The sequence below is a fragment of the Bradyrhizobium sp. DOA9 genome (assembly GCF_000617845.2).
Classification (GTDB): Bacteria; Pseudomonadota; Alphaproteobacteria; order Rhizobiales; family Xanthobacteraceae; genus Bradyrhizobium.
In genome coordinates, this window is record NZ_DF820426.1 from 346030 (window position 1) to 403700 (window position 57671).

The window sequence follows — 57671 nt, forward strand, 5'->3', positions numbered from 1 at the left end:
GCGACAGAACACCAAAACTCTCGAAGCATTTTGCGGGGCCGCATTCACCCGAGATCGAGCACGTCTAAGGATGGCATACGATCGATATGAGCTCATCCCTCGCTTCATCCGAGCTGGGGCCTTCATCTACCACCTTTTCACGAATGCTGACAATCCTCGAGGCCTTCTGCGACGGACCACGTTGGCAGAGTTCAAGAGTGCTCAGCCATCTTGGGACTCTCTCATTGACATCGATCAGCTGGCCGCCTCGGAGGGTCAGGATTGGCTATTGAGCTGGATCGCCGTGCTGCCGGCGGGCGCCCGCATGATCCTAGCTCTATCTGCTGCAGGCAGGGAGGCTGTCACTCTGCGAGAATTTGACTTGACCAACAGAAACATTGATCCCAGAGGCTTCTATTTGCCAAAAGCAATAAGTGACATTGCCTGGCTCGGCCCTGACGAAGTTCTGTTGTCCAGTACCTTCGGCACCAACATGACAAGCACGGCCGGCCACGCCTGAGCGGTGCGTTTGCGGCAGCGTGGCCAGGCAATAGAACGAGCACCGGTCGTGTTTGAGACAAGTGCTGATCATTTAGGAGTTAGCTGTCATGTTGAACGGAGGGCGCCGACCGCAACCGTCTGGTTTATCGACCGGCCCGATTTGCTCAACTTGCACATCTATCTCGGGAGCGAGAGGGGAGCAATCGTCAAGCTCGCGCTTCCAAGCGACATTCAGCCGGCCATGCATCGGGACTTTTTCGCTTTTAGACTCCGTTCAGCCTGGACGGTCGCTGGGGTGAACTACGAGCGAGATAGCCTGCTGGGCATTTCGGTAAGCGCCTTTCTTGTGGGCGATCGCAAGTTTGCCGTACTATTTCAGCCAAGTCCATGCAGAGCGTTGCAGGACTTCTTCTGGGCTGGGAACAAGCTCGTTCTCTCCATCCTCGAGGAATTGCGCCCCGTCATCGAGATTTGCGATGCGGACTATAGGTGGGCCCGCGAGACACTCCCCGGACTTCCACAGGTCGGGGTTGTCGATGTTCGACCGTTTGATCAAGAGCAGCTTGAGGGAAACGGCGACCTGCTTGTCGAGACCGAGAACCCAATCACTCCTGGGTCTCTTTCGCTAATTGAGGGTGGCGTTGGCAGTCCGATAGTACTCAGACCCGCGCCGAGGTTATTCATCGCGCAGGGTCTTGTAGTCTCGCAACACGAGGCCGTTTCGACCGACGGCGAGCGCATCCCATACATTCAGACCGGTCCGGTAATCGAGACTGGGAACGCGCCGGTGCATATGACCGGTGATGGCGGCTTCGGACTCTCGGTAAGACCGCACTACGATGTGACACTCGGGAAGCTTTGGCTCGAACGCGGCGGGACCGCCGTGCAGGCTGCTCTACGGCGTGGCGGAGAGTTCGGAGCGAGCTGGCATGATGCAGGAAGGGGGGCGGGCAAGACGTTGTCCCATGATGATTTCGCCGCCGTTGCAGCCGATCTCGTGCGGCGCGGCGTTACACAATATAAGCGAATCGCCGCTGCCGGCTGCTCGAACGGCGGGCTCCTCATCGCCAATATGCTCACGCGCTATCCTGACCGGTTCGGTGCATTGTTATGCACGCTACCGCTCGTGGATATGCGCCGATACACGACATTTTCGGGTGGAGCGAGCTGGATTGCAGAATACGGCGACCCCAGCAAGCCTGACGATTGGGAATGGCTGAAGAGTTATTCCGCCTATCACGCCGCTGAACCAGATCGACCCTATCCACCAATTCTCATCACGGCCACTCGCCACGATGATCGCGTCCATCCCGGGCACACCCGCAAAATGCTCGCGAAACTGCAATCGATGAAGTATGAAGCCTACTTATATGAGGTGCCAGGCGGAGAACGTGGTCTCGGCTGGAAGAGCGAGTCTGCCACATTACAGGCGCTAGGACTTCAGTTCCTCAAGCGCAAGATCGGATGGCGCGACTACGAATAGCGATTGCGCCATTTGTTGGCGCGTATGTCCCAAACGGCTACTGTTCGCGGAGTGCCATCATGCATGCAATGCGAGAGGCGAGCTGCAGAGCATCCTAGCGCTTACTCGGCGCCTCTTTATCAAGGGCGGACGGCAAACGGTATGCCGCGGCTGCTCATTGCGACAGCGCGACAACTCTCGAACTAGCTCAATCACAGCGAGCTATGGATTGCCTTTTCCTTCCAACTAGTCGGCTGCCTGTAGCGCGACGCGCCTGCTTTATCCGCTCAAATTGCACAACAACATTACGAGTACGCCCACAGGACCACCAAGCTGAACCGGCTCGTCTTCCGGCGACGCGTCGCTGGCATGCCCAATATGTCTTTGCAGGTGGATGCCTTACTGATAAGCCTTGTCTCTGAGAAGCATTGGAGCGGGTATGCCTAAAAAAGGAAACAAGAGGGTCATTCGCCGTGAGTACACTCGCGCTGACGTGAAGGAACTCCGAGATCATTCAAGAGCCAAGACACCAGTCATTCAAATTGCAAAGCTTACAAAGCGAACTGTTGGGTCGCTACGTCAGAAGGCGCGTAAACTCGGAATACCTCTCGGTCACCGGCGATAAAGCGCGTACAAGCGACGACGTACCAGCGATCTGTTCCGCGGCCGCGCTGCAGCGAATTAGACTAGAGCAACCGCCCTGAAGACGTTGCTGCTGTTCGATGGACGCGGAGCCTTAACTCAAGATGCGAGGGACCAGTCGAGGCTCTAGGCCGGGCTGGAGCTGGTGTGCGTCGAGTTCTGGCTGGATCGAGCCGCGTCCGCAAGCGACTCATATCCAACACTTCAAAGCTATAAATAGATTCACGGAGAGTATGACTTGGCGTTGCCGTTACCGAGTGATGATCCCTTTTTCAACCAAATAACCGAGCACGATCTCGGCCAGTCGATGCGGCCCGTGGCCTGCAGCTTCTAGATGACGGAGCGGCGGTTCGGATGATGCATCGGCCACCTTTAACAGCTCGGGGAGCCCCGCCTTGGCGTGCATTTCGCAGTTATCGTGCTGCACGCATCCGCCGTTTTGGTCATCCACAAACACCTCGATGAACTCAGCGGCGCTCACAAGAGCACGCACGTGGTCCCGACTTGTGCTTGTAGGGCAGGGGAGCGCACAAATCACGATCAGGCCCGCGTCGACCATTAGTTTAGCAATTTGGCCAATGCGCCAAACGTCTTCCTTACGATTGGTTTCGCCAACCGCAATCCCGACATTGCCTGCCTCCAACAACATCGTGTGATGCGCAAGCTCAAACAACTTCTGCTCGACCAGGTTGCCAATAGCTGCCTTGCCGTGCTCCCCTGTCAACCAGATGATGCAGGCCCGTTGTTGCTTGAGTGCGGAGCGCTCGCTCTTGCCAAGTGGCAACGGTGGCCTTCCAATCCCGCCAATGCGCCGCAGCTCCAAGGCGATCATCCCGGCACCGACCGTCCGATTGGTGTAGCGATCGATTATAATGAAAGATCCAGTGTGCCTATTCTTCTTATAGGAATCGACGCATGCCGGTGTTGCAAGCGCAATATCGCACAGCCCGATTTCATTAAAGCTCAACGCGTGGGCTTCGATCTGAGCGCCCGTATTGATGTCAATTTTGTGTCGTGTCGCGCGAATATGACCCGATGCAATCGATTGCGCGCCGATGCGGAAGGCATACGGCCGGCCCACCGCCATAGCCTGTTGGTCCATCCAGATCACGTAAGCAGCAAATTGATCCGAGACTTCAGGCTGATTTAAAGGATCAGCCAAAACATCTCCCCGCCCAACGTCAATGTCATCAGCAAGCGTAATGGTCACGGCGCTGCCGGGTTCCGCGCGCGCAAGTTCTCCATCATACGTCACGATCTTTTCGACACGCGAGCTTCGACCCGACCTCGCGACAACGATTTCACCTCCGACTTCGATGCTACCGGAGACGACGGCGCCGGCATAGCCGCGAAACGCGCGGCTGGGACGATTTACCCATTGCACCGCAAAACGAAACGGCTGGTCGGCCGTATTGGGCTGCGCGTTGATACTTTCGAGGTGATGCAGTAAACACGGTCCCTTATACCAGCCAGTGGCCTCGGACCGCCCCGTGACGTTATCGCCGTATCGCGCAGAGATCGGAATGGCGGCTATCGAAAGGAACCCGAGCGCCGACGCAAAGGCGCGATAGTCCGCAACGGCGCGGTCGAAACTTTCCTTGCCGTACCCGACCAAGTCCATCTTGTTGACTGCCAGTACGACGTGCCGAACGCCCAACAGGGAGCAGATAAGCGAGTGGCGCTTCGTCTGTACGAGAACTCCTTTAGACGCATCGATCAGAATGACCGCCAACTGGGCATTTGAGGCAGCAGTTGCCATGTTTCGTGTATATTGTTCGTGCCCCGGAGTATCGGCAACCATGAATGACCGGCGGCCAGTTGAAAAGTACCGATACGCGACGTCAATGGTGATAGCCTGCTGACGCTCAGCCTCGAGTCCGTCGACCACCAGGGCAAAGTCGATTTCTTCCCCCGTCGTGCCATACTTCAGGCTATCCCGAGCAAGTGCCTTTAGCTCATCGTCCCGGATCGAGCTGCTGTCGTGCAGCAGCCTTCCGATCAGCGTCGACTTCCCATCGTCAACCGAGCCGCACGTGATAAAGCGCAACTGATCTTTGCCATCCAGCCGCATAGGCGCTTCCATTCAGAAGTAACCGTCTCTCTTTTTTCTCTCCATTGATGCGGCCTCGTCGTTGTCAATCAGCCGGCCCTGGCGCTCGGAAGTCTTGGTTACCTGCATTTCCGCAATGATATCATCGATTGTAGCGGCGGCGGATTCGATTGCCCCGCTCAACGGATAGCACCCGAGGGTACGGAAGCGTATCGACTTGAGCTCGGGCGTTTCATTTGGAGCTAAGGGAAGCCGATGGTCATCGACCATGATAAGCGCGCCGTTTCGACGGACGACAGGTCGGGGTTTTGCAAAATAGAGGGGGACGACTGATATCTTTTCATGTCTGATGTATTCCCAAACATCCAGTTCGGTCCAATTGGACAAGGGAAACACGCGCATGCTCTCTCCCGTCCGGATACGAGTGTTAAAGAGGTTCCATAGCTCCGGCCGCTGGTTCCGGGGGTCCCAAACATGCCCGGGCGACCGCACGGAGAAAATGCGCTCCTTGGCACGGGCTCTTTCCTCGTCACGCCTGGCTCCTCCAAATATGGCATCAAACCCATGACAATCGAGCGCCTGCTTGAGCGACTCTGTTTTCATCACCTGAGTATGCAGCGCCGACCCAGAAGAGATCGGATTAATGCCATCGTCGATACCGCATTGGTTGACATGCACCAATAAGTTAAGCCCCAGGCGCTTAACTGTCTCATCTCGAAACTCTATCATCTGCCGGAACTTCCAGGTCGTATCGACATGCAATAGGGGAAAGGGAAGTCTCGCCGGGTAGAATGCCTTCAACGCCAGATGAAGCATTACGCTTGAATCTTTGCCGATCGAATAGAGCAATACGGGATTTCGGAACTCGGCTGCGACCTCGCGCATGACACCGATGGACTCTGCTTCAAGCTGGCGCAAATGCCGAGGCAACCTTCCATCCCTCTCGTCCGCCTTGCCCACTGAAATTATATCCCTTTGCAACTCAATCCTATTTCTGATCAGCCTCAACCCCGCATATCTCCATCACCGTGCAGCTTGCCTCCGGTTCGGTGATGCGGGAAGGCAGCAACCCTCGTGCAAGTGAAGCAAATAGCGCGGCTATTGACATGAGCCGCCTAACTTAGCCGCGCTCTGCTAACACGAGAGCGTCTCATGCAGCCGCGCAGCTATAAGACTAACTAGTTGCGCGCGCTGCTCTCGCTTCGACTCGACGAGACGCTTGGCTTCGTTGGCTATTGAGACGTCTGCACCCGGCAACACGTTATCGCTCCATCGCTGGATAGCATCGCCTTGCTCACCGCTTTCAGCGGACAAGCCCTCCGGTGCCGTGCTTCCGTTTAGAAAGTCCAAGCAGCCGCGGAATATCGCTCGGTACTCGGCCGTTACTTGGGGTCCTTTATCCACCACGCCGACCCGCTGCGCGTACCAGAGGTCCTCCCCATAACCTAGGTGGGTCAGGAGCTCAGTCCCCACGAGATCAGTTACTGCTTGCATCTCTTCAACACTCAATTCATCTCGCCAAGCTTGGACCGAACGGCCGTCGGTCGTCCTTCTTTCGAGGATCTTTCTATCTCCGAAGAGACTAAAGGGCAGCTCATCCACCTTCGCAGTCACAGATGGTTCCCCGACGGGCTCGCAGCCCAACCAGGACGTCAAATGGGATATCTCCGCTTCGGTACGTGTGACCAAGCCCTCGTAATGCACCACAAGTGTCTGAGAGCGCCCACGATGCGCTGCAAGTACGGGAAGGCCCAATACGAGATCTGCCAGGGACGATGCCACGGCGCCGGCCGGCTGTCCCAGGGCCAGGTCTGCCAGACAAGAAGCGATGGCTGGCGGGCAGGTCGCCGACTCGAGCGGAATACCCCACGTGGTCTTCAGTGAAGCGGCAATAGCATACGGATTGCGCATTAGGAGAATTTGTGGCGAACGCGGGTAGACGGATTCCAAGAAGTCCAGGACCAGCCAATTGCGCGGTGTTTTGTCCAGAAGGAGACGCTTGCCCGCGAGGGCCAGGTACTGGCCATATGCAGCATCGGCCAAGGCCCGACAAACGAGAGTGCGATCTATTCGACCCAAAAACTCGGAGGTTGCGGCCCTGATGAGCCGACCTCCCGCTGGATGGCGGTGATCGACCGTCCCAAACGCCTGGAGTGCGAGCATAAGCCAGGGTTCGGGCGGAGCGGCAATCTCTGGATGCTGCTGCAGCAGATTCGCCAGCAATGTAGTGCCCGATCGCGGAAGGCCTAGAAGAAAGCACACCCTGTGTATTTCGCGATTCATCATTCGCCCTTCTGCCCCAAATCAACGGCTCCTCAACGGGCCTGTGTGCCCGGCAGGTTCGGCACTGCCGCGGCAGTCCGAACGGAGCAATTCAGTGCCAGCTCTCGCTCTGCTTAGCGCTCACAACAGTCGCAACTTGTCGCATCAGCTACGGTCATCGGTTCTCCTGTATAGAGAGACAGCCTTCCTCAGCGCGATACAGGACTCACTTTACTCGCCGCGCCTGATCATAACGATACAGTCGGACATGTCCGTCATCCTCATCCGTCTTCTATCATCTTCCCGCGCTCGTAAAATCGATTGTATTGATGCGACACATCCAGATGCTGAATTGGTTGCGACAGGTTTCGCCGCCTTCGTCATCTCATCGTACCGCTTCACGCCGCCGAAACCCGCACTCCCGAGCACGTAACATCTCACAGCACTCGATTTGACAGCATCTTCCTTCCTGAACGCGGCGCTCTATTGAGCAGACTTCGAGGCTCCTCGCCCAAATGTGAACTGCCTTGTCCGGTCTCACCCACGCTGTCGTAAAGAAGGCGACATTGAGCAGCTAGCGGCTTCGCACATAACGGCAATTCCGTCCTGACGACTCGCCCCCCATGGCACGCGATTTGCTCCGTGTCCGCTAGCACTAGAAAAACGTCGGGGAGAACCGTGAATGGGCAACATCGCCTGTCTAACACAAGCGCCAGCGTCAAGCGCCACCGCGATCCTGATGAGCGCGGCTCAATTCAGCTCTTATGGTAGGAGCACTGCGCGGACGTGCAATCTCGTGATCAGTTATTCTTACAACGCCCCACTCTCCAGCCACCTCGATTCGTCGATGAGGTGTTGAAGCAGGCGGTTAAGACGCCCCTGCCAGCATGCGCTGCATGGGAGCGGCTGCGCCCGATCCCCAACACCACACGCTTGTTCTGGCGCCGGCTCTGAGACACGCCGGCGGCTATCATGGAGACGTCAAGCCATGGGCAACACAATTAATACTGACCCACGCGTCAAACAGCGGCATACCGGAACGACCAATAGAGCTCTCTATATCCAGGTCTTGGCCGCAATTGCGCTTGGCGGAATCGTCGGCTCACTCTGGCCGCAGTTTGCCACCGACGACTGGATCAAGGCGCTCGGCGACGCCTTCACCAAGTTGATCAAGATGCTGATCGCGCCAATCATCTTCTGCACTGTGGTCTCGGGCATTGCCCACATTCAGGACGCCAAAAAGGTCGGGCGCATCGGCGTCAAGGCGCTCGTCTATTTCGAGGTCGTCTCGACTTTCGCGCTGGTGATTGGCCTCATCATCGGCAATGTGGTAAAACCCGGCGCAGGGTTCGGCAATGCGGCAGCGAGCGAGGCGGCCGTTGCGAACTTCGCCAAGCAGGCCGCCGAACAGAAGCCCGTCGACTTCGTGCTTCACATTATTCCCGACACCGTGGTGGGTGCGTTCGCGCAAGGAGAGATCCTACAGGTGCTGGTGTTCTCGGTGCTGTTCGGCTTTGCTCTCATGAGGCTAGGAGAGCGCGGTCATAGCCTCCGTCGCTTCATCGACGACACCTCGCATGCGGTGTTCGGCGTCATCTCGATCGTGATGCGCGCAGCGCCGGTCGGCGCGTTTGGCGCGATGGCCTATACGATCGGCAAGTTCGGCACTGGCGCGATCCTCAACCTGCTCGGGCTGATCGCGACGTTCTACGTCACGGCTGCGCTGTTCGTGCTCGTCGTGCTCGGCCTCATCGCACGGATGGCAAGGTTCTCGATCTTCAAGTTCCTCGCCTACATCAAGGACGAGCTCTTGATCGTGCTCGGCACCTCGTCCTCGGAAAGCGCGCTGCCATCCCTGATGGAGAAGCTGGAACGACTCGGCTGCTCCAAGTCCGTGGTCGGCCTCGTGGTGCCCACCGGTTACTCGTTCAACCTTGACGGCACCAACATCTACATGACGCTGGCGACGTTGTTCATCGCGCAGGCGCTCGGCGTCGATCTCACCTTCGGCCAGCAGCTGACCATCCTGGTGGTGGCGATGCTGACCTCGAAGGGTGCCTCCGGCATCACCGGCGCGGGCTTCATCACGCTGGCGGCGACGCTCGCGGTGGTCGACCCGCGCTTGGTGCCGGGCATGGCGATCGTGCTCGGCATCGACAAGTTCATGAGCGAGTGCCGCGCGCTGACCAATCTGTGCGGCAACGGCGTCGCCTGCGTGATCGTCGCCTCGTCCGAGGGCGAGCTCGATCGAGAGACCTTCAAAGCAACTCTGGCGAATTAGTTGCGCGATGAGCCCCGCCGCACTGCGCATCCGGACGGTCAACTGAGCCGTTGAGCGTCAATTCGTCGCCTGAGGCGGACTAGAGGACCAGCCTCATGTGAGCGCCGCTGCCCCACGGTCCCGGGATCGTAAGCAGCCAGGCCTCAGCCACCCCGTCCCGACGTTGCCGAGCGGGCTGTTTCCCGTGAACTTTCGTCGGCAATTGCCCATCCATCCATTGGCCAGATATCGCCCATCATTAGAATGGATTTTACAAGGCTGGGTGCCCGCGCAATACACGCGGCAGCTCGAGAGCGCAAATCAAGTCGCCTCGCTTTCGCTGAACTATTGGGCGTACATGGCTGTCGGCAGCACGATTACCCTGATGCACCTTGCATGGTCGGATCTCAGCGATTTGAGTCTTTGTCGCTCCATAGGGCTGCCCGTCTCGCCTTCGATCGTACGGTGCGCCGGGACCGGGGCAGCACCGCTACAGGGAATGCGCAATGCGTAACCACAGCTCCCGGAGGCCCACCACGTGCGGTCCCCAGGGTACTCGGACCGTGCCCCAAAGACGGACTCGCTGGGCAGATGTATTTCGAGCCGCCAGATCGCTGGAAGTCATTTCGATTGTTTCTCAGGACCGCGCGGTTTATGAGCCATTGATCGGAATGCTCATCACTGCCGGATACGTCGCAGATCTATATAAGACTTTGGACGCTCTTCTGCACTCCCGGTTCTTAGCTTACACATCGTGTCTAATTGCGGACCTCCCGCTGCAACGCTATGCGCGCTGGGTACGCAAGCATCCCTCGCTGTCGTCATCGACACTCCCGGCGGTTCTGCTTTCGGCGCACCCGCACAGCGATATCAGCCTTCAGCAACTTGACGTGGAGGCTCTCATATGTCCGTTCAGCCGAACCGATCTTCTTGAGTGCATCGCCTTGGCAAGGCACCGATGCGGCTCTAGACGTTCCAGTTCACACGTCGCATCTGCCATCTCCCGGCGGGGTGGAGTGCCACAAGCGCATCAGTCGCGTGCCACGCAAGCGCTCCTTGAGTCGCAACGGCCCTTGCACGAGGCGACTAGCGCAAACAAATGACCGGCCAGATCCTCGCAGGGTGATCGGCCTATTTTCTCTTCCTGGTGTCTCACAATGTTATTTCTCCCAACTTTGGCGGGTGCTCTCGTGGGCAAACCGTCGGCGCTATGCTCCAGCTCTGACCTCGCCATTAACTCACATCTCAACGAAAGGCTAAGAAGCGATGGTAGATCCGACATCAAGCTTAGAGATACACCAAGAAATCGCTTCTCTTCTTCAGGTGCCCTGTCCGGTCATCTTGGACATTGGATGCAATGATGGGAGAGACACGCAGCGGTTTCTTGAGCTGTGTCCCGACGCTCGCGTTTACTGCTTTGAGCCTGATCCTCGCGCAGTAGCTCGTTTCAGGCAGAACAAGCATCTGGCGCGGCCCAACGTGTCGCTCACGCAGATCGCCATCAGTGATCGAAATGGTATCATCGACTTTTATCCGAGCAATGGAGACGGGGATGCGAAGGAATGGGACCTATCTGGCTCCATACGTAAACCCAAACACCACCTTTCGGAGTATGAGTGGGTTCGCTTTGATGCCTCGGTTCCGGTCGAAAGCCGACGGCTAGATGACTGGAGCGACGATGCTGGCCTCAGCGCCGCTGTTGATCTGATCTGGATGGATGTTCAAGGCGCTGAATCGGACGTAATCGCCGGCGGTCAGAACACCCTGAGCAGAACGCGGTTCATCTACACGGAGTACAGTGATCGCGAACTATATGAGGGGCAGCTGTCACTACGCTCGATCCTTGACCGCTTGCCGTCGTTCGAAGTTGTTACTCTATATCCGCGAGCAGTCGAGGGCGATGTGTTGCTTAGAAACAAGGTGGCCCACACAATTTAGGGCAGGGCTATCGCACATGGCCGAACAGGGCGAGGAGGAAGCTGTCGTCCCATCCTGCGCGCTTGATTTTTCGACGTATGGAGGTGGGGCCGGGACAAGATCGAAGGATGTTGAGCGCAAGCCTGCGCAGGCGAACGAGATTCCCTGGAGCATTGCCCAATCTCGCCCGGTTGCCATCTTCGTGGAAGTGAACGTCGAGCACCCAATGCAATTGGTTCTCGATGGTCCAATGACTGCGCGTGACTTGCAGCAGCCGTTTGGCGGACATCGACTTGGAGAGCAGGTAATAGCGCACGGCCGCTCGGCGCGACTGCCATGCAATTGCCGGCGCGAGGTGACGCGGCCGATCGCGACCACGCCCGGGAAGCCATGGACAGCAGCCAGGCTGGTATTGCGCATGATGGTTGCCCGGCGCGCTTCGCGGCGGTCGTGGGTGGACGGTTCGACCTTCTTGGCGGTACGGCGCTCGCCGGACCGCGCAAATTGCGCGACCACGAACTTGAACAGAGGTCGACGGTTGGCCCTGATCGCCAGCACCTAGTCGCCGCCGCGATCGAGCACCGTCTTGGCCATTGCACGATGGCAATGCAGCGCGTCGGCCGTGACGAGGCAACCTTCGAGGGACAGCAGCGCCAATACCTCCAACGCGCCCTTCGTCTCGTTGCGGCCGGGAGCCTTCTGCTGGGCCAGCGACATGCGCGCTTCCACCGCAAAGACGTTGACCAGGTGCAGAGGCTCGTGGCGCGAACCGCGCGCGAAGGCGCCTCGCAGCGCTTTCCCGTCGACCGCGACCACCCCGCTGAGATTGAGCCTGTTGGCCTTGGCAAACGCCGCCATAAAGAACGCCGGAATGCTGCCTCGAAGGCTTCCGGCTCGAGCAAACGGAACACGCGACCGAAAGTCTCGTGGCTGGGAATCCCATGTTCTAGGCGCAGAAACAGCCGAAGCAGGTCTTCCTTGGCCTATCCGAACTCCGCCAAGTCGGAGCAAGTCTCTGCTCCGCAAAGAACCGCCGCCAAAGGCGATAACCAGCACCTCCAGCAGATCGTGTCGTGCGTCCGCCGCAGCGGGTCCGACAATCGCCGAAACGCCTTCTTGAGCCTGCCCATACGACTCCCTCCGTCTTGTGGGAGTCGTTCTCAGAATTCGTCTTGCAAAACAACGCAATACGCGCCGCAAATCCATATGCGATTCCCCTGCAATTTGGGGGGAGCAGGCCTGGGCGGAGAAGACACCCCGGCGCGCTTGCGCGCCTCAATCAACGCAGAAACTCCATATCGATGGACCGTGACAATGGTAGCACGCTCAACTACGTGTCGAGTAAGACGGCTTCGCAGCCTTGCTTGCCAGCAGAGCTATCTTGCGTGCTTGCACGTGAAGGCTGTAGCCGAGTGGCTCGTTTCTTTTGATCCTCCGACCAGCGCGGCGCGCATGACAGGCTAAAGAGCGCGTCGGGCGGAAAACGTCTGTTTCATGGAGGCTCCCTATCTCCCTACTCATCGCGCAGTCGCACTGCTTTTGGACCTAAACACTGATATTGAAGGACCGGGGTAGACCGCCGCCGCGTCAATGCTCAGTGGAAGGTCACCGCGTCTCCCGGCGATCATTGCACATGCACGCATGACCCTTTTTGCCACATCTCTACAGAGTCGTAATCACCTAAGCGCAAGGGCTGCAATCTACATTACACCTCTATAGCTCTAGGGCTGGCATCATCCTAGCCGCACCCCGCCATGAGCTCGACAGTACGTAAGGTACTGATCTTCAAGGCGGCGCTTAGCGCCCGCGGCGCCGCGAAGTCCATGGCCCTAGAGCGTAGGTTCTCTGGAAAGGCCCTATCAGAGCCGCGGGGTTTTATCCGGAAGTGTCGCCGCACAACCCAAGAGGCTCAGGCACCGACTTTAGCCATGAGTTCAGATCGGAGAATAGCCGCTGTGTTTAACGACACAGCGAGCGGGAGATCGCCAAAGGCAACTTGGCAAAGAAGATAATTGGCTCCCGCTTCCTCCAGATGATCAAAGAGAATTCTTTGCACCGAAGAGGGGGTCCCGACAACGCACAATTCGCTATCGATTGCCGCTTCGAAGGTTGGCGGAAGGCTCGCGGGCAAGGGTAGCGCATTAAGCTCATATAAGAACCTGAAGCTCTTGAGCCATCTGCCGTACGCCGCTGCAGCAACCGAATACGCATCAGCTTCTGAAGCGTCCGCTACGATCATGCGAAGCAAGCCGAGAAACGGCACATCTTTACGCAAATTGCCCGCGCGGTAGGCGTCAGTCAACTTTCGAACCGTGGAGGCCCGACCAAGGCTCGCAATATTTGCGCCGACCTCAGCGGCCGCCGCTGCGGACGCGGGCTGGCTCACGGGGATCCACGTCGGTGGATGTGGAAGCTGACAAGGCGTCAAAGCTAGCGGCACCTGGTGAAGGCGAAAATGCTGACCTTCGTAGGACAAGGTTCCCCCCTTCATCGCCCTCGCCAAAATCTCCATTCCTTCGGTATAGAGTTCGTGGGCGCTTTCCGCGCTAACACCAAAGTAAGCCAACTCAGCGGGAAGAGAGCCGCGGCCGACACCGATCTCAAGGCGACCGCCACTCAAGTGATCCAGCATACATGCCTCCTCATAGGCCCGAAGAGGGTGCTGAAGGCTTAGCAGCATCACCATCGGCCCAACCCGAAGTCGCTTGGTGCGCTGTACAACGCTCGACAAGAATACGTTAGGCGACGGCGTCCTCCCGTGCGGCGTGCAATGATGCTCCGCAACATGGTACGCATAGTATCCCAGCCGGTCACACGCTTCAGCCAATACCAGACGATCGCTGTACTGCTGTGATAGATCGCCGCCGTTCTCATCCAAATGATCAAATATTCCAAGCCACATCCGAGGTGATACATTTGCCACTTCGCGTCTCCCATCTTTACGATTATCGCCCTTGCTGACTACGTGGCCGCGCCAGCAATGTCACTGACCACTGACAAACAGGTGTCCATCTGCTCCGCCGTGCCAATCGAAATTCGAACAAAGTGCTCAAGTCCCTGTTCTGGAAACGTGGCCACGTACACATTTCTCGCCTGCAGGGCCCGCTGCCACCACCTCCCGTCGTATCTACCCGGCACGCGAGCCAACACGAAGTTTGCATGTGATGGCATCACATGGAATCCAAGCGCTGACGGGGCCAAGGTCGTTCTCTCCCTTTCCTGCAAAATGCATTCGATGCGGCCCCTGTAGGCGTCACGATGCTCAAAAATGCTCACCCCAACGGACTGGCCGATCACGTTCATGTTGAAGAGGTTTTGTATGCTACGAAGTCTTGAAATGACCTGCGGGTCACCGACCCCAAACCCGATGCGGAGGCCTGCCGCGGCATAACTCTTCGAAAATGTCCTTAGAAGAAGAAGATTCTGATATCGATCGACCAGGCGCAGTCCGCTATCCGGGGCAAAGTCGACGTACGCCTCATCGAGCACGACAAGCTGATCTGTTTCGGCGACCAGACGTTCAATTTCAACGATCGGAACGAACGTCCCCGTAGGGTTATTTGGGTTAGCGAGCACAATGAACTTCGCACCCCCTGCCGTCTGCCGAACCCTTTGAGCCGTCGGCAGTGCGTTGTGATCAGCCCATTGAACTTCAAGGAGGTGCGCACCATTGGCCGCCGCCAACTTGTGATTGAACCCAAACCCAGGGGATAGCATTGCGACAGCATCGCCAGCAGTGAGATACGCCTGGTAAATCAGGCCGAGAATCTCGGATGATCCGTTTCCTGCGATCACCTGCTCGACAGAGACACCATAGGCTCGCGCGGCCGCAGATCGCAAGCTGCCGCTGTCCTCCTCCGGATACACATTGTGCTCTTTGAACGCTTCAAGCGCCGCGCTCATAACTACGGCCGGCAAGGGGAACGGGTTTTCGTTCCTGTTTAGGTTCACATATGCCGTTCTGTGCACGGAAGTTATGTCGGACGTCCTCGCCGCAGGATCGCTCTTATGTGCCCCACTCGGTCCGCTAAGAGATTCATTACAAGCTGACATCTACTCGCTCCTCTAAGCAGACTCCAAGTACGACCGCCGCTGTGGTCACGGTGCTTTCGTTCGCTCGCTCCATCCCGCGCCGTATCTCGAGGCATCGCTGCAAGCTACCAGTCTGGCTCAGCCAGAGTATTACGCGCTCGACATACGAATTCGTCGAAGACACCCCAAGCCAAGACCCGTGACACAGCCAACAATTGAGACCCTCTAGCAAATCGCTCGCAGCCATTGCTCGCCACTCAATCGCCGCTTAGCGCCTCTCGACGTGACCACCATACAACTTGACCCTGCGTCCGATTCAAGCGCTTCATCATGGCGCCGCTCGTCCAAAGCCCACTGCGGCGCGACATTAACGCGCGGCCCCGCACGACCGTAATAGTGAGTCGTCTGTTCTCGATCGCCCTTTCCCCAACAGGAGGCGAGATCGACTCGCTTTCGCCTGACGAACCTGTTCACACCAACCGTCGCGACCAGACCCGAACGCCGCACCGCACACGCTCGACCCGGAGCCACATCGCACGGCAGATCAGATTCGTCTTGCTATCTCTGGCACCTCTGGTTCTCCGTGGACATAGCACGGAGCGTCACCGTTTATCGCTAGTCGACGTCTACACGCCCCAGGTCGGTCTCCTTTTTGCCTCATAGCAGTCAAAACCCTTTGTAAGGAGCCGAGCCGCCGAAACGCGTTCAGAGACAGGATGAGGGGCACACGTTGCAAATAACCGGCCGCATCTACACTCCAGAAGACCTCTCATTGCTCGGACGTCTTCTAGACGAGGCGGTTGCTGCACTGCCCCAGCGCATGCGAACTCCTGACAACCGCGCCGCACTCGCAACGCTAATTCTTGAACGCACCTCAGCAGCGGAAGCCGAATTGCGCTTGTTGGAGGCGCTTGTACGGTTGTTGTGTCCCGCCAAGTCGTTCTGACACGCAGGCGCCTGCAGCGTTAAGCATAGGGCTATACGGCCGATGGCGGCGCTTGCTACGCCGCACCATTCGATCCGCATACGCCTCAGCGCTCTCACTGAGCCCTGAAAGCGCTTGAACCTTCCCTGACGTCAGGTTGTACACGTCCGAATATGACAAGGTCTTCGTTCCAAAAGCGTCGATGGCGGCGCATCGGCGAACTTGCCGATGCGACTGGCGTCACTGTACGCACTTTGCGCCACTATGAGCACATTGGACTGCTCACTGCTTCTCAGCGCACGTGCGGCAACCATCGGATGTACGATGCCGAAAGCGCCAAACGCGTTTGTGATATCATCACGCTTCGCCGGCTCGGCTTTTCGCTTCAGGAGATTCGGAACGCGCTTGATGGGCGCCTGTCTCTTGAGCGCCTATTGAGCGAGCATCTGGACCGCGCGGAGCGCGAAGTCGCTCGCGCAACTGAACTCCGCGATCGACTGCGCCGCCTCGCTCAAAATGGGAACACGACTGTCCGATTAGAGCAGCTATCTAACCACTTGAACCATTCGCATCGCAAACGCGACACGTAAACGTCTCAGCAGCAAGGGCGGGTCTCGGGGTCACTCAGAGCCGTCCGCCTCACGTGCCAAGAGACCGCCACACGCCACGTTTGTCGCGACCTACCACGCCACGCCACCATGCAGGAGCGTCACTCAATAATCCGATGCCTCCACCGCCATCGCTCGCTAGTCTGCACGATCTCAATCGCAGCGGGCGTCTACTCGGCGGCCACGCCTGGCTGATCGCGCGGTGATTCGAGGTTGGCAGCTTCCTCCAGTAAGACCTGACGCATCCACATACTTGCAGGATCATTGTTATGAAGTGCAGGCCATTGCAACGTCTCCGTAAACCCCGGCAACGGGAGAGGGAGTTTCGCTATGCGCAAGGGCATCGATTTTGCAAAATGCCGCACCAACGTTACTGGCATCGTCGCTATCCGGTTCGTCCCGACAAGCATGTGAGGCATCATGCTGAACCCTGGAACAACGACCTCTACGCGCCGCTTGACCCCATGCTCCTGCATATACCACTGGTCTACGGAGGGAACGCGAGACCGGGCCAATTTAACAGCAACGTGCCCCATGGACATGTAGCTGGAGAAAGTCAGTGGCTGCGCCAATCGCTTATTCGAACGGCAGCCGACACAGACGAGCGTATCATCAAATAGCGTCTTCTTAGGATGGGCATCTGTCGTGTACGGGTCCGGAAGAATGACAAAATCCACTTCGCCCCGCTTAAGCGGATGCTCGAACGCATCGGCAAATGGCACCAGCTCGAATTTAATGCCCGGCGCCTCTCGCGCGACGCGTTCTACGACTTTGCGAATAAGAACGATGGCAGCGAAATCGGAAATGCAAAGCCGAAACCGACGCGTTGATTGGTGCGGTGTAAAGGGCTCGCAAGACGTAATTGATAGCTTAATGTGCATCAACGCCTCGCGGGTCGGCGCGGCGAGCGCCTCGGCTCGGGGCGTCAAGACTAGTTCACGGCCGTTCATCGTAAACAGATCATCCTTGAAATACGCGCGCAGGCGCGCGACCGCAGCACTCATGGCGGGCTGGCTCAAATTGATGCTGCGCGCTGCAGCCGTCAAATTGCGTTTCTCTATTAGCGCATCAAGTGCAACGAGAAGATTTAGGTCTAGGCCGCGATACCGCATTGTTCATTTATCCGCAGTGTAGATGTCTCTCATCCAACAATTCGATTTTACGCCCGCACACCGCCACGGTTAGGACTGCAGCTCATAGGCAACACGTGCCATTTGGAGACCACGACCTTGGCGCTGCATATTGAACACGACGAAATGCAAGCCAATGGCACATCGCGCCAAACGTTTCACGACTCTCAAACATCGTCCCAGCCATCGCGAATCCCTGTTTTCGCAATGACGATGCTTCGCGACAGCGGCCTGCGCACTGCAGTTGATCGCGCCGATACGCCTCGTCCGTTCCGCATCGCTATTCCTGTCCCTTGCGCGCGCTACCGGGCGCCACGTTGGCTCGAGGGCGCAACGTCATGCATCGGCAACCGCCAAAGGGCCACACATTCAATGCGCCTTGGTCAAAGCAGAATGCGCCCGAATGGGACGCACGCAAATGAGGCACACTGTGCGCGGCCGCAACGCTCAAACATCTTTAAGGCAAGTAGTACATCAGATGCGCTTCTTCTCGCAAGCCAAACGACGCCGCCATCGCCGCGAGAGTGCGCCGATATACCATTGTATATTGCGCTGACGAGTCGCGCATGTCGTTCTCGTGCCATTCGGCTTCTGGATTTCACGCGCTCCCTCACCACGCGTCGCGACCCCATTTCCCAAGACACTCTCGCAAGACAATGCGTTCAGTCACGGTTGCTTACGGTCGCCTCCGTGCCTGACAACGCTGTGGCGACACACTTCATTCGCGGACTACGCGCAGGAGACATGTCGGTGCGTCCTGGGACACGACGGCGACCATGCGGGGAGAACAAAGCCGAGCTATCGGACGACGTCCAACCGTCGAGCTCCGTTCCGGCGGTACACAGACAAGCTGGCGCAATCGAGACCCTCCTGCTCTATACCCACCGACGCTTGGTTAAGGGGCGACCAGCGCTTAGCACCGTCGGACACGAAGACAGAGGTGTCGCGACTCATCCGGGTGCTCGGCAACGGTTTAGCAAAGTTGAAAAGGTCGTGCTGGTGGCCACCCCCAGACTGGCCACAGTACGCCCTGGACCACGAGGGTCTCGTAATGTCGCAATGAGCGCACAATGTACCCGCCACTTTGCGGCCTGGGCGCGCCAATTGGGTTTTTCACAGTTCGTCATGCTCTCAGAGAGCACACAAGACGGCTGCTCAATCGCCCAGCGCTGGCGCCGGTCACTCAAGGATCCGCGCGCCTTCACTGTTGCCGAGCGGCTATCCCACATTGCCTGCCACACGAATAGATGGGTCTCTGCTCGTCATCATGCGCGTCGGCGAGTGGTCGCCGGAAACAACAATTGAGCGGAACGGCCTCGAACCGTGACAGACAAACGACTACACTTCACGAAAGCCAACAATGCGACGGACTGCGCAGGCCTGCCGAGCGTCCATCTAACGTTCGACGACGGGCCTGACTCGGTTTGGACGCCGCACCTCTTGGATGTTTTAGCTCAACATAACGTGCCTGCGACCTTCTGCGTCATCGGTCGGTATGCGACAGAACATCCACATCTGATCCGCCGGATCATCGCTGACGGGCACGAGATCGCAAACCACACCATGACGCACCCCGATCTTTCGCGATGCGAGCCGGCGAACGTCGCCTCCGAGATTGCACAAGCGAGCCGTGTCATCACGTCGGTTTGCCCGGAGGCGCGGCTGAGACATATACGTGCGCCCTATGGGCTGTGGACGGAACACGTGCTCTCCTGCGCTTCGCGAGCTGGGCTCGCCGCACTTCACTGGTCGGTAGATCCCCGCGATTGGTCTCGCCCCGGCGTTGATGCGATCGTCAATGCGGTGCTGCACTCCATCCAACCCAGCTCCATCGTGCTATTGCACGACGGCTGTCCACCTGATGAACGCAAGTGGCATTGCGATCTCAGTGTGCGCGATCAAACAGTAAGTGCTGTCAGCCGCTTAATTCCGGCGCTGCTTAATCGCGGCTTTGCGATACGTCCCATTCCTCACATTCACTGAGCCCCAGCATGAGTCTACTTGCGACCGCTAGCACTGCAGCGATTTCATCCTACACGATCCTCTCAGCGTCTTATAAGAGCGCTCAAATGCTCTATGCTGTAACGAACCGTGCTCCTTTGCGACCGATGGAAGATGTCGTTCACGAGACGTTACCGAGTGTCGACGTTATCGTTCCATGCTACAATGAGCATCCGGATACGCTCGCGGCATGCCTAGCCTCGATCGCGGCCCAGGACTTCGCCGGACGGATGCGCGTCTATGTTGTTGACGATGGCTCTCAGAACCACGACGCTTTGGCACCAGTTCACCTCGCTTACGCGCGTGATACACGGTTTCACTTTATCGTTCTGCCAAAAAACGTCGGTAAGAGAAAGGCGCAAATTTGCGCCATCCGGCAGTCATCTGGTGACCTGGTTCTCAACGTCGATTCGGATACGACTCTCGCTGCAGACGTCGTCAGAAAACTGACGGCTAGAATGTACGATCCGGCAGTTGGTGCTGCAATGGGTCAGCTGATCGCGAGCAATCGGGAGCAGAGCTGGCTCACACGGCTGATCGACATGGAGTACTGGCTTGCTTGCAACGAGGAACGCGCCGCACAGGCCAGCTTCGGTGCCGTTATGTGTTGCTGCGGTCCCTGCGCGATGTATCGCCGCTCCGCTCTCAAACTGCTGCTGGATAAATATGAAACGCAATACTTCCGCGGCAAGCCGAGTGACTTCGGTGAAGACCGCCACCTCACAATACTAATGCTCCAAGCGGGTTTTCGAACGGAATACGTGGCAACCGCCATCGCGGCAACAGTTGTCCCGGACAGGCTTGGGCCGTATCTGCGTCAGCAGCTACGCTGGGCGCGCAGTACGTTCCGGGACACCCTGCTCGCGTTGCGATTGCTGCCTCATCTTAATAGCTACCTCACATTGGATGTTGTCGGACAAAACCTCGGCCCGCTTCTTCTCGCCCTGTCCATCATAACTGAGCTCGCTGAGCTTGCAACGACCGACGCCGTGCCGTGGTTGACGCCGGCCGTTATCGCGTCCCTAACGCTGATCCGATGCTCCACGGCAGCCGTACGCGCGCGTGATGTGCGATTTCTTGGCTTTGCGTTGCACACCCCGATCAACATCTTCCTGGTACTTCCGGTGAAGGCTTATGCCCTGTTTACATTAGATAACAGTGATTGGCTCTCGCGTACCATGACCAAGGCATCGCTCAGCGGTCTCCCGCAAACCAATCACAGACCTAGCGCTTGTCCCCAGGATGTCATCCCGCGGCAGACGCCAGCGGTGGCCACCGGCGTGGACCAACTTCTGAACCGCTCCACGCCTCAGCTGGTCGCCTCGGACAGCATTTGCAAAGGCGACTTATAATATAAGAGTAAACGAAAATGGCGGAAACATTCGACAATAATCTGACCTCGCTAGAGCAGGAGCTGGAGGCGAACGACCCGTGGCAGATCGACGGAAACCCGTTCGAGCAGCAACGCCACGCGCACATGCTCCGGCTGTGTCTCTCGAAAGGGGCTGTGGGCCACGCACTTGAGATCGGATGCGCCGCTGGCGCCTTCACGGCAAAGCTCGCCCCCCATTGCGCCCAACTTATGGTCATCGATATCCTGCCGCGGGCAATCAGTCGAGCAAAGCAGCGAGTGGCTCAATGGTCGCACATCGCTTGGCAGGTTTCCGACGTCCGCACGTTCAATTCAACGGGTCAGTTCGACCTGATCGTGGCAGCTGAAGTGCTCTATTACCTGAGAGATGCCGTCCAGATCCGTGATGTCATCGATAAGCTCACGCGAATGCTGTCGCCGGACGGCCGGCTCGTTTTTGGTTCTGCGTGTGACGCGGCTTGCCGACGGTGGGCTCACCCCGCCGGGGCGGAAACAATGCTTGATATTCTGCATGAAACGTTGATCGAAACGGAACGCGTGCATTGTCGCGGGGCCACCGCCGACGAAGATTGCTTAATTGCGTCCTTCTGCACTCCAGCGAGCTTGCGAGAATAGCGTATTCGCTGCGGGAACAAGGAGTCACTATGCGCATCTGTGGAATTAAGCTGACACATGATGGGGCGGTTGCCGTCGTGGAAGATGGCCGCCTGCTCTTCTGTATCGAGCAGGAGAAGCGAGATAATAACACGCGCTATCAAGCCATTACCGACCTCAGCGCAGTCACCCTCACGCTGGCCGAGCACGGTCTAACACCAGCGGATATCGATCGATTCGTCATCGACGGCTGGGATGGGCTGACACACTCGCAATTTGATGTGCTCAGTCAGGGGGTCCCACTCACACTGAAGGGAGCGCCATATGTCGAGCGTCACGAGAACGGTCTCCTCACGCCCTATGTCGGGTCGGGCCTCGTGCTCAACGGAACGTCCTTGCCTTATCGTAGCTATGCTCACGTCGCCGGGCACGTGGCTGGTGCTTACTGCACCAGTCCTTTTGCCAAAGCCCAAGCCCCCGCATTGTGCTTAGTATGGGACGGCTGCATCTTTCCGCGCCTGTATCACGTGGGCCCGGCTGGAGCCCGCTTCCTTGACACTCTTTTTCCTGTCATTGGCCAGGCCTACGCTATCGCGGGACACCGGTTCGGGCCGTATCGCCAGGCCGGCCAAGCAGGCTGGGACCTCGGAGTCGCAGGTAAGCTTATGGCTTATATCGCGCTCGGCGTTCCCGATGAAGCCATTCTGGCGGTCTTTCAAGAGCTGTATGAGATGTACTTCGCGGGCTCTTCCCACACTGCTCGCGCTTACCGCGACAGTATCAATGATCCTACGGCGTTACTTTCTGCTACCGACAGGTTTTTCGAAGAATGCGCTCTTCGGCTCCTCGACAAGCGCCAGGAAGATGTACTGGCATCGTTCCACGTTTTCGCGGAGAGGCTGCTGGAGCAGGAAGTCAGTCTCGCCTTGCTACGGCACTCGGAACTTCTCGGATTACGCAATTTATGCATCGCTGGAGGCTGCGGCCTCAACATAAAATGGAACAGTACTCTGCGCGCAACGGGCTTGTTTGATACAGTCTGGGTACCTCCATTTCCCAATGATAGCGGCTCTGCGATTGGAACGGCTTGCGCGGCCATGGCCGAGACGAGCGGTTTGGCTCATCTGGAGTGGTCAGTCCATAGCGGCCCAGCGCTGACGAGAAATCACCCATCAGGCGATTGGGATTCGTCACCCTGTACCATCGAAGAGCTCGCAGCCCTCATCGCCACAGACGTGCCGGTGGTGTTCCTCTCGGGCCTCGCGGAGCTCGGACCCAGGGCACTCGGCGGCCGCAGCATTATTGCAGCCGCGACCTCCTCGGGCATGAAGAACCATCTCAACGACGTCAAACTCCGGGAGCGATTTCGTCCCGTTGCTCCTATCTGCCTCGAGGACCGCGCCCCTGAAATCTTTGACCCCGGCAGTCCAGATCCTTACATGCTGTTCGACCACCAAACTCGCCCAGAGTGGCGGACGAAAGTCCCTGCTATCGTACACCTCGACGGATCTGCCCGATTACAAACAATTTCCAGAACATCGCCGCATGCGATCGCAGCTCTGCTTGTGGAGTATGAGAAGCTCACAGGCATTCCGCTCCTCTGCAATACCAGCGCCAATCATCATGGGCGAGGCTTTTTTCCGGATGTGGCCAGCGCCTGTGGTTGGGGTGGCGTTGACCATGTTTGGTGCGACGGCATTCTCTGGAAGCGATCCGCTAACGCTGACCTGAAGTTATCCAATTCCGCTCTCGTCACCGATTAGGACAGCACATGCCCACCCCGGCGATCCAATTGGCTGACGTAAGAAAAGCTTATCACGATCGAGAGATCGTCGGCGGCCTAACCTTTAGCGTCGCTAAAGGAGAGTGTTTTGGCCTCCTTGGGCCCAATGGAGCCGGCAAAAGCACGATCGTTCGCATGATTCTCGGCCTCGTGCCGCCCGACGCCGGCCGGATCAATGTTTTGGGGGAGCAAGTGCCGGCACGAGCCCGCTTGGCCCGAGCAGGAATCGGAGTCGTTCCACAAGTCGACAATCTCGAGAATGCCTTCACCGTTCGAGAAAATCTTCTCATATTTGGGCGATACTTTGGGCTGACAACGCGCGAAATTGAAGCCGCCCTGCCGTCGCTACTCGAATTCGCGCGCCTCGAGGGCAGAGCTGGATCAAGGGTAGGGGATCTCTCCGGGGGCATGAAACGCAGGCTAGTGCTCGCTCGCGCGCTCCTTAACGACCCACAACTGCTCATCATGGATGAGCCGACGACCAGTCTCGATCCTCACTCCCGTCACCTAATTTGGGAGCGCATGCGTCTTCTTCTCACTCAAGGCAAAACTATCCTGCTGACAACGCACTTCATGGAAGAAGCTGAACGACTATGCAACCGCCTCTGCGTATTGGAGGCTGGACGCAAGCTCGCCGAGGATACGCCTAGAGCCCTGATCGCCTCTCACATTGGCTGCGATGTGCTCGAGATCTACGGCGGAGATCCGGTCGAGCTCAGCATTATGCTAAAGCCTCACACCCAACGGATTGAGGTGAGGGGAGAGACAGTGTTCTGCTATGCGCCGGATCTAGCGAAAATACGGCTTCGGCTTGGTGGATGCACCGGTCTGCGCCTTCTCGAGCGACCACCCAACCTCGAAGATGTCTTCCTACGGCTCACCGGACGAGGAATCGAAATATGACGACAGTATCCGAAGCCGGCAAACCATCTGATGCCGTCAGTTGGATCCATGTCTGGCGCCGCAACTATCCGGCATGCAGCAGGCTCGCACCCACTTCGCTTCTTAGCAGTTTGGCGGCTATCAACAGCTTGGGTGTGGGCCTTGAGCGCGGCCTTTGTAGGGGCTGTAAACGGCGCATAGAACGTCGAATTCCTGGTAGGCAGCATGGCGGCACCCAACGCTATGACCGCCTAACGCCTCGAACGGACCGTTTCCGGCACGCAGGTTCCGATCCACAGCCGCTCAATGCAGGACGCCATATTCCCACATCCCGAGCTCACCGACCAATATGCGCGCACCGTGACGTTTAGTGACCTTGGTAACGCGCTAACAATTCACGAATTTGTCCTAATCGGATGGAGGCTGAAATGCTGTGTCTTGGATTGAGCGGGGGATTGGATCGCGTTCATGAATATCGCCCTGTACTCTCGCACACGTTCTTACATGATGGCGCTGCCGTCCTCGTGCGCGACGGGCGTGTATTAGCCGCTGTCGAAGAAGAACGCCTCAACCGGATTAAGCACTCGAACAAGTTTCCCGGCCAAGCCATCCGCCATTGCCTGGCGGCTGCGGGAGCTAGTTTGAACGACATCGATCGCATCGCGTTCTATGCAACTGAATCCTATTGCAACGCGATGCTCCGGCTTTTGTTTGGCTCGGATCCGCATAGCGGTATACCGCTCGACGCCAGGAAGCTGCTACAGCTGATGCTATCGCAAGAATTTGGCACTCAGATTGAGCCGTCACGTTTATCATTCGTAAGCCATCATAACGCGCATGCCGCGAGCGCTTTTGCTATGTCTGGGTATGATCAGAGTCTCGTCCTTGCGATCGACGGCGGCGGCGACTTTCTCTCCGGAATGCTGGCGATTGGATCGGAAAGTGGTCTTACTCAGCTCGAGACGTTCCCTGAGCGCGCATCTTTGGGGTTGTTCTATTTAGAGGCGATCCAGTGCCTCGGTTATGGCTTGTTCGACGAGTATAAAGTTATGGGCCTCGCTCCATACGGCGACCCGTCCCGTTTCCGCGGATTGTTCCAGCAGTTCTATGAGCTAACGGAAAGCGGGGGGTACAACCTACATTTGGACCGCATTGCTCCGGCACTAAACCGAAGCATACAGGTTCGCCGCAAGGGAATGCCGTTCACCCAGGAGCATCAAGATGTGAGCGCGGCCTTGCAGGAGGCCTTGGAGCATATTGTTTTTCATGTTCTCAGGTATCATCGGGAGACGACCGGCATGAAGAGGCTCTGCGTAGCTGGGGGGGTCGCTCACAACTGCACCATGACGGGCAAGCTACTCTATTCGGGTCTCTTTGATGACATCTTCGTGCAGCCCGCAGCGCATGATGCTGGATGCGCACTCGGCGCGGCGCTTATGGTTTCCGAAGCGCTAGGGCTCCCCGCACCGCGGGAGCGCCTTCAGCATGTCTACTGGGGCCCCGAAGTTGGGGATGACGACGCTGTTGAGCATGAACTCACTGCATGGAGCGGGCATATAGACGTGCAAAGAAGCGAGAACGTGCCAAGCATCGTAGCTGAGTGGCTCGCCAACGGGGCGGTCATTGGCTGGGTACAAGACCGCTCCGAATTCGGACCACGCGCACTCGGCAACCGCAGTATTGTTGCTGACCCTCGACCGGCAAAGAACAAGGAGCGCATAAATGCCATCGTAAAAAAGCGCGAGGGCTACCGGCCTTTCGCGCCCTCCGTATTAGAGGAACACGCCGCTGAGTTTTTCGACCTTCCTAAGGCCGCCAACTCGTTTCCGTTCATGAATTTCGTCGTTCGCGTTCGTGAGTCCAAGCGGGATCTGCTTGGCGCCGTTACCCACGTCGATGGTACGGCACGGCTTCAGACGGTATCGCGTAGAATGAACCCGAAGTACTGGGCTCTGATTGATGAGTTCAAGAAGCGGACGGGGATCCCTGTCCTTCTCAATACGTCTTTCAACAACAACGTCGAACCAATTGTGCAGTCCGCCACCGACGCAGTCGTCGCGTTCCTGACGACAGACCTTGATGCTCTCGTGATCGGCTCGCTTCTCATTACGAAGCGGGTCGCGACGGCCGGGGACTGGGACGCGCTTTGCGTTTCCTTACCTGCTTACACAACCCTTTACCGTACACCCGACCACGTCGCGGCTGATTCACAAGAGATCGTCCACGAGGCTCGCACCACCTTCTCTGATGGAGACGCTTTGCGTATCTCACCCGAGCTATTCGAGCTGCTCGTGGGCCTCAAAGGAGATGCCTCCCTCGGCGCACTTCTTGCTTCCGTCAGTTGCGAGCGTCGCGAGGCTCTCATCCTCGAGCTTAGGACGTTGTGGGAACAACGCCGCATCTGCCTGCGCCCAGCCGTCACCGCCCTCGGGGCTCCGCTGCGCGATCAGACGCAACCTATGGGATAGAGGTTGACTTAGGTGTTGCAAGGTCGTGACCGTCGCCCAGTCCTTCTCTGGCCTTTCCTGGCGGAGTAGCAGCTCGGCAGACTGACACCTGCACAGCTAAAGCACTGTGGACCAATGCCACCCAACGCAACTGCTTCCTTTGTTGTCATTTTGTGCCGGGGGCATAATGTTTCCAATAGAAGAACAAGGACTCCAGATGGTTGTTGATTGTGGGCGCTTTGTGATTTCTCGACGACGCACGGGCTTTGGGGATTGCCTGTGGTCGCTTGCCTCGGCTTGGCAGTACGCCAAGCGAACAGGACGCACTCTAGTCGTCGACTGGCGCGGATCGTGCTATCTCTCTGCCCCCTTTACGAACGCCTTCAGCGTGTTCTTTGAACCCGTCGACAACATTGCGGGCGTACCCGTCATTTGCGACGATATGATCAATCAACTCCGCTTTCCCGGCCCTTTTTTTCCACATTGGTGGAATAGGCCCGCAATTGACGGCGTTTATCGATCTGACGACCACATTTTTGGGGAGCGTGACGAGCTGCGCAGGCTATTCGTGACGTCGGAGGATGTCCAAGCAAATACCATCGTCTGTGATGCCTGTTTGATGTGGGGGTGCGATCAGGAGTCCGAACTCGCGATATTCCGCAGCATCACACCACGCGTGGAAATCAGGCGCCGGATCAAGGATGTGTACCATCGGACGTTTGAAGGGTACGACGTAATCGGCATTCACGTTCGGCACGGCAACGGTGAAGACATTATGGGTCATAAGCCATACTGGGATCGCCCTGGACTTGCGTTGGAGCAGATATACGCTGCAATCGAACGCGCAAAGGCGCTGCCTCATGCAAGACCGACAAAGCTCTTCCTATGCACGGACAGTCCAATGGTTTCAGACCACCTTTCAGGTCGCTATCCCGAGCTCTTCACCATTCCCAAACGCTTCCAAGGAGACGATGCCGGCCCGCTACACACTGCGAATCTTGGCGTTGAGGGTGGATTCTCGGCGCTCGTGGAGATGTACCTCCTGGCTTGTTGCCATACGGTTATCCGATTTCCACCGACAAGCGCTTTCTCCCGCTACGCCAGCCTAGTCGTGCCTCACGTGATCGAGTTTATGTTGGACAATCCAATTCGTTTGATCTTGGCCGAGAGGTCCTCCGCTGACCGCCCGCCACTTTGGCCTAACGCGAGCGGGGTCTATGAGGGCATATCGGCCTAGGGGGAACACTCAAGAAGACCCTTCCACGGTAGCCAAAGCCCGGGGGCATGCTGGTCGAAAGGTTTCTGGATATCATGATGCTCACGACACAAGGAGCGCGGGTCAATTCGCGGTTCAATACTTTATTTCCGAGAACGCCACTTCAACCCCAAACGCACTTCACAGTTGGTTTCTCCTTCGCCGCACAGCTGTTGCTAACCACTAAACTACCCTCAGGTGTGACCCGCCCGTGTCCCGTACGCCCATGCTCTTCTGAAAATGGACGGTCGAGCCCCGTCGCGGATTCACGCCCGGCGCACGATACGTCACATCACGGTCCGTTTCGGCCAGAGCGGCACGCCGGCCGCGCGGTCAGGGCTCTTTGGACACTTTGCGAACATGGCTAAACCGGTCGCTCTCATTACCGGCGTGACCGGCCAGGACGGCGCCTACCTCGCTGAACATCTGCTGTCGCTCGGTTACGTCGTTCACGGCATCAAGCGGCGCTCATCCTCCTTCAACACCGCGCGCGTCGATCATCTCTACCAGGATCCGCATGTCGGCAACGTGCCGTTCCAGATGCACTATGGCGACATGACCGACTCGACCAACCTGATCCGCCTGGTGCAGCAGATCCACCCCACCGAGATCTATAATCTCGCTGCCCAGAGCCACGTCGCCGTCAGCTTCGAGAGCCCTGAATACACCGCCAATGCGGACGGCATCGGCGTGCTACGCCTTCTGGAAGCGATCCGCATCCTGGGCATGGAGAAGGAGACGCGGTTCTACCAGGCCTCAACCTCCGAGCTCTATGGCCTGGTGCAGGAGATTCCGCAGAAGGAGACGACGCCGTTCTATCCGCGCTCGCCTTACGGCGTGGCAAAACTCTACGCCTACTGGATTACGGTGAACTACCGCGAAGCTTACGGCATGTTCGCCTCCAACGGCATCCTGTTCAATCATGAGAGCCCGATCCGCGGCGAGACCTTCGTCACCCGCAAGATCACGCGCGGCGTGGCGCGGATCGAGGTCGGGCTGGAGGAGACGCTCCATCTCGGCAATCTCGAGGCCAAGCGCGACTGGGGCCATGCCAGGGATTACGTCGAGGGCATGCACCTGATCCTGCAGGCCGACAAGGCGGACGATTTCGTGCTCGCCACCGGCGAGACGCGCTCGGTGCGCGAGATGGTCGAGCGGTCCTTTGCCCATCTCGGCCGCCGCATCGAATGGCGCGGCAAAGGCGTCGAGGAGACCGGCATCGATGCCGTTAGCGGCAAGACGGTCGTGAAGATCGATCCGACCTATTTCCGTCCGACCGAGGTCGACCTCCTGATCGGTGATGCCAGCAAGGCGCAAAAGGTGCTCGGCTGGAAGCCGAAGCGGAGCTTCGCCCAGCTCGTCGAGGAGATGATGACGAGCGATCTGGCCGAGGCCAAGCGGGACATGGCGAATGGCAAGCGCACCGTTTGAGCTGAAGGGCAAAAGCGTCTACGTCGCCGGCCATCGCGGCATGGTCGGCAGCGCGCTTGTGCGCCGGCTGGCGCGGGAGGATGTGAATCTCCTCACCGTCGACCGGCGCGAGGTCGATCTCTGCAACCAGGCCGCGGTGTTCGACTGGTTCGGCAAGGTGCGGCCGCAGGTGGTGTTCCTCGCCGCGGCCAAGGTCGGCGGTATCGTCGCCAACAACACGCTGCGTGCCGAGTTCATCTACGACAACATCGCGATCGCCGCGAACGTCATCCACGCCGCGCATCTGAACCGGGCCGAGAAGCTGATGTTCCTCGGCTCGTCCTGCATCTATCCGAAGCTGGCGCCGCAGCCGCTGCGCGAGGATGCCGTGCTCACAGGTCCGCTGGAGCCGACCAACGAGCCTTATGCCATCGCCAAGATCGCCGGCATCAAGATGGCGGACGCCTATCGTAGCCAATATGGCAGCGACTTCATCAGCGTGATGCCGACCAATCTCTACGGTCCCGGCGACAATTATCATCCTGAATTGAGCCATGTGGTCGCGGCGCTGATCCGGCGCTTCCATGAGGCGAAGCTGGCGGGCGCCAGGACCGTCGCGGTCTGGGGCACCGGCACGCCGCGGCGCGAGTTCCTCTATGTCGACGACATGGCCGATGCCTGCGTCCACCTGATGAAGACCTACTCCGGCAGCGAGCTGATCAACATCGGCACCGGCGAGGACATCGCCATTGCCGAGTTCGCGCGCGTGGTCGCCGAGATCGTCGGCTATCGCGGCGAGATCCGTTTCGACACCTCGCGTCCCGACGGCACGCCGCGCAAGCTGCTCGATGCCACGAGGCTCGACAAGCTGGGCTGGCGCGCGACGACATCGCTGCGCGACGGCTTGAAGCGGGCTTACCAGGCATATCAGGCGGCACCTCTCCTTCTTGAGGGGCCGTAACAATCTTAACCGCGAGCACGGGTTGGCCGCAGGAAGTGCGAGACGTAGAACCGGCCCCCAAGACATTGCGTACGTTCACTCTACAGCGCACCTCGCGGGCCGTGATCCGCTGTCGGCTTCTGATCCCGATCGCCTCCTTTGTCGGTGCGCTCCAGACGGGGTTACACTTACATCGTGCGCCGCGTTCATGTGAGGATTTCTCCCAGTAAGCTTCTGATCTTCGCCCTATCCTCGTGCTCCCCGCAGTTGCTCGATACTTGTCGCCGTTGACGTGTTGATCCGTCTTTGTTTCTTAGATCGAACTGGCGAACCGACGCCTTTCGCGGCTCGATGGTGTCAATCGGCGTTCGACTGGCGCTCCGACTCGTTCTTGATGCAGTTTTGGGGATGTCTGGCGCTTTTGATTGGAGAAGAATCAGCGCTATGCAGCAGGAACTACACCGTTCCAGTTTGGTGCCGCGTTAGCATTCGGATCTCGATGGAGGGTCGCGGCCGCTGGATGGACAACGTGTTCATGGAACGGCTGTGGCGCAGCCTATAGCACGAGGACATCTGTCTCAAACTCTATGCCGACGGCAAAGAGCTGCAAGCGGGCCTCGCCGACTGGATTGCGCCCGCACCAGGCACACGGCTATCGCACCCCTATGGCGGTCTGGTGCGCCGGCGCTACAGCAAAGGCTGTGGACATGGTTGAGAACGCCGAAGAGGCGCTGCCCACATGCCCCCAACCTCAACAAACAGACGCAGACAGAGGCCCTGGCGGCTGAAATCAGAAAATTAGGCGCGGCGAGACTTCCAACTAAGACGGCGCTGTCACTGGTCCTGCTCCCGGGGGGCACTTCAGCACTGCTTCACGAGCGACCGGCTCGGTCAGCATCTCGTAAGTTTGACCGAGTAGGTTTTGCACAGTTCATCTATCGACGTGAGGCTAGCGTGGACCCGCACAATTTTGACCTATCCAAGGTATCAGCTTGGCCGCAGGTACAGCGCGCCGTCTCAGAAGAGCAGCAAGCAGGGCAGGCGGGCACAGACGCCTTTGAGCAGCACATCAACGAGGCTCGCGCAGTCAGCCTTGCAATTGCCTCCGAGTGGATTCCGTCGGAATGGGATCACCTCTATCCTCACGTGTGTGGCGGCGACCGAAATCTCATTCAAGCGGCGATCCAGGCCCGTGTTGAGCGCCGCAAACTCAAAACGATCACGGCCCAAAGATATGCCCGCGCTCTCTATAGGTTGGCAAATGATCTAGGAAAGCGCGGCCAAGCGCTTGAGGGGACTGATGACCGTTCCTTGATTGACCACAAGGAAAGGTTCTTCAACAGCGATAAACACATGCGTTCCGCGTTGGCGGTACTGAACGATCATCGTGATCCTCTTGCCGGCGCTTCATCTGTTCACAAGCATCAACATTACACGCCATCTGCGGCTGATGAACCGCTGATCGAGGCCCTCATAAAGCATGGCGCTAAGCACAAGGGCTGGAGTAGGCAAGTCGCTGCGCACCACGCTGGAACTCTTTGCAAATTGTCGAATGAGCTGCGATTATATCAAGCCGGTACGCTTGCTGGAAGTGGTGACGCTCAGCTGTCTATTTTTGCCGGGGCATCCGGGAAGGTCTCTCGGCGGAGGACTTCTGCGCTGATGGCGCTTCGTGAGTATCGTGAAGCGCGTGGTGTGGGACCGTCGGCGGAGAGCGCTTCCGGATCGCAGGTCTTACGGCAGGCGGGCAAGCGGGCTTCCTCACCAATGATGGCTCTCAATTCAGAGGAGTTCCGGGAGCTGTTGGATGATCAATCCGACGATCCGGCGATCATGGCTGATGATCCAGCACTTCTGCGACTGGAACACGCGCTTCGCGAGGAGATTCAGGGGCCAGCTCAGCTGCCTTTATCCATCGAGCCAGAGGGATTCATGTTGAATCCAGCGGAGTTCCCTGCAGCGAACGTTCGGCGACTGCTGGATGATCAGCCCGCCCAACCAACGAAGGCTCTCAATTCAAAGGAGCTACTGCAGCTGCTGGATGAGCAATCCGACGAGCCTGCGATCATGGCTGATGATCCGCAGCTTCTGCGACTGGAACACGAGCTTCGCGAGGAGATTCAGGGGCAGCCGGATGACCAACCAGCTCAGCCGCCTTTGTCCATCGAGCCAGAGGGATTCACGTTGAATCCAGTGGAGTTCCCTCCAGCGAAGGTTCGCCGCCTGCTGAATGATCAAACCGCCCAGCCGCCAGCCTGCGGCAATCCAAAGAACTTCAATGCAGGCGATCGCGTGCTGATGCGGGCTCCCCTCCACGAATTGGATCCATCGCAATGGGAGGGGCAGCCCACAATGCAGGACAGCGGGCGCGACTATCCTGCTGTGCTGGGCAAGAGCAGCGTCCTGCCGAGCGAGGACAACCGATCGACCAGGTTCGTGATCAACACTGACCGCTACACGGCGCTATTGGTACCCGCGCGGCTAACTGGGCAGCGCGCCCCAGTCCATCCGCCAGGCGCCGCCGTTCGTCTCGGCTCTCGATCGGAAAACATTCCGAAGCCCGGCGCGCGCCCGCCGTCCACAGCGCAGGAGCTGCATGATCACGCGAAATATCCGTCGGTGCTTCCGCGCATACCTTCCCATGCCCAGATCGGGGCGTTGGGGCCGACAGCCTCGTTCCCGCAGCGCGGGCTGGTACTCGACGACACGGAATGGCTGGGCGACGAGCATATCCTGCGGGATTACCAGCTGCTGGAGCAGGCGTTGCAAGGGAGTGATCCGGCTCTCGCCGCCCGAACGCGGTTCGTGGATCCTCTCATAGCGTTTCAGTTGAGCTGGGGCGCCGAGAGCGACGCGCTCCGCGCATTGCAGCGCATAGTCTATGATCAGGACGATAATGATGTAGTCGACTTCCTATTTGTGCCAGTGAACGATGCCAGTGCGACCGATCCTAATCGCCGCGGCACCCATTGGTCGCTGCTGCTCGTGGATCGCCGCACGCGAGGCGAGCCGGTCGCCTATCATTACGACTCAGCCCGGGGACACAATGACGGGCCTGCAGAACACCTCGCAGAACGGTTGGGCGTTGTTACTCTGCAGCGAGCTGGCATGGCGCAGCAGCAGAACCGTTATGATTGCGGCGTGTTCGTAGTCGACAGCACGCGGGAGCTGGTTCGACGATTGGCTCAAGGGGAGCGGCCACAGCACGAGCCGCTGCACCTCGACTACCTCGCCGCTAATCGGCAGGCACTCCGGGACCGGCTGGATCGGGACGCGCCCTCCCGGTAGGCGTGGCGATCTCTACGATTTCGCCGGCCTTCCCGACGGAGCGCCGGTCGCGAGCAAGCGCACCATGTGTATCGCTCCCGCGAGGGCCATGTTATTTGATGGACGCGAGCGCTGCAGGTCCTGGGGTAATCAATCCTAGGGGAAGCGCTATGACAATTTCGCGGGCAGAGGTGATCAGATCGGTCGAGCGGCGGCGTCGGTCGTCGCAGGATGAGCAGGAACGGCTAGTTGCGTCATCGCTCGAGCCCGGAGTCACTGTTTCCGGGGCGCTCGCCAAGCCGCCCTTCATATGGCCAGCTATTCAGGTGACGCAAAGAGCTTCGCAAGCGCGGTGAGACGAGTATAGCCCCGTTAGTGCCGGTCAAGATTGGGCTGTCTGTCCCGACGCGGGATGTGGCAAAGGCGACCATTGGCGACGCTGCCAGCGCCTCGACGGAAGAGTCGAGGTATCATCGAGATTGATCTTTTGGACACTGCATCGGGGTCGATGGTTACGGACAAAGACGCGCTGCGCCGAGTTCGATCCCCTGGTGCGCCGATGAACCTGATTCCGGCCAACGTGCGAGTGCGGCTCGCGAAAGACTACACAGCGATCGGAATCCGCACGTCAAATTCGGTTGTTCACATCCTTTATGCTCTGCAGCATACCGGCCAGATCGCCTTTACAAGATCGCGGCGGCGACAGTGGAAGAGGAACCGATGATCGCTGGGCGGGTATGATGTTGTCCAGGATTCCGAGATGATCTCGCCCACCATTCCGATTTGAAGTCGCCCACCCGTTCCGAGATGATGTCGCCCGGGTGACAGGACCTGTTCTGGCTCCTATAGAGTCAACCTTTCGGCTTTGCAAAGGGGGACCCCGGATGCCGACGGAGAGGCTTGCGATGCGCCGTGTGCGCGATGTGATGAGGATGAAGGCGGCTGGGCTACCGAGCGGCGAGATTGCTCGGCGGATTGTCAATCCGGCCCTTTAATTGCGGTTTGTTGTCAAGCAACCATTCTTCCTCTCTCCAGTGACACGCCGGTAGCGATTGCTCCGTCGGAGCTGGTCCGGTTGCGGAGACGGAGCGATCGCGGATGGCGAGACGATTGTCTAGCGGGCTTGGCAATTGACGTCGTTGGCGGCTTCAGCGGGTTGGGTTGATGTCGTAGCTGAGGTCCTGGCCCTTTCCGAGGTCGCGAGCGCCGCATGATGATATCCGGATCGGGCGCCTCAACGTTTGCAGCGGAGTGCGGGCGAACCGCCACTAGCCGATTGACCGCGGTCACCACGACCACCGTCCCAGCCGCGACATCGCCAGTCCGGCGGACCGGACCGAGAACTTGCGAGTAAGTACCAGATTGGCTTCGGCTCGCCCCAGTCGAACGATGTGCCATCAACCCAGCTACAGTGGAGACTCACGACGATCTTTCGGGCAATGGCGACCTTTGCCTTCTTCATGCCGATCCGCTTGGCGAGCTTCATTCCCCAGGCTTTTAGCGACGACCAATTTTTGGTTCCACAAAGAAGGACAGTGGCGGCCTCGAACAAGTCAGTTCGGAGAGGCCGGTCGCCCATCGAGATATCTTTCCGGTTGTGTCGGTTTCGCCGGATTGGCTGCGCCTCGGCGTAAGGCTCGGTAGCCGACACCCATCGAAGCCGATTGAAAGCGCGAGGGGGCATCGATCGCGTGGCGGAACGTTGGGCCGTCACGACGCTAACCCCCGGGATCGTAATCAGGCGACGCGTCGTCTCGTCCAGTTTTTTCAACCGGCGGACCTCGTTGTCAAACTTACCTTGTTGTTGACAAACGTTCTCATGGATCGCGAGCAGCGGCGATATCACGCTGAGAAGCAAATGATCGAGGCCCAAGACTTCGCTGACCTGGTGCGGAACTGTTAGCCGATCGCGCGAGGGATTATCAATCCACATTCCTTGATCAAGCTGCATACCTGGTTCTCGATGTCTCGGCGCATGGCCACTAGCCAAGATCTGGCGACAAGTATCGCTCGGATCTTCTGGCTTTCCTCAATTTTGACTTTGACCTCTCGATACCATCCAACCCGCACCAGTCCGGCAAAGCCTCGCGCATCATTCTGATCGCTCTACGGACCGACAAGGCTGCGTGCGCATGCCGAGCGTCGATGCAGACCAACGGCAGCTCAACCTGCGGAGTTCATGCCATAGCCAACTCGCCAGCGAACCGGTCTCGACGCCGATACGCTCGGCATGAGGCGCATGTTTGCCAAGCAGGTAAGTCAAGGCACCAGGATTAGACTTGGCTTTTCCTTCGAAGATTATTTCACTAGTCTCGTTGACAAGCACACAGCGGTTTCTCTCTGTGAGACGTCCAGACCGATGTACTGCTTCATGGGAGCTCCTTCGAATCATTTGATTGCGAGAGCTCACGACAACGGAGTTTGTCCGCCACGAGCGCCGACCGCAATTACGTCATCCTTTGCAGATTTGCAGACGATGACGTAATTGCGGTCGGTGCCCGCGGCTCGAAAGCTCCGCTATCTTCAAGCCTTCCCGCAATCTCACGAATCGGATGGGCCATGAAGCAATATGTTGGGCTGGATGTCTCGCAAAAAGAAACGTCGGTATGTGTGGTCGACGAAGTAGGTCAGGTCTTGTTCGAGGGAAAGGCCAAGTCCGACCCGGGGGCGCTTACGGCACTGCTTCGCAAGCGGGCGCCACAGGCGGAGCGCATCGGATTTGAGACCGGCGCGATGGCGAGCTGGCTTTGGCATGAGCTTCGTAGAGTTGATCTTTCGGTGGTCTGCATCGACGCGCGGCATGCCCACGCGGCTTTGTCCGTGCGCATGAACAAGAGCGATCAGAATGATGCTCGGGGCCTTGCCGAATTGGTGCGGGTTGGTTGGTATCGAGAAGTCAAGGTCAAGAGCGAGGAAAGTCTGAAGATCCGCGCGATACTCGTCGGGAGATCTCGGCTCGTGGCCATGCGTCGAAATATCGAGGACCAGGTCCGCAGCCTCATCAAAGAATGCGGTTTGCTGTTGCCACGCGCGATCGGACTGCAGTTTCGCAATCGGGTCTGCGAGCTATTGGGCAAAGATCATCAGCTCCTCGGTGTGATCGCGCCGCTTCTGTCGATCCATGAACAGATCTGCAAGCAGCAAAGCAACTTCGACAACGAAGTCCGCCAGTTGGCAAAGTCAGATGAGACGACGCGCCGCCTGATGACGGTTCCTGGTGTTGGCGTGGTGACCGCATTGACCTTCCGCCATACGATCGACGACCCATCGCGCTTCCGATCGGCATCGAGCATTGGCGCCTATCTGGGTCTTACACCTCGGCGCAACCAATCTGGCGAAACTGACATCAATGGCAAAATATCACGATGGGGCGACCGTCTTCTCCGAACTTACCTGTTCGAGGCCGCGACCGTCCTGCTTTATCGAACGAAGAAATGGTCCTCCCTCAAGGCTTGGGGAATGAAGCTCGCGAAGAGGATTGGCATGAGGAAGGCGAAGGTCGCCATCGCGCGCAAGATCGCCGTTGTTCTGCACTGCATCTGGGTCGACGGCACATCGTTCGACTGGGGCCTGGCGAAGGAAGCCTGATCCGATTTTGTAGCGTTCCTAGTCCGGTCCGCCGGACTGGCGATGTCCCGCTGGGACGGTGTTGTGGCGACCTCGTTCATTCGGCTGGTGACGGCTTGACCGTACTCCGCTGCAGACGTTGAGGCGTCAGACCCGGACATCATCATGAGGCGCTGCGCGACCTCGGAAAGGACCATGACCCCAGCGAAGACATCAACCAGCCCGTACGATCCAATGCCTGGCCAGTAGAGCAGGTATCAACCGCGCCCGCGCCGTCTCCGCAACCCCGACCAGCTTCGACGGCGCGGGCGCTACCACCGTGCCATCGGCGAGTTCAGAAATGTAAGCTTGACAACAAGCCGCAATTAAAGGGCCGAATGACAGGCTTGTTGTAGAACGTGCTTGGCGCAAGATGAAACACATTTACCGGTCGAAACGAGAGGACCGACTTACGATTTTGGTCCGGGATCGAACGGGTCTGGTGTTGGTGCATAAGCGCATCGAACGCTGCATGTTCGTTAGCCAACGATTGCCGACGCCGCGATGCGTATGTCGCCGGCGATGCTCGCCGTCTGATTCGAGGGGCTGGCTTGGAGGTTGGCACGCCCGGAGCAAGCACGGCGTCGACAAGTCACCGGATACTTGTGGCAGAATGACTCGGAGCCGCGCCACGCATTGCACCAGCCGCGCAGACGTGCTCAATATAGCACCTAAGCACTGCGACACTTGGACAGGAACGTACGCGCTTGAATGCGCTTCTGAAGTAAATGTAGGTGTCGTTCGGCCCTTTGCTTTCGTTTAATAGCCAGCTTACATTTCTGAGCTCGCCCAAGACGCGGTGGTCGCGCCCGCGCGCTCGTAGCTGGTTGGGGTTGCAAAGACGGCGTGCGCGCGGCTGATATGCTCTGCCGGTTAGGCATTCGATCGAACGCTAGTTGATGTCTACGCCGGGGGCATGGTCCTTTCCGGACGTCGCGAAGCGTCTCATGGTAATGTTCGGGCAGAATGCCTCAGTGTCTGTAGCGGTCTGCAATATTTGAGCCCCCGATCGACAATTGGCGACGAGATCCGCTGCGGGCGCTGTTCGTCATCCACACGGCGAGCATCCCGAAGCATCTTCGCCGGGGCAACTCCTATTGCGGGTTTAACGCTCTCTTCGAAGCCCGGGTGGGGATGGTTGCAATCTTGGACGAAAAGCGTTGGCGGCAACCCCCGCCCTGTGTTGGGCACATGGACGCGAAAGCGTGCTTCGAACTGGCCGACATCCTCCAAGAAGGCTCCCTGCGGACAGTGAACGAACGCGATCACGCCGTTGAGCTGGAAGCGGCTCGTCGGGTTGACCAGCTGTTCGAGATCGAGGGCGAAATCCAATGGTTGAGTGCCGCGGCGCGGCTACCGGCCCGCCAACACAGAAGCACGCCGCTGCTGAGCGATTTTGGGGCTTAGCTCCGGCGGACTCTGCCCGGCGCTCGCCTTCGTCCAATTAATCACGCCGATCAGTTCAAGCAATCGGATGACCTTGCTCGCATCGTCCACAACGAACGGATCTGCCTGACCACGATGCTGGTGAGACGCCTATTATCGGCTCACAGGAGTCGAACCGAAGTGCTGGGCTTCTTCAGTGAATGGAAGCGTGCGATGTCGCCAATCGCGGCCGCCACAACGGAGGCGACGACCGAATTCACGCCAGGCATCGTCATCAGCTTGAGAGCCCGCGGCTCGCCCAGAGCCTATTTTGCTACGGTCCCGTGGATCTGCGATATTTTCTTAGTCTCGCGTTCGAGATCCGCGATCAGACGCTGAGGCATCGCATACTCGCCTGCCGAAGAGGCATTGAACGCGACGCTGAGTAATAACAGCACCTGCCCGCGTGGGCATTAAGGGCTGCGCAAGAACCTAAAATGCCGACCCGCCTAGCGCCCGGTCACGAAGCGACGGGCAACGCAAATTGAATAGTCGCCCCAGGTCCGTTTTTGCGAGCAATCGATAGGTGCCCTCCGTGAGCTTCTAAGATCGAACGACAAATGGTGAGACCCATGCCGATGCCGCTCGTTTTGGTCGTGAAGAACGGATCCAAGATCCGGGCTCTATCCTCCTCAGCAATTCCCACGCCGCAATCGGTCACTGAGAGCTGTACGCGTCCCATATCGTCGCTAAGTGACTGAATCAGCAGCTCGCGCGTCGTATAATCGACTGCTTGCATCGCCTCGATCCCGTTCATTATCAGGTTTATGATCACCTGCTGCAGCTGTACCCGGTCTCCTAGGATCGGGGGCAACGTCGGCGCCAAAACTGTTCGCACGGTCACTCTGTGATTAGCGAGCTCGCGTTTCAATAGCGCGATGGACTCGTTGATGACGTCATTCATATCGAGTGACACCATCTCAACATCACGCTTTCTCGCAAGTGCACGGACCCTGCGGATCACCTCGCTTGCCCGTATAGCGTCATTGATGATCCACTCCACCGACTTGCGAGCAGCCGACAAATCGGGAGCTTCGCGTGCTATCCAGCTAAGGCACGCCTCGCCGTTGCTGACAATGGCTGCGAGCGGTTGGTTTACTTCGTGGGCGATCGAGGCTGTTAGTTCTCCCAACGTCGTCACGCGCGTCACATGCGCGAGATCTGCCTGTGCCTTCCTCAATTGCTGCTCCGCCTGATCTGCGCGAATATGAGCTGTGATGTCCGAGCTCACGCCACGGTAGCCAAGAAACTTGCCAGCTTCGTCAAACAGTGGCTTGCCGCTGGTCCGGACGTATATCGCAGATCCATTTGTGTTGACAGTGCGATAAACAAGATCGCGAAAGGGGCGACGCTCCTCGAGCATCGCCCGATGTTGCCGCCACTTCTCCGGCTCTTCTTCGGCGTCCAGGGCAATTTCCCAGCGAGGTCGGCCCCGCAGTCCCGCGGCCAAGTTGCCCACAGCGCCGGTGTGTTCTGATAGAATAGTGACGGCGTGGTCGGGTCCCGTCTCCCAGAGCCAATCGGAAGCAGTTTCGGCATAATCTCGAAAACGCTGCTCACTCTCCCGCAATGCAATAACGGTGCTTTCTAGCTGTTGTCTGGCCACGCGTTGCTCTGTGACATCCATGTGCGTTCCGATCAGCTCGACGGAGCCGTCGCTTCTTGACACAGCGCGCGCAACTGAGTGTATGTACCTAATAGAACCATTCGGAAGACAGATTCGAAAATCGTATTCAAAGTTCCCCTTCCCCTGTTCGATCGCCTGACGCTGCACTTGCTGCTGCGCCGCCAGATCGTCTGGATGGATGCGCGATCGGATGGCTTCTAGCGTCACAGGCTCGTCCGGATCAAAACCGAGCAACCGGCTCACTTCAGCGGAGCGATATGCAAAAGATCGTCGGTGGCAATCCCAGGACCAAGTACCTATGCGACTAAGCTGCTGCGCGTCGGCCAAATAGCCCTCACTACGACGCAGTTGCTGCTCGCTCTGTTTGGCCGCCGTGATGTCCGTCGCCGCCCCGACAAATTCGACATCGCCAGACGCGGTTCTTATCGCGCTTGCCAGCGCGTGAATGTACTTAATCGACCCATCGGGCATCAGCAGACGGTATTCGTGATCGAAATCCTCGCCTCGAACCGCGCGACGCAAAGTTTCATGGACCGACGCTTTGTCTTCTGGGTGCGTGCGGTGGAGGACGTGCTCCGGGGTCGGTTTCGTCTCGGGATCGTACTGGAATATCCGAAATTGCTCCTTCGACCAAAACACCTCGCCGGTAGCGACGTTCCAGCCGAAGCTGCCAGTGTGGCTCAATTCTTGGGCCCGAGCCAAATGGGCTTCACTCCGCTGCAGAGCGACTTCTGCGCGCTTCTGCTCAGTGATGTCTTCGCACGTGACGAGGACAATTGGCTTGTCGTCCTTCCCCAGCATGGCCTTCGCGCTTGCGCGCACCCATAGTACCGAGTTGTTCTTTCTAACCTTCCTCATGTTCCAGCTGCGCGATTCGCCAATGGACGCAAGACACTCCCTGATGCATTTGCGAACCACCTCGCGATCGTCTTGCATAAAGACTTCCAGCACGGATAGCCCGACGAGTTCCGTATGCATATAGCCGAGCTGAGTCGCGCCAACAGTATTAACGTTGAGAACAATACCAGCTTCATCCACCATGAAGTACATAGCCGGATTATGATCAAAGACCGCCCGCCATAGTTTCTCGTTATTGTGCAGGTCCATGGCCTTGCGCCCGAGCGTTGCTGCCGTCTCGCGCGCAGCTTCCCTTTCCTCACGGAGTCGACCGATCACGTGCGCTCCGATCATTGAGGCGATAAAGAAAGCGACGACCATCATAGCGTCTTGATGGTCATCGATACGGAAACCGAACGGACGCGGAGCAAGCACGTAACTTAACAACACCACGGACACCGTTGCGAGAGCCATCGATGCGATGACACTTCCCATCATCGAGAACAATAAGATTGCAACCAGGCAGGCGAAGGCCGTTGGAGCAAGAGGACCTTGAGTATACAAGGACACTAATGCTACGATCGCGATCGCAATGCTCCCGAAGAGGAACTGAATCGCCCCACGCTGGAATGTAGTGAGCTGATTGAACATGCGTCAGCCGCTTTTGCGCTTTGTGAACGAAAGTCAATGATAGAATAGCAAATACAGCAATTCATTGCACTCCGACAGGCTCATGAGCGCCTCGGAGATGGGGCAATGGGAGCAAGACAACGCCGAAGGCCGTAAACATACCTTCGTATAGTTGCCTTAACGCTGAAATTCGGGCCATGGAGAGGATAGTCCTAGATAAAGTATACCAGCGCTACTTGCTGGACGCCGGACTAAGCGCCGTTCGCTGAAATCGGCATAGACACGGAACAAGCTCATAAGTGTTCTTCATAGCTGGAAGCGCGGCGCCCAGATGGTGACTGCTGGCCGCCGCTGGCCCTCCCGACCTACGGTCGGGCGCTACGGCAGATCAACACTCTGGACAAACTCCTGTCGAGCACCGGGCGACCCTGTCCTCGCAACTCGAAAAGGTCTTACAATGCCTAAGGTCGGGGAGGGGGTCTCCGCCGCTGACATGAGTGGCGACTTGCTCAGACGACAACTACGAGCGTACGCCGCCGTCCAAGAAGCGCCGACGCTTAGGTCGAACATCATCGCGACCTCAGGTTGTTTGGCAGGGCGATCCGGAAAGTTAATGCTGGCATTTTGCGCCGCTTCCTCGCCCCGTTTTTCGTGAAGATGAATTGTAGTATGGCTGCACCTGCTTGGGCGGCCCGCCAGCCGCCGCGTAACACAGATGAACGCTCTAATGAACAAGTTTGTATCGCGCATCGCCGCGGAGGACAGTTTCCACCCTGTTGTCGCAGAGAAAGCCGTTGGTCTAATGCTCGCTTTCTCGCAACACGAGGCGGCCAGTGGTCCCGTTGCGCGCATGATCGACGACGACACACAGCGGCGGACGCGGCGTCATAGGTCTCAGTCAACAATTGATGAGTGCGCTTCTCAGCCTGTAAAAGATCGCCGTTCTGGGAGGCGCGATGACCACCTTCGCCAAGAGACATGTCGACAGCACACTGGTGAATGAGGACTTCAATTCCGTTCCGGGCCCTCCCAAGTTCGCCTGATCAGCGGCAGCGGAGACCGCATAAGATTATGCGCCTGTTGTAACGGTCCGCTTTGGTAACATGATCTGAGATCGGAAAGCTGGACCATTTTTGGTTAGAGTTTTGCGTTGCCGACTCTCCTCGGCTGGGAGGAGTGGAAGACGACGAAGGCCCCACGTTTTCGGATGCCCGGAAGACGTTTTATCCTGAAGCAGGGCAACGACGGAGCCCCGGTTACGATATCTGCCGCAAGGCTGGGATCAGCCAGGCGACCTGTTTCACTTGGAAGACGAAGTATGACGGTCTGCTGCCGACCGAGACGCGGCGGTTGAAAAAGCTCGAGGACGAGAACGCCAAGCTGAAGAAGCTGGTGGCCGATCTGTCGCTTGACAAGGAGATGCTGCACGACGTGATTCGCCGAAAGCTGTTAAGCCTGGTCGGAAGCGCAAGCTCGCCGACGAGATTTGTGGTAAGTGGAAGGTGTCGATCCGCTAGGGCTGTGCGGCTCTCGACTTTGACCGGCCGACCTATCATTACAAGTCTCGTCGCTCGAGCAGGCCGCCCTCGAAGCTCTGATCAAGGAGATCTGCCATGTTAGCGGGCGCTACGGCTATCGCCGTGTCCATGTGCAGATGCGCCGCGAAGGATGGCGACACTGTCAGAACAATACCCGCCGCGTCTATCGCAAACTGGACCTGCAATTGCGCAACAAATCGCCAAGGCGCCAGGCCGAGGCCAAGCTGCACGATAACTGCCGGCCTGTGACCCGGGCCAACGAGACCTGGGCGATGGACTTTATTCATGACCAGCTGGCAACCGGCGGCAAGCACCGGGTGCTCACGATCATTGATTATTTTCGCTCGCTCCTCGCTGGCGCTGGAGCCGCGGTTCACCTTCCGCAGCACCGATATCCTGGACGGCTTCGTAACGAAGTAGAATTTTCGGCGACGATTCGCATCGATCAAGGCAGCGAGTTTGTGTCGCGCGACGTCGACTTGTGCGCCTACCAGCGCGATGTCACGCTGGATTTCTCACGGCCAACCGAAATCGATCAGCTTATAAGGAAGGCGATGTTGCTATGGATCTATGAAAGCCGACGAGACTTATCCACGACTTCACCGGTCAGAAGTTTGGAGACAGAACGCCCCCCGCAATCCGCTGATGAACCAGTCATTCTCAGACGTCAGAACAATAGTATCATTCCCTTGGTGTTCATGGAATGCGCAATATAGAATGCTCAATGAGCTTTCGTCGGCGGTTCGCGAATTGAAGAACTCTTCCTGTTTAGGCTCGCCTCGGTGCAAAGGTTGTCTCGCGCACAGACAGAGTTCCAGTTTCCCTTGCCTTCTGGAATGAGCTGGCGGATCGCATCATCGTAAGCGCTGTTCAGCGGCCACCTACCGGATGACGGGGCGATCTGCGAGTCTGCGGTTCGGTTTTGACCGTTAGGCTTAGAATGGACACAGTGCATACTGCTATCACGGAGCCGGTGCGGCGGCTTGAGGTCTTCACCGGAGCCGGTCGTCGGCGGAAATGGAGCGACGAGGACAAGGCGCGTATCGTTGCAGAGATCGTGGCGAGTGGCGACTCGGTGTGTTCCGTGGCTCGACGGCATGGATTGTCGCCGCAGCAGCTGTTTGGCTGGCGGCGTCAGTTGCGAGAAGCCACAGGCGGCCATTCCGAGGCGGACGAAGTACAGTTTGTGCCGGCGGTGATGGACGCCATGGTGCCGGCGCCGACTCTCACCAAGAGCGCAAAGTGGTGCGCAAGCCAGACAGCGGAATCATCGAGATTGAAGTCGACGGCATCACGATCCGAGCCGGTCGTGGAGCGGACACGGCGATGATTGCGTCGATCGTCCAGGCGCTGAAGGCGAGCGGGTGATCGGTCCGTCAGGCGCGGTCCGGGTGATGGTAGCGACCAAACCGGTAGACTTCCGCAAGGGCATGGAGGGTCTTGCGACCCTGGTGCGCGAGAGCATGGGTGCAGATCCATTCTCGGGCGCTGTCTATGTGTTCCGGGCCAAGCGGGCGGACCGGATCAAGCTGGTGTTCTGGGATGGAACGGGCCTGTGCCTGTTCGCCAAGAGGCTTGAGGATGGGATCTTCCGCTGGCCGAAGATCGAGGACGGTGTGATGCGCCTGTCAGCGGGGCAATTGTCGGCGCTCCTCGATCACCCATGTTGATGCCCCTCTTTGTTAGGCTGACAGATTCTTAGATCAAGTTGCGCAATGACGTGGTTTCGAAGGTCTCCAATAGCGTCTAGAACGGATGGTGTATTGGGGGAGAGATAGGCGCCGCTGGGCTGGCGATCAATCAGCAAACGCTTAGTTCGGATCTGTACATAGAGCCAGTTCACCGGAATCTCGAGCCTTTTGGCCAGTTCGGGTGGACTGAGGAGTGAGCCGTCATGGTCCCATCGAGTACGCTGGGCAGTTACCTTGATGGCCGCGGCACGACGGAGCCGACCGACGGTGATAGGCAGCACCTTATCGGCGCAATGGGGAGAGCGGTGACCTTCTTGGGTAAGGATTGCGGCGATCTCGTCGTCGGGGACGCCGTCGCGAGCGAGCGTTAGAAGGCGTTCCCGCATCTCGGCGCCTCGTGTCAATCTGGTGACGGAGTTGACGCTCATCTTCACCTTGAGCTCCGTCACGGCGCCTCCACGCCAGACGATCCTAGCCAGGGCCAAGTCGTGCTCACCGCGGTCGAGAACGACCTTTTCGATGAGACATCGCAACAACGCCTTGCGATGGGCATCCGAGATCGTCTCGTCACGCCATATCTGCGGGAGGCGGCCAGTGAGGCTGATGACCTTGTCGCTGAGCTCCTTGCTTAAGGCCACTTGTGTGATCGCTTTGGGCGGCGCCTGTCGGGCAAGCGACTCTTCAGCGGCGCGCACGTCGTTAAGTGCCGCTTCCCATCGGCGCTCGAGTTCGGAGGCGACCAACCGATTATCTGGATCAGCTCGGTTGAACTGCCGTTCGGCGAGCGCTGCCGTGTACCGCTTGCGCTCGAGCTCTCGTTCTGCACTGGAGCGTAACGCAGTGTTCATCTGCTGCTGCACCCGGCGTGAGCGCGACAAGGCATCCAGTTCGGCTGGCGCTAGTGCGGTTAGGAATGCATCGCCAACGGCTGCATCGATATGGGCGGCGCGAATGTGTTGGCAGGTTGGCTGACCTTCCTGGGTACGCAGGTGATTGCATACATACTCGCCACCGCCCTTGTAGCGGACGTACATCTTATGACCACATCGTGCGCACCAGGCAATGCCGTGGAGCAGGAGCTCGCCATTGCGAGGCGCGCCGCGGGTTTTGATGCGCATGTATTCGGCTCGGTTATCTCTGATGACGGTTCGGATTTTTTCATAGATTGGCCAATCGATATAGGCTGGATATCGGTCTTTAACGACGATCCGCCACTCCTCCATCGGCCGCGGAGCCTTCTGTGGGAGGGCACCCTCCCGCTTCGATGGCTGGAAGCGGGTTCGTCCATAGACAAAGGCGCCCGCGTATGCCGGGTTCTTCAAGATCGCCGCGACAGCAGCCAACGTCGCGCGCGTCCAGCACAAATCGCCATACCGATCACGACGCGGCAGTTCCAGGTCACGCTCGTTCAACGCTCGCATGACCTTGGCAACGCTGCGCAGCTGCAGGAACAACTGGAAGACGAGACCGAGCCGCCCTTGCACGGCCATGTCGGGATCCTTAACGACCAGGCCGCTCGGATCCCGCATCAGCCCGATTGGCAACATAACCGCAAGTTCGCCGCGCTCGGCTTTGGCCAGGAGGCCAGCGGTCAGCCGGCTGCGGATCGTATGTAGTTCAAGCTCGGAGATCGAACCCTTCAGCCCGAGAGGCAACCGTCCGTTCGGAGTGCCCGGGTCATAGACACCATCGCGGTCGGCGATCAGGCAGCCACGTAGACCACAGATATCCAGGAGCGGATACCAGTCGGTACAATTACGCGCCAATCGGGTCACGTCGATCGACAGGATGAGTCCCACTTCACTCAGGCCAACACGGCCAACGAGTTCCTTGAAGCCGTTACGCTGTGCTATAGACGCGGCGCTCAACCCGAGATCGGCATCAATCACGTCGATGGCCGCCTCACGCCATCCGAGTTCGCGGGCGCGCTGGCGAAGCGCGTATTGAAGGCGCAGGCTCTCCTGATTGCTTACGACCTGGTGCGGCGTCGACTGCCGGATGTAGACCACGGCTTTGCGCGCCAAGTGGCTTGGTGTGATCAACTCGGACTTCATGAGAGATCTCCGCCAAAATCGCGGCGACGTCTTCGACGATCTGGCGTCGGAGCGCGGGCGTCAGCGTCGACCAAAGATCGGCTGGATCCATGCTCATGTGCGTCGAGACAATCCGCTGTCGATAAAAGCTCGAGTAGAGCCTCCATACTCAGCTTAATCTGATTTGCTTCTTCTCCATAATATTCGATTGCGGTTGCTTGAATCAGAAGGCTGCTTCCTGCGCGATACTCAACTTCATACGAAGCAGGAATGCCTCGGCCTCGCTGGCCGATCTTCCTGATCACTCGATATGAGCGAGCCCACAAAGGATGGTGGGGGTCCTTAACCTCGACTACCTCAGAAGATGATTCGTCAGACTCACTATTAGGGACATTCCTCAATCCCCTGGCTGGAAGGACTCGACTGGCGGCTTGTGCATGAGGCACGGGAGACGCCGGCTCCAGCGCAGCCCGGATAGCTGTTGGCAGTGCTGCGGCGAAGTGAATCAGGAGCGCCGAACGCGTCGCAAGATCGCGGCGAATATGCTCTGATTTGGGTGTGAGCGACGCCCTGCCTGACGATCTCGAGACACTAAAAGCGATGCTGCTTGCCGAGCGGTGCGAGAGCGAACGGCTGCGTCAGATCATCAAGGAAATGCAGCGACACCGGTTTGGTCGGCGGGCGGAGACGCTGCCCGAAGATCAGATGCTGCTGGGCCTGGAAGACGTCGAGCAGGTGGCAGCGTATAGCGAGACGGCGCAGAACGTCAGCGCACCTGAAGGCCGCGATGCGCGAGCTCGCAAGCGCCGCGGCAACCGTGGCGCGTTGCCGGCGCACCTGCCGCGGATCGAGGTCATCGTCGACATCGAGGACAAGACCTGTCCCTGCTGCCAAGGCGAGTTGCACCGGATCGGTGAGGACAGAAGCGAGCGGCTGGACCTGGTCCCGGCGCAGTTCCGGATCCTCGTGACCCGGCGGCCCAAATACGCCTGCCGGGCCTGCGAGGATGGGGTCATACAGGCGCCAGCCCCCGCTAGGCTGATCGAGGGCGGATTGCCGACCGAGGCTACCGTCGCCCAGGTGCTGGTCTCCAAATATGCCGATCACCTGCCGCTCTACCGGCAGGCGCAGATTTATGCCCGTCAGGGCATTGAGCTCGATCGTTCAACGTTGGCGGATTGGGTGGGACAAGCAGCCTTCCACCTGCGTCCGCTGCATGAGCGCCTCCTCGGCAAGCTCAGGCAACGACCAAAGCTGTTCGCCGACGAGACGACAATGCCGGTGCTTGATCCCGGCCGCGGGCGCACCAAGACCGGTCAGCTCTGGGCCTATGCGGCAGACGACCGACCATGGGGCGGCGTCGATCCGCCGGGCGTCGCCTATGTCTATGCCCCCGATCGCAAAGCCGATCGACCGATCGCTCATCTCGCAGGCTTCAAGGGAATCCTGCAGGTCGACGGCTATGCCGGCTACGCCAAACTCGCTGAGCGGGGCGACGTTGAGCTTGCGTTCTGTTGGGCGCACATGCGCCGCAACTTCTTTGAACTCGCGACTCCTGGCCCGGCACCCATCGCGAACGAGGCGCTCAAGCACATCGCCGGGTTCTACGCGATTGAGACGGACATCCGCGGCCGCAGCGCCGAGGAGCGTCGCCTCGTGCGGCAGCAGAAAAGCCGGTCACTGACGGAAGCCTTCGAGCGGTGGCTCCGCGCAAAGCTCGCGTTGATCAGCCAAAAGGGCAAGTTGGCCGACGCCATCCGCTATGCGCTCTCACGCTGGGAGGGCCTGACGCGCTTCATCGATGATGGCCGTATCGAGCTCGACAACAACGTTGTCGAACGTTCGATCCGCCCGATCACGCTCAACCGGAAAAATGCGCTGTTCGCAGGATCCGACGGCGGTGCCGAGCACTGGGCCATCATCGCCTCTCTGGTCGAAACCTGTAAGCTGATTGACGTCGATCCGCTTGCTTACCTGACCGACGCGCTCACCAGCATCGTCAACGGTCATCCAAACCGCGACATCGACCAGCTACTGCCCTGGGCCTACCGCGCTCAAGCCCTCAAAGCCGTGGCCTGAGAACGACGCTTACGCATCATCTACACCAACCCACGAAGCAAGACATGTAGCAACGATGGGGGCCGAACGTTCGGTCGAAACTTTGTGGGGAGACAAGGCTTTGGCTTCATTCCGACCGATCGGGACCAGCTCGTGCACCGGGCGCCAGACCCCTCAGCGCCCAAACCTGTTCTGGACTCCCGTTACAGAGCCACCATCATCGCCTTTGCAATCACTGTCTCTCAGCGCATGAGACGCCGAAGAAGCAGTACCCCAGAGCACAAAAACGACACCACGGCATAAATGAGCAACACCATAACATGCATGACAACGCCGTCCGCTGGCCGACCAAGCATTGCCGGGCGAATTAGCTCGATCGAATGCTTCAGCGGCAACAACACGGCTGCGACCTGAAACGGTGTCGGCAGTTGATCGGTTGGAACCACTGCGCCGCAGAGAAAGATCATAGGCGTGACCACCAGCGTCTGATAGAATACGAAGAAGTCGTAGCTTGGCGCTACCGCTATGACGACCATCGCCAAACTGGCGAAGACGACCCCAGTCAGAACAATAGCCGGTAGCGCGCAAAGCATAGATGGCCATGCGGCATAGCCAAGCACCCCAGCGACGGTCGAAATGCCTATGCCGGCCAATAGAGCCTTACTGGCTGCCCATGCCACTTCACCGAGCAGGATGTCACCGAGCGTAAGCTGTGTACAAAGCATTGCCTCCCAGGTTCCTTGGGAGTGCAGCCGAGCGAATGTCGCATAAAGCGTTTCGAAGCTCGCGGAGGTCATCGCGCTAGTCGCGACCATGCCGCCCACCAAGTAATCGATATACGATGTCCCGTGCACGCGCCCCACAATCAATCCCAGGCCGAAGCCAAGACCGAGCAAGTTCGTCAGCGGATCGGCAAGATTGCCGATGAGCGATGCAATCGCAATTTTTTTCCAAGCCCAGAAGTTGCGGTGCCATACCGCAACCCAATTCAGCGCACCGGCCGGCATCGCAGCCCCATAAAATACTCTCATCACGTCTCCGTCTCGCGCCCCGCGAGCAGCAAGAATACATCTTCACGTTTTGGCAGACCGTCGAAGCCGCAAAACCCGCATACCCGCGCAGATGCTTTGTAACTGTTCGAGATTGGACGCCCGACAAGAGGCGACCTCACCACTGACTTCATAAGCGGCGCGCAAAACACGATTAGGTCCGTTATTCGTGTGGACTACCACCACAGCTTTCGATTACGTCACGGCCATTTTGCATGCTGATCAGCCTGTGACTCTCCCCTCGACGATCTAGTGTTCCTCCTCCGAAACGCACAGCCGATATCGCACAAGCCGCTCCGTCTCCTCCATAAAGGGGTTGTCGGCATCATTGTCTTGCCGCTCGAAGGACGCGAGTGGGGTCGATCTCAGCCCAAATAGCGCGTGCAGGTCGAGACCGGCTGTTGATTCGTCCACTACGAGCGGGTGAGGATCGTTGCAATTGCTTGACCGGCGTGGCCAGACACAACCCCGCGCGCCAGCCGTGTTCCCGAGGGAGGTCTGCAGTCTTGCATTTCCATTTAGCGCGCGTCCATTCCGGGCGATTTGCGACTTCACAGCTCTGGACCATTACGTTCAATGAGTGCGCCTGCCGGCCACTCGCTTAAAGACCGCGCAATTGGGAAAATCACGATTAGGGCCTCATCCACCCGAGTTGGCGGCAAGTTGTCATAAATGTCGGGAAGAGTAGACCGTACACAAATTCCCGAAACAATTGTCGCCAAGCCCGGCCGGCCGAGTAGCCTTGCGATATGATCTTTAAGTGCGAGCCGAACTGTGCCGAACCCGAAGGGAACCCGAAGCTCCCGGAGCACCGGATACATCACGCGCATTGAATGGCTGATTCCCAGTCCTTCCAGATCCGGACGTACCGCGTACAATCCGAGTTCAGCCACCAGCAGGTCGATTTCGCCGACCTTGATGAACCGTCGCAGCGCGCCGATGTGGGCAGCCACGCCGCAATCATCGTAACCAATCACGCGCAGCTCAGGTCGCGCTCCAGCCCAGCTTCGATTGCCCTCAAAAGGTCTTGCATTGAACGCCCCGGTCGGCCCGTAGGCGCTTCGGAAGAATTTGGAGAGTTCGACGTGATCGGATAATTGCAACTCGTTTTCCCAGCACGTTCTCCACTGAAGCCGATGGCGCATGAATGCTCTCCTGCTTTCCCGCAATCTGCGGCCCTCACCGGGTGAGCAGCGGACCAGGTTACTCGCTCGATCGGTGTCGCCATGCAGGCGACCCCGCTTAGACTGCGCTGATCCAACGATATCGCGTAATATTCTTGCGATATCCGGCGCACACTTTCTATTCCTCCGAAGTCTACCCGATCTCTCGCGGACAGGAGGTTTCCTAACCATTGCTGCGCGTACTGTTAAATCAATTGTTTGGATTAGAGCCATCTACACTGCGGATCAAATGTAACTGGGTGATGCTTTGGCGCGGCTCACTCTTAGAAGCGCGGCGTGCAACGCACGCCGAATGAGGAGTTGACATCAATACACGACGGTTGGTTTTCCTTGTAGGCCAGCGCCGCATGTATCGTCGCGACGGTCTCAGTCTCTGAGCGAGGGCGTGCGGGCCACCTATGGGTTTCGTCGATCCGCGAAGGCCGCCAGTCAGCTTGCCGACTCCACTACAAGCGAGTGGCGCTCGGACGGCGCTATCCTGGTTCTGTCGCCAGACAGGTTCGCAGCGAATAACCGCCGCTTCATCAGGTGTTATGGATGGAATTGTTGAAAGCCACGTCACGAGGTCGAGCATAGCTCTAACCCAGTTCGTCCGCTTCAGCTCCTAGCGGTAACCAGCAGCCGAGGCACGGAGCGCGCGCGCCGTGACGAGGTTTGCCGACACATCGGGCGAACGTCCGGCACGGGGGGGCGGAGTCTAGCGAAAGGAGGTTGGCTCGGACCTAGAGTCGCGCAGCAACAATTCGGAGAACCCGGCCTAGCTTGTAGGTAAATCGTTCCTATCTGTCGTTCTCCGCCGCGGCGACCTTTCTCAAATGCCGCTCCAGCAGCACAGTTTAACTGGCTCGCACTCGCATTCCAAGCAGTCGCGTGCCCGTAAGATGCCGATGCGAATCTGAAAGTACGGATAAATGACTCATAGACTGCTTGAATCGGACGTGGTGTCAAGTTGTACACTGGTAACGGCGCGTCTGCGAAGCGATAAGTAGATGAAACAATCTCTTGCAATTTTATCATGTTTGGTTTGCGGTTTGCTCGTTTTGAATGGGATCGCACTCGCAGACTCAATGCGACGCTACAGCTGCACCGTAGAGGGGTCCGATCGAGAGCCGGTCGGTGATCGGGACGGGCACCTTATTGTCAGCCTCCAGTACACCTGTCACGTCGCCAATGGAGCGCTGAAGGACTCGGGAATTACGGGACTGTTCGTCAGCGAATGGAGCAGCGAGAAACAAACGTACTTGGCTTCTCTTGACGTTCATCGCGCGCTCGACGGATTTGCGGTTAGTCAGCTCCTGGAGGGGATCGGCTCCTCCCTTATGGAGGACAACAGGGCTGCCGGCATTGCTGCTTCCGGCAAGACTGTGTTTAAGTTTGCCTCAGGCTCGTTAGCGGTTCTCTCAGGAAGGACTGTGACTTTCACGACTAAGCCCCTCGACTATCGTCAATTCGAGATGGAGTTCACGGATTGGCCTGACACTATTCAGCCTAAATGAACCTGCTGCCGTCGCACCAAGGATTGAACCATGCCGGGGCTGTCGGAGGCCAGTTTGGTTTAAGTTATGCGGCCATGCCTTGGGGGCCGGCATGGCGTAGTAGCGTTGCTCAGCTTCGACCGGCGGTATGTTGCCGATGGGCTCGAGGAGCCGCCGGTTGTTGAACCAATCGACCCATTCTAGGGTGGCGAACTCGACAACCTGGAAGCTGCGACATAAGCGAAGTCGGAGAGCCAGGGGACATTCGGTCGTGGCTCCTTGAACTGGCGGTTGACGTGATCAGCGGGCAGGGCGCGGCCTTGTCGCTGAGCGTGGGCGGGCTTGCCGCGGATCCCCCTTGCAAATCCATGTCCCGCATCAGCCGCGAGCCCGTGCAACGGGCAACATCGGCGCCTTCGCGCTTGAGCTGTCGCCGGCAGCGTCGTCCTATTCAGAAAACAGCCGATGACATTGAGCGGAGTTATTGGGCGCGCTTCTTGGGAAGCGAGCCGCCATTCAGCGCATCACCACACGCTGCCGTCACGCCATGGGCCAGCCCAGTGCACCCTGCGAGAGCGATTCGATCCCGCCGCCACATAAAGCCAGCCCTCGACTGCCCAGAGATAGGCGAAGTCGGCGATTAGTTGTAGTACGGCCGCTCAGCGGTAAACTCCCGATCCAGCAGATGCGCCGACACGATCTCGGCTGCCGACCCCCGCCATTCATAAAGCGCCGGCGGGCCCCGCGCCCGCAAGCCCTGCAAGCGCATCAGCCGCTGCTCGACCCGGTGCAGGGCACAATTCGCCCCGTCAGCCAGAAACTCGCGCCAGAGCCGGCGCGCGCTATGAGTTCAGTCGCTGACGGCGAAGCTGGCCTTCACTTTGCCGCCGAGACCAACGTCCTGCGGGCCCTGACGCTTGGTGAGTGGTTACGCCCATTGAAGCTCGACCGCGATACCCCCAGCGCATCGCATAGCCATGCCACCGGCCAGATTGTCCGGCGCCTCGCGATGAAGACGAACTTCATGTCGCTCCTTCGCGAAGACGGCTGCGGCCTTCCTAAGAAACAGCCAATGCCCGGGTCCACTTGCAGGACGAAGCCGAGTGACTTGGCACGTCGCCTCAGATTGGCGACGACACGGCCGCGATATTGTTCTTCGTAGTGATCAGCACCCGGATCCCTGTAGGTCATGCCGTGCCGGAGCGTATTGTAGAACAGAACTGCTATTTTGCGAGCGGTTGCCGTCACCGCGTTTGGCTTGCCGGCGCGCAAAGCCAGCCGTCGATAAAATGCGCCAAGCGCCGTATCGCTCCACCCAACCGAGGTCGCTGCAAGCCGCAGCAGTGCCGCTGCCCGACTGGACGATCGCCGCATGCGCGAAGATAGTAGCTTGCCACCGGAGATATTGTTTGGGCCTCCCCTAAATCGGTGGACACCTATAGCTCAGGCAGCGAGAGGTGTCAGATGGCGAAACGGCAGCGTCGGTCCTATTCGGACGAGTACAAGCGACAGGCAGTTGATCTGGTTGTATCGAGCGGCCGCTCGGCGAAGTCGATATCGAAGGAGCTCGGGCTCGACGGCTCCGTGCTCAGCCGATGGGCGAAGGAGCTGGTCACAGTGGCAGCGGGCGGCAGCGCCGCGGCGCCCACGCCGCAAGCGGCGGTGCCGTCGGCGGACCAGGCTGACATGATCGCCAAGTTGCAGCGGGAAAACGAACAGCTGCGCATGGAGCGCGACATTTTGAAAAGGTCGATCGCGATCTTTGCTGGACCCCGGACGAAGGGTTCCGCTTTATCGAAGATCGCCGTGCGGACTAATCCGGTTGAGGTCATGTGCCGCGCGCTCGGCGTCTCGCCTGCAGGCTATTAGGCGGTCGCGCCCGGAAAGCCTCCGGGCCTTGGCCAATCGAGAGCTGCTGGATGCTATTAAGCGGGTTCGTCGCGATAGCCGTGGTCGCTATGGCAGCCCGCCATCCAGCCGAGGACGCCGTATAGCGCTGTCCTGACGTCGAACGACGGTGTGTTAACCTGCTTGGTCTTTACCCGCGGCCTGGAGAGCTCGCCGATCGGCTTGGCTCCTTTGTCAGTCAGCGCCGTGATCAAGGATTCCAGCTTGCGGTCACAATCGAGCATCTTGGCCTGGTAGGTGTCGTAGAGCTCCGGCGACTGGGTCAGTGCGAAGACAAGTTCGTCCCGATCGTTGCCTACCAGTGCGGCGCGGATGGTCTCGATGGTGTATTGACAGCGCACGTCACGGTAGGTCGCCAACACGTCAGCATTCCGCTCGCCTGCCACAATAGCTCGGATAATCCGCATCCCGGTCGCGCCCGTGGTGTCGGAGACGACGTGATGAAGTTGCAAGTTCATCTCCATCAGGGCCTTCTGCATGTGCTGGATATGAGCGGCTGCATATTCGACTAGCCGCTCTCGCTGGCGGAGATAGGCGCGTAGCGTCGCAATATCGGCATCAGGCCGGAAGCTGCCGCGCAGCAAAACCACAGGAATGAAGCTGGCGCAGCCAAGCGACGTCACTGACATCAGTTTTTGCGTCCAGGCACGCTCTTGGCGTAACGTGCGTTGACCAGAATGACGTCGAACCACGCTGCTCGAGAATCTCGTACACCGGGATCCAATAGACCCCCGTGGATTCCATCGCGACACCGATCACGCCGCACGCTTTGAACCAATCCGCCACTTCGTGCAGGTCCTGCGTGAATGTGCCAAATGCACGCACCGGCGTGCCGGTGCCGCCTGGGTCGACCGCCGCCATGTGCATTTTTGACCCTATGTCGATGGCGGCGGCTTCAACGTTGACCGGCTTTAATCCGGGCGGCCACCGGCAGGCGTCTTCGGCATTGCAACTCCTCCATCCAGTCATGGGGCTGGAGGGTCTGGGTTATGCCAATCGTCATCCTCCAAATCGGGATCGCCGTCCGAACAGCGTCACCATTCTCACGTTCCCATCCACCCATTGGCCTCCAGCTTGGCGACCTCACGGCGCTGCGGCTCGATCTCTTGCTGCTCGGGCTTCATCTGCCCATGCCGGGGAACGCCTGTACCGGGTCAGGGCCGAACTCCTTCACCCATTTGCGCAGTACGTACTCATGAACCCCCCGGTCGCGGCCGGCTTGCGCCACCGACACCCCGCGCTCCCTGACACGCTTGACCGCTTCGATCTTGAACTCTCGGCTAAACTTCCGTCTCTGCATGGCCAACCTCCGGCTTGATAAAACACCCAATCTCGGGTCCATCAAAACGGCAGCAGCTCACTGCCTGCTATCAATTTTGGCGGAAACTAGTTTGCACCATGTCCGACGAATCTAACCAGAGTCGGGATCTGTAGTAAGGCTGTTGCAAGCCCTTTTCCGTTACTAATTGTTACATGCCTTGGCAAAGCGGTCTTTCGCAGGGGTCGTGGAGCGTACGCTCCCGGCGTCCAACTCATTGCGCCGAGGCGGTTACATGATGCCCATAGGAGGCAGAGGCATCGATGGCCGAGCGCTTGCAACCCCTGAGGGCAAGTCGCGGTTCGCCTCACACATGCGCCAATGTGGCGCACCCCTTGGATTGAGTGGCCTCACGCAGCCAAATAGGCGCGAGAGGCTCGCCCGGCACGTGGCAATTGGGATGAGTAATGCCCGATTTTCGCGCCTCATCGCACCTGGAGAGAACCCGATGGGGGGGAGCTGCACCGGGGCATATCCTCCCGTGGGGACCGGATTGTTAATGCTAGTTGGCCTTGTCGCTGCTCTAGGAACGTTGTTGTTAGGTCCGCGGCATCGCAGATACCAAACGCCGACGTGACACCACTGGTCTCGAACTACGAATTGGCCAAAAACACGACATATGACCGGCAACCCTGCTTTTCTTTCGGCGGCCAACTCCGACTTATCCGGAGCGGGGCCCTATCATCTTAGCCGTCCGCCAAGCCTGGACGCGCCAGAGATCTTGCTGTCGATCGCAGAACAACTCGCCGCACTCTATCGGCTCGAGCTCGCGCTTGAGGCGGTCGCCGGGTTAATACAGTCGCGGCTTGGGATGCAACATTCCGTGGTGTGTCCAAGTCTTGCCGAAAATGCCTCGGCAATCGCCGTCGGCGTGGGCTGGACTGAAGGAACCGATCAGAGCTACCGCCTCAGCTTGCCCGCAAGGAGCCCTCGACCGCGTCCTCACCACGGCCGCACTCTATACGATAGATCCTCTGCTCCCCGAGAATTGCCCGGCGGGAACCGATACAAGTGCACTCGGCGGCCCGGCAAGCAATCAATTGACGTTCATCGCCGTTCCGATCGTTGTGGAGAGCGCTACCGCTGGGATGCTGTCTGCCGAGTTGCTCCAGGGTGGCTCCTCCTCGTTCGCCGAGTCGGGCATAATGCTTCTCCGCTCTATCGCAGACCAGCTCGGAGACTTTCTCCAGTCATACCGCTCCACCGTCAACGATGAAAGAGAACAGCCCTTGCCGAGCAATGACGACTGGACAGAGCTACCGCATGCCGATCAAGTCGAGGCAGACCACAACATAACGGTACCTGGCGTTGTCGGTCGCAGTCCGGCGCTGCGCAAACTCCTTCGTGAGATCAGCATGGTCGCTAAGTCAAATGCAACGGTGCTCTTACGAGGCGAGACCGGCAGCGGCAAGGAGGTTGCTGCAAAAGCAATCCACGACCTCTCTTCGCGTGCCGGCCGGCCATTCATCAAAGTCAACTGCGCGGCGCTGCCGGAGACCATATTGGAATCTGAGCTCTTTGGCCATGAGAAGGGTGCCTTTACCGGAGCAATCAGTTCTCGGAAGGGGCGTTT

General features: G+C 58.5%; 40 protein-coding genes and 8 pseudogenes (2 of these 48 only partly in view). 28 read left to right on the plus strand and 20 right to left on the minus strand.

Annotated features, from left to right (window positions below):
- Positions 1-499, plus strand: the 3' portion of a protein-coding gene (locus BDOA9_RS39710; protein WP_244521623.1) for a hypothetical protein. It extends 104 nt beyond the left edge of the window; only the last 499 of its 603 coding nucleotides appear in the window; its start codon lies off the left edge, out of view; the stop codon is at positions 497-499.
- Positions 500-547: 48 nt separating this feature from the next.
- A complete protein-coding gene (locus BDOA9_RS34870; protein ID WP_244521624.1) occupies positions 548-1963 on the plus strand; it encodes a prolyl oligopeptidase family serine peptidase in 1416 nt (471 codons plus the stop codon).
- Positions 1964-2834: 871 nt separating this feature from the next.
- On the opposite strand, the gene BDOA9_RS34875 is transcribed toward BDOA9_RS34870, so the two are convergent.
- The 3 genes from BDOA9_RS34875 to BDOA9_RS34885 all read right to left on the minus strand — a co-directional run bounded on the left by BDOA9_RS34875 (position 2835) and on the right by BDOA9_RS34885 (position 6857).
- The gene (locus BDOA9_RS34875; protein ID WP_244521625.1) at positions 2835-4655 is read right to left on the minus strand and encodes a bifunctional sulfate adenylyltransferase subunit 1/adenylylsulfate kinase; all 1821 of its coding nucleotides are present in this window, start codon (positions 4653-4655) and stop codon (positions 2835-2837) included.
- A 12-nt stretch (positions 4656-4667) separates the two neighbouring features.
- Positions 4668-5594, minus strand: a complete 927-nt coding sequence (cysD, locus tag BDOA9_RS34880) for a sulfate adenylyltransferase subunit CysD (RefSeq protein ID WP_042337150.1) — start codon at positions 5592-5594, stop codon at positions 4668-4670.
- Positions 5595-5768: 174 nt separating this feature from the next.
- A complete protein-coding gene (locus BDOA9_RS34885) occupies positions 5769-6857 on the minus strand; it encodes a sulfotransferase family protein (RefSeq protein ID WP_192859680.1) in 1089 nt (362 codons plus the stop codon).
- Between the two features lie 1027 nt (positions 6858-7884).
- Between BDOA9_RS34885 and BDOA9_RS34895 the strand changes: the two genes are divergently transcribed.
- Positions 7885-9177 carry a dicarboxylate/amino acid:cation symporter gene (locus BDOA9_RS34895; protein ID WP_025038569.1) on the plus strand — a complete coding sequence of 431 codons (1293 nt, stop codon included), beginning with the start codon at positions 7885-7887 and terminating at the stop codon, positions 9175-9177.
- 1245 nt (positions 9178-10422) lie between these two features.
- Complete coding sequence (locus BDOA9_RS34900) at positions 10423-11094, plus strand: FkbM family methyltransferase (protein WP_025038570.1); 672 nt, start codon at positions 10423-10425, stop codon at positions 11092-11094.
- Positions 11095-11101: 7 nt separating this feature from the next.
- On the opposite strand, the gene BDOA9_RS39715 is transcribed toward BDOA9_RS34900, so the two are convergent.
- From BDOA9_RS39715 to BDOA9_RS34920, 5 genes and pseudogenes are all read right to left on the minus strand, one after another.
- Positions 11102-11707 carry an ISAs1 family transposase gene (locus BDOA9_RS39715; protein ID WP_244521626.1) on the minus strand — a complete coding sequence of 202 codons (606 nt, stop codon included), beginning with the start codon at positions 11705-11707 and terminating at the stop codon, positions 11102-11104.
- A complete protein-coding gene (locus BDOA9_RS39720; protein ID WP_025038572.1) occupies positions 11632-11931 on the minus strand; it encodes an ISAs1 family transposase in 300 nt (99 codons plus the stop codon). The genes BDOA9_RS39715 and BDOA9_RS39720 overlap by 76 nt, the downstream gene beginning before the upstream one ends.
- Positions 11932-11990: 59 nt before the next feature.
- Positions 11991-12044, minus strand: a pseudogene (locus BDOA9_RS40260) (hypothetical protein); the annotation flags it as partial.
- 938 nt (positions 12045-12982) lie between these two features.
- On the minus strand, positions 12983-13996 hold the full coding sequence (locus tag BDOA9_RS34915) for an LLM class flavin-dependent oxidoreductase (RefSeq protein ID WP_025038573.1): 1014 nt from the start codon (positions 13994-13996) through the stop codon (positions 12983-12985).
- Positions 13997-14034: 38 nt separating this feature from the next.
- Positions 14035-15126 carry a pyridoxal phosphate-dependent aminotransferase gene (locus BDOA9_RS34920; protein ID WP_042337021.1) on the minus strand — a complete coding sequence of 364 codons (1092 nt, stop codon included), beginning with the start codon at positions 15124-15126 and terminating at the stop codon, positions 14035-14037.
- Positions 15127-16203: 1077 nt separating this feature from the next.
- Between BDOA9_RS34920 and BDOA9_RS37295 the strand changes: the two genes are divergently transcribed.
- Positions 16204-16620, plus strand: a complete 417-nt coding sequence (locus BDOA9_RS37295) for a MerR family transcriptional regulator (RefSeq protein WP_082847986.1) — start codon at positions 16204-16206, stop codon at positions 16618-16620.
- Positions 16621-16808: 188 nt separating this feature from the next.
- On the opposite strand, the gene BDOA9_RS34930 is transcribed toward BDOA9_RS37295, so the two are convergent.
- Entirely contained in the window at positions 16809-17750 is a 942-nt protein-coding gene (locus tag BDOA9_RS34930) for a LysR family transcriptional regulator (protein ID WP_025038574.1), read from the minus strand.
- Between the two features lie 762 nt (positions 17751-18512).
- Between BDOA9_RS34930 and BDOA9_RS40265 the strand changes: the two are divergent.
- From BDOA9_RS40265 to BDOA9_RS40085, 12 genes and pseudogenes are all read left to right on the plus strand, one after another.
- Positions 18513-18803, plus strand: a pseudogene (locus BDOA9_RS40265) (hypothetical protein); the annotation flags it as partial.
- A gap of 35 nt (positions 18804-18838) precedes the next feature.
- Positions 18839-19015, plus strand: a complete 177-nt coding sequence (locus BDOA9_RS40270) for a hypothetical protein (protein WP_152033739.1) — start codon at positions 18839-18841, stop codon at positions 19013-19015.
- Between the two features lie 76 nt (positions 19016-19091).
- Positions 19092-19751: a chitooligosaccharide deacetylase NodB gene (gene nodB / locus BDOA9_RS37300; protein WP_082847987.1), complete on the plus strand. Its 660-nt coding sequence runs from the start codon at positions 19092-19094 to the stop codon at positions 19749-19751.
- A gap of 8 nt (positions 19752-19759) precedes the next feature.
- Complete coding sequence (nodC, locus tag BDOA9_RS34935) at positions 19760-21121, plus strand: chitooligosaccharide synthase NodC (protein ID WP_025038575.1); 1362 nt, start codon at positions 19760-19762, stop codon at positions 21119-21121.
- Between the two features lie 17 nt (positions 21122-21138).
- Positions 21139-21756, plus strand: coding sequence for an SAM-dependent methyltransferase (locus BDOA9_RS34940; RefSeq protein ID WP_025038576.1), 618 nt, complete (start codon positions 21139-21141; stop codon positions 21754-21756).
- A gap of 29 nt (positions 21757-21785) precedes the next feature.
- Entirely contained in the window at positions 21786-23498 is a 1713-nt protein-coding gene (gene nodU, locus BDOA9_RS34945; protein ID WP_025038577.1) for a nodulation protein NodU, read from the plus strand.
- Between the two features lie 8 nt (positions 23499-23506).
- Positions 23507-24421: a nodulation factor ABC transporter ATP-binding protein NodI gene (gene nodI / locus BDOA9_RS34950; RefSeq protein WP_025038578.1), complete on the plus strand. Its 915-nt coding sequence runs from the start codon at positions 23507-23509 to the stop codon at positions 24419-24421.
- A 407-nt stretch (positions 24422-24828) separates the two neighbouring features.
- Positions 24829-26868: a carbamoyltransferase family protein gene (locus BDOA9_RS34955; protein WP_025038579.1), complete on the plus strand. Its 2040-nt coding sequence runs from the start codon at positions 24829-24831 to the stop codon at positions 26866-26868.
- 166 nt (positions 26869-27034) lie between these two features.
- Entirely contained in the window at positions 27035-28084 is a 1050-nt protein-coding gene (locus BDOA9_RS34960) for a nodulation protein NodZ (protein ID WP_275507675.1), read from the plus strand.
- Positions 28085-28462: 378 nt separating this feature from the next.
- Complete coding sequence (gene gmd / locus BDOA9_RS34965) at positions 28463-29533, plus strand: GDP-mannose 4,6-dehydratase (RefSeq protein ID WP_025038581.1); 1071 nt, start codon at positions 28463-28465, stop codon at positions 29531-29533.
- The gene (gene fcl, locus BDOA9_RS34970) at positions 29514-30473 is read left to right on the plus strand and encodes a GDP-L-fucose synthase (RefSeq protein WP_025038582.1); all 960 of its coding nucleotides are present in this window, start codon (positions 29514-29516) and stop codon (positions 30471-30473) included. The genes gmd and fcl overlap by 20 nt, the downstream gene beginning before the upstream one ends.
- Before the next feature lie 933 nt (positions 30474-31406).
- A complete protein-coding gene (locus BDOA9_RS40085; protein ID WP_025038583.1) occupies positions 31407-33740 on the plus strand; it encodes a Ulp1 family isopeptidase in 2334 nt (777 codons plus the stop codon).
- A 1342-nt stretch (positions 33741-35082) separates the two neighbouring features.
- Here the strand turns inward: BDOA9_RS40085 and BDOA9_RS40275 are convergent.
- A pseudogene (locus BDOA9_RS40275) lies at positions 35083-36092 on the minus strand (IS110 family transposase); the annotation flags it as partial.
- A gap of 186 nt (positions 36093-36278) precedes the next feature.
- Between BDOA9_RS40275 and BDOA9_RS34985 the strand changes: the two are divergent.
- The 3 genes from BDOA9_RS34985 to BDOA9_RS34990 all read left to right on the plus strand — a co-directional run bounded on the left by BDOA9_RS34985 (position 36279) and on the right by BDOA9_RS34990 (position 38732).
- Positions 36279-37307, plus strand: a complete 1029-nt coding sequence (locus BDOA9_RS34985; protein ID WP_025038585.1) for an IS110 family transposase — start codon at positions 36279-36281, stop codon at positions 37305-37307.
- 391 nt (positions 37308-37698) lie between these two features.
- Positions 37699-38088, plus strand: a complete 390-nt coding sequence (locus tag BDOA9_RS40280; RefSeq protein ID WP_445291836.1) for a hypothetical protein — start codon at positions 37699-37701, stop codon at positions 38086-38088.
- Between the two features lie 428 nt (positions 38089-38516).
- Positions 38517-38732 (plus strand): hypothetical protein, encoded by a 216-nt coding sequence (locus BDOA9_RS34990; protein ID WP_042337027.1) that lies wholly within the window; start codon positions 38517-38519, stop codon positions 38730-38732.
- A 140-nt stretch (positions 38733-38872) separates the two neighbouring features.
- Here BDOA9_RS34990 and BDOA9_RS40285 read toward each other — a convergent pair whose 3' ends face one another.
- Both BDOA9_RS40285 and BDOA9_RS34995 read right to left on the minus strand, forming a co-directional pair.
- Positions 38873-38986: a transposase gene (locus BDOA9_RS40285; RefSeq protein WP_082847988.1), complete on the minus strand. Its 114-nt coding sequence runs from the start codon at positions 38984-38986 to the stop codon at positions 38873-38875.
- Positions 38987-39210: 224 nt separating this feature from the next.
- Positions 39211-41865 carry a PAS domain S-box protein gene (locus tag BDOA9_RS34995; RefSeq protein ID WP_025038587.1) on the minus strand — a complete coding sequence of 885 codons (2655 nt, stop codon included), beginning with the start codon at positions 41863-41865 and terminating at the stop codon, positions 39211-39213.
- A 1186-nt stretch (positions 41866-43051) separates the two neighbouring features.
- On the opposite strand from BDOA9_RS34995, the pseudogene BDOA9_RS39740 reads away from it, so the two are divergent.
- From BDOA9_RS39740 to tnpB, 4 genes and pseudogenes are all read left to right on the plus strand, one after another.
- A pseudogene (locus BDOA9_RS39740) lies at positions 43052-43906 on the plus strand (IS3 family transposase); the annotation flags it as partial.
- A gap of 416 nt (positions 43907-44322) precedes the next feature.
- Positions 44323-44574 (plus strand): annotated as a pseudogene (locus BDOA9_RS39745) (transposase); the annotation flags it as partial.
- Between the two features lie 53 nt (positions 44575-44627).
- Complete coding sequence (locus BDOA9_RS39950; protein WP_256375441.1) at positions 44628-44750, plus strand: hypothetical protein; 123 nt, start codon at positions 44628-44630, stop codon at positions 44748-44750.
- A 26-nt stretch (positions 44751-44776) separates the two neighbouring features.
- Complete coding sequence (tnpB, locus tag BDOA9_RS35015) at positions 44777-45052, plus strand: IS66 family insertion sequence element accessory protein TnpB (RefSeq protein ID WP_152033773.1); 276 nt, start codon at positions 44777-44779, stop codon at positions 45050-45052.
- Here the strand turns inward: tnpB and BDOA9_RS35020 are convergent.
- Positions 45040-47127: a recombinase family protein gene (locus BDOA9_RS35020; RefSeq protein WP_025038589.1), complete on the minus strand. Its 2088-nt coding sequence runs from the start codon at positions 47125-47127 to the stop codon at positions 45040-45042. The genes tnpB and BDOA9_RS35020 overlap by 13 nt on opposite strands.
- Positions 47128-47706: 579 nt before the next feature.
- Between BDOA9_RS35020 and tnpC the strand changes: the two genes are divergently transcribed.
- Positions 47707-49185: an IS66 family transposase gene (gene tnpC / locus BDOA9_RS35025; protein WP_042337029.1), complete on the plus strand. Its 1479-nt coding sequence runs from the start codon at positions 47707-47709 to the stop codon at positions 49183-49185.
- Positions 49186-49406: 221 nt separating this feature from the next.
- Here the strand turns inward: tnpC and BDOA9_RS35030 are convergent, their stop codons facing one another.
- Together BDOA9_RS35030 and BDOA9_RS35035 are read right to left on the minus strand one after the other, a co-directional pair.
- A complete protein-coding gene (locus BDOA9_RS35030) occupies positions 49407-50195 on the minus strand; it encodes an ABC transporter permease (protein WP_025038591.1) in 789 nt (262 codons plus the stop codon).
- A gap of 569 nt (positions 50196-50764) precedes the next feature.
- The gene (locus tag BDOA9_RS35035; protein ID WP_042337031.1) at positions 50765-51358 is read right to left on the minus strand and encodes a NodA family N-acyltransferase; all 594 of its coding nucleotides are present in this window, start codon (positions 51356-51358) and stop codon (positions 50765-50767) included.
- 1028 nt (positions 51359-52386) lie between these two features.
- On the opposite strand from BDOA9_RS35035, the gene BDOA9_RS35040 reads away from it, so the two are divergent.
- On the plus strand, positions 52387-52893 hold the full coding sequence (locus BDOA9_RS35040) for a hypothetical protein (protein WP_025038593.1): 507 nt from the start codon (positions 52387-52389) through the stop codon (positions 52891-52893).
- On the opposite strand, the pseudogene BDOA9_RS39750 reads toward BDOA9_RS35040, so the two are convergent.
- Positions 52798-53317, minus strand: a pseudogene (locus tag BDOA9_RS39750) (hypothetical protein); the annotation flags it as partial. The gene BDOA9_RS35040 and the pseudogene BDOA9_RS39750 sit on opposite strands and share 96 nt — an antisense overlap.
- Positions 53318-53949: 632 nt before the next feature.
- Positions 53950-54282 (minus strand): annotated as a pseudogene (locus tag BDOA9_RS39755) (IS110 family transposase); the annotation flags it as partial.
- A gap of 54 nt (positions 54283-54336) precedes the next feature.
- Between BDOA9_RS39755 and BDOA9_RS35050 the strand changes: the two are divergent.
- Entirely contained in the window at positions 54337-54741 is a 405-nt protein-coding gene (locus tag BDOA9_RS35050) for a transposase (protein ID WP_025038594.1), read from the plus strand.
- Between the two features lie 56 nt (positions 54742-54797).
- On the opposite strand, the gene BDOA9_RS40090 is transcribed toward BDOA9_RS35050, so the two are convergent.
- From BDOA9_RS40090 to BDOA9_RS35060, 3 genes and pseudogenes are all read right to left on the minus strand, one after another.
- Complete coding sequence (locus BDOA9_RS40090) at positions 54798-55409, minus strand: hypothetical protein (protein ID WP_340162411.1); 612 nt, start codon at positions 55407-55409, stop codon at positions 54798-54800.
- Positions 55339-55749, minus strand: a complete 411-nt coding sequence (locus BDOA9_RS39760; protein WP_340162412.1) for an IS110 family transposase — start codon at positions 55747-55749, stop codon at positions 55339-55341. Before BDOA9_RS39760 ends, BDOA9_RS40090 begins: the two co-directional genes overlap by 71 nt.
- 95 nt (positions 55750-55844) lie before the next feature.
- Positions 55845-56080, minus strand: a pseudogene (locus BDOA9_RS35060) (transposase); the annotation flags it as partial.
- Between the two features lie 866 nt (positions 56081-56946).
- On the opposite strand from BDOA9_RS35060, the gene nifA reads away from it, so the two are divergent.
- Positions 56947-57671, plus strand: the beginning of a protein-coding gene (gene nifA / locus BDOA9_RS35065; RefSeq protein ID WP_244521651.1) for a nif-specific transcriptional activator NifA. 787 nt of this gene lie beyond the right edge of the window; only the first 725 of its 1512 coding nucleotides appear in the window; it begins with the start codon at positions 56947-56949; its stop codon lies beyond the right edge, outside the window.

What these genes read in the sequence shown, in the direction of transcription:
- fcl (WP_025038582.1), top strand. Translation starts at nt 29,514, where the DNA reads ATGGCAAGCGCACCGTTTGAGCTGAAGGGCAAAAGCGTCTACGTCGCC.
- BDOA9_RS35040 (WP_025038593.1), top strand. Translation starts at nt 52,387, where the DNA reads ATGAAACAATCTCTTGCAATTTTATCATGTTTGGTTTGCGGTTTGCTC.
- BDOA9_RS34955 (WP_025038579.1), top strand. Translation starts at nt 24,829, where the DNA reads ATGCTGTGTCTTGGATTGAGCGGGGGATTGGATCGCGTTCATGAATAT.
- BDOA9_RS40090 (WP_340162411.1), bottom strand. Translation starts at nt 55,409, where the DNA reads ATGTCAGTGACGTCGCTTGGCTGCGCCAGCTTCATTCCTGTGGTTTTG.
- BDOA9_RS34940 (WP_025038576.1), top strand. Translation starts at nt 21,139, where the DNA reads ATGGCGGAAACATTCGACAATAATCTGACCTCGCTAGAGCAGGAGCTG.
- BDOA9_RS35020 (WP_025038589.1), bottom strand. Translation starts at nt 47,127, where the DNA reads ATGAAGTCCGAGTTGATCACACCAAGCCACTTGGCGCGCAAAGCCGTG.
- BDOA9_RS34875 (WP_244521625.1), bottom strand. Translation starts at nt 4,655, where the DNA reads ATGCGGCTGGATGGCAAAGATCAGTTGCGCTTTATCACGTGCGGCTCG.
- BDOA9_RS34920 (WP_042337021.1), bottom strand. Translation starts at nt 15,126, where the DNA reads ATGTCAGCTTGTAATGAATCTCTTAGCGGACCGAGTGGGGCACATAAG.
- BDOA9_RS34960 (WP_275507675.1), top strand. Translation starts at nt 27,035, where the DNA reads ATGTTTCCAATAGAAGAACAAGGACTCCAGATGGTTGTTGATTGTGGG.
- BDOA9_RS34990 (WP_042337027.1), top strand. Translation starts at nt 38,517, where the DNA reads ATGGACGCGAAAGCGTGCTTCGAACTGGCCGACATCCTCCAAGAAGGC.
- nodU (WP_025038577.1), top strand. Translation starts at nt 21,786, where the DNA reads ATGCGCATCTGTGGAATTAAGCTGACACATGATGGGGCGGTTGCCGTC.
- BDOA9_RS37295 (WP_082847986.1), top strand. Translation starts at nt 16,204, where the DNA reads ATGACAAGGTCTTCGTTCCAAAAGCGTCGATGGCGGCGCATCGGCGAA.
- tnpC (WP_042337029.1), top strand. Translation starts at nt 47,707, where the DNA reads ATGCTGCTTGCCGAGCGGTGCGAGAGCGAACGGCTGCGTCAGATCATC.
- BDOA9_RS34985 (WP_025038585.1), top strand. Translation starts at nt 36,279, where the DNA reads ATGAAGCAATATGTTGGGCTGGATGTCTCGCAAAAAGAAACGTCGGTA.
- BDOA9_RS40280 (WP_445291836.1), top strand. Translation starts at nt 37,699, where the DNA reads ATGAAACACATTTACCGGTCGAAACGAGAGGACCGACTTACGATTTTG.
- tnpB (WP_152033773.1), top strand. Translation starts at nt 44,777, where the DNA reads ATGGTAGCGACCAAACCGGTAGACTTCCGCAAGGGCATGGAGGGTCTT.
- gmd (WP_025038581.1), top strand. Translation starts at nt 28,463, where the DNA reads ATGGCTAAACCGGTCGCTCTCATTACCGGCGTGACCGGCCAGGACGGC.
- BDOA9_RS40285 (WP_082847988.1), bottom strand. Translation starts at nt 38,986, where the DNA reads ATGACGATGCCTGGCGTGAATTCGGTCGTCGCCTCCGTTGTGGCGGCC.
- BDOA9_RS35035 (WP_042337031.1), bottom strand. Translation starts at nt 51,358, where the DNA reads ATGCGCCATCGGCTTCAGTGGAGAACGTGCTGGGAAAACGAGTTGCAA.
- BDOA9_RS34930 (WP_025038574.1), bottom strand. Translation starts at nt 17,750, where the DNA reads ATGCGGTATCGCGGCCTAGACCTAAATCTTCTCGTTGCACTTGATGCG.
- BDOA9_RS39760 (WP_340162412.1), bottom strand. Translation starts at nt 55,749, where the DNA reads ATGACTGGATGGAGGAGTTGCAATGCCGAAGACGCCTGCCGGTGGCCG.
- BDOA9_RS35030 (WP_025038591.1), bottom strand. Translation starts at nt 50,195, where the DNA reads ATGAGAGTATTTTATGGGGCTGCGATGCCGGCCGGTGCGCTGAATTGG.
- BDOA9_RS40270 (WP_152033739.1), top strand. Translation starts at nt 18,839, where the DNA reads ATGTACCCGCCACTTTGCGGCCTGGGCGCGCCAATTGGGTTTTTCACA.
- BDOA9_RS39720 (WP_025038572.1), bottom strand. Translation starts at nt 11,931, where the DNA reads ATGGCGGCGTTTGCCAAGGCCAACAGGCTCAATCTCAGCGGGGTGGTC.
- BDOA9_RS34895 (WP_025038569.1), top strand. Translation starts at nt 7,885, where the DNA reads ATGGGCAACACAATTAATACTGACCCACGCGTCAAACAGCGGCATACC.
- nodI (WP_025038578.1), top strand. Translation starts at nt 23,507, where the DNA reads ATGCCCACCCCGGCGATCCAATTGGCTGACGTAAGAAAAGCTTATCAC.
- BDOA9_RS34995 (WP_025038587.1), bottom strand. Translation starts at nt 41,865, where the DNA reads ATGTTCAATCAGCTCACTACATTCCAGCGTGGGGCGATTCAGTTCCTC.
- BDOA9_RS34900 (WP_025038570.1), top strand. Translation starts at nt 10,423, where the DNA reads ATGGTAGATCCGACATCAAGCTTAGAGATACACCAAGAAATCGCTTCT.
- BDOA9_RS35050 (WP_025038594.1), top strand. Translation starts at nt 54,337, where the DNA reads ATGGCGAAACGGCAGCGTCGGTCCTATTCGGACGAGTACAAGCGACAG.
- nodC (WP_025038575.1), top strand. Translation starts at nt 19,760, where the DNA reads ATGAGTCTACTTGCGACCGCTAGCACTGCAGCGATTTCATCCTACACG.